Genomic DNA, 44,907 nt, shown 5'->3' with positions numbered 1-44,907 from the left:
GTTGACCTGCTTGTTTCTTTGTTGCTGCTAAGTATACTAAGTATTTAGCAGCTTGGATTTTAACATCCATTTCCGCAATATACCATTGTAATCCTTGGAATGCAGATAATGGTTTACCAAATTGCTTTCTTTCTTTCATGTAGTTAACAGCTTCTTCAAAAGCTCCTTCTGCAATACCTAAAGCTTGAGCAGCTATACCAATTCTTCCTCCATCAAGAGTCTTCATTGCTATTCCAAATCCCTTACCTTCTTGACTTAATAGGTTTTCTTTTGGAACTATACAGTTTTCCATAACTAATTCAGTAGTTGAAGATGCTCTGATACCCATCTTATTTTCTAATTTTCCTATTGAGAATCCAGGGAATGATTTTTCTACTATAAATGCAGAAATTCCTTTAGTTCCCTTTGATTTATCTGTCATAGCAAAGATTATGAAAGTTTCAGCAACTCCACCATTTGTTATGAATATTTTTGAACCATTTAATACATAATGGTCACCTTCTAATACAGCAGTTGTTTGTTGTCCTGCAGCATCTGTACCAGCACCTGGTTCAGTTAATCCGAAAGCACCAATTTTCTTACCACTACAAAGATCAGGTAAATATTTTTCTCTCTGTTCTTTAGTACCATTTTCGTTAATTACTGATGCACATAGTGATGTATGAGCTGAAAGTATAACTCCAGTAGTACCGCAAACTTTTGATAATTCTTCTACAGCGATTATATATGAAAGTACATCTCCGCCTGCTCCACCAAATTCTTTAGAAAATGGGATACCCATCATTCCTAACTTAGCCATTATTTCAACATTTTCCATAGGGAATCTTTCTGTCTCATCGATTTCAGCAGCTATTGGTTTAACTTCATTTACTGCGAATTCTCTAACCATTTGTTGCACTAATTCTTGTTCTCTAGTTAATTGGAAATTCATTAAATTACCCTCCTTGTTATTTAAACCTACTTTATAACAAACTATATATAAATCTCAAATAGATTTTTAGCAAAATTCTATAATATTATTTACAATTAATAATATTATTTATTTTGGAAATTCTTTTCTGCTCTTCTTTCTAAAAATGCAGTCATTCCTTCAGTTTGATCCTCTGTTGCAAAACACTTTCCAAAGTCTTCTGCTTCTATTAATATAGCTGCATCTATATCTACTTGCATTCCTCTGTCAATTGCATCTTTACAATAAGCAACTGCCTTTGGAGCATTAGCTGCAATTTTATTAGCCATAGCTTTAGCTTCATCCATTAAACTTTCTAATGGAACTATTTTGTTTACTAAACCTATTCTATATGCTTCTTCAGCATTTATTAAGTCACAAGTATATATTAATTCTTTAGCCTTTCCAGGCCCTACAATTCTAGCTAATCTTTGAGTTCCACCAAATCCTGGAGTTATTCCAAGACCAGCTTCTGGTTGACCAAATTTAGCTTTCACTGAAGCTATTCTAATATCACATGACATAGCAAGTTCGCATCCGCCACCAAGAGCAAATCCTGATACTGCTGCAATAACTGGCTTATCCAATTTTTCTAATCTTCTGAAAACTTTGTTTCCTAAAATTCCAAATTCTTTACCTTGTTCTTCGTTAAGATCTTTCATTTCTGAAATATCTGCTCCAGCAACAAAAGATTTTTCTCCTGCACCAGTTACTATAACGGCATATACATTAGTATCATTTTCTAAATCATCTAAAACTGCATCAATATCCTTTAATGTTTCAGAGTTCAATGCATTTAGTGCTTTTGGTCTATTAATTGTAACAATAGCTAAATGTCCTTCTTTTTCAAGAATCACATTCTTTAATTCCATGTTAAAATCCTCCTTCAAACTTGCATATTAATTTTATTTGAATAACTTTTTATTATAATTCAAACATATTTGTTAATATTATAACAAGTATGTTTAAAAAATATCAAACCATATTTAAAATTATAATACGTACACAAGTTATTTGCAATAAAATCTTATATTTTAATATAAGATTTAGTTAAATATGCCTAACTTAAAAGCCTTTTACAATAATATTCCAGCACATATATTACCTTTAGAATGTTAGGCCTCATTAAATATAAATATAAAAAAAGAAAATAATAGACTATTATCAAGTCTATTATTTTCTTTCATCTATTTTTTAATTATCACTTTCATTTAATAAATAAATTAAAGTCAGTAAACTTTCACTTAAATGAACATTCTCCACCTTTACATGATCTGGAACAACTAAATCTACAGGTGCAAAATTCCAAATAGCTCTTACTCCGCCTTTTATCAATTCATCTGCAACTACTTGAGCATTTTTTCTTGGAACACAAATTATTCCTATATCAATTTTTCTTTCTTGCAAAACAGTTGACATATCATCTATGTCCTTTATTTCTACATCTCTAATTCTCATTCCTATTAACTTTGGATTTGCATCAAATATAGATGTTATTTTAAATCCTAAATTTTCAAATCTAGAATAATTAGATACCGCTTGTCCGATGTTTCCTGCTCCAACCAAAGCTGCTTGGTATCCCCTATCTAACCCTAAAATAGAGCTAATTTGATTATATAATTCCTTAACATTATATCCATACCCTTGTTGTCCGAAATCTCCAAAGCAATTTAAATCTTGACGAATTTGTGATGCAGTAAATCCTATTTTTTCGCCTAATTCCTTTGAAGAAATTCTATCAACATCATTTTTCATCAATTCTTCAAGATATCTATAATATTTTGGTAATCTTTTAATAACCGCCATAGATATATTTCTACTCTTGTCCATGCTTATCTCCTATCTTAACAATTAATTATTTTTATAACTCGCTTTAAATCCCTATTGTCCATCTAAATATTAATGACAATTAGTATTTTTTTAACAAAGCAGTTCATTTTTGGTGTTTAATTCTATTTACCATCATAATTTATTATTCTACCATACTTATATAATTTTATGTCAAGGTTAATACAATTATTTTTCATATTTTTTCTTCAAATGAAAATATCCTAAAATAGTTTTATTCTATTTTAAGATATTTTATAGGCTAAATTGCTTTACTAACTTTTTTATCATTTAAAAATACATTATTTAAAATCATATTTAATACACTATCACAAACATAATACGAAAAGGTTAGATCATTCTTAAATTCTACTGCGCCATTATATTGCTTTTGCAATTCTAATATAAATTCCTCTATATTACTTGACTTTACATTTGTATTAATTATGCCTAAAGGCTTAAATTCTTTAGCTATCTTTGCTAATCTATTTTCATAGGCCATATGCTTTTTAACTGCCTTAGTATTCTTAAATTCCCATCTATAATAATGAGGCGCACAGAAAAAGTCACATAAAAAGTGACATATTACTCCAAGTTCTTCACTAAATTTACCAATAGTTAAATCAAAATACACATCTTCTAACGTTAGTGAAGATAAATATATAATCTTATCAATTATCATTTCTATACTTTCATCAAAATAATGCTTCTTGAATTTATATTTAGGCGCACAATCTGGCTTGATGTTCCCCCAAATAAACCTTTTATCATTGAGTAAATAAATACTCTTCGTATTTGCACGCTTTATAATATTCTCAGCCATGATTTTGTGAGTATTAATCATCAAAGCTTGATCACATCCTCTACATATCTGTTAAATTCCCTTTACATATTAACCGTTTACCATTTTAGATAATTTAAAATTTAATTTAAATTTATCATGTACATTTATAATAATACTCTGAGTATAAATTTTCAATAGCTTATATAATAATTTGTCCAAGTATTATATGTATCATCACCCAATAATAGCTAAGCACCAAAACTAATAAAGCCGTTCCGAACTCATCCTGATATTTTCGAAACAGCTTATTAATTATAGAAATTTACTATATTCTTGATTTTCATTAAGTTTATTAATTAAATGCTTTATTTCCTGATCTTTGTTCTTATCCATGACAAGTATTACATCTCCAGCATCAACAACAACTAAATCCTTTATTCCAAATCCAATTATTAAATTCTTATTCCCAAATATCGAGCAATTTTCACAGTCATCTATATAAACATTTTTCGATATATTGTTATTTCTATAAGTGTTTAACAATCTACTTAGAGCTCCAAAACTGCCCATATCATCCCAACTAAAGTCACATTTAATAACATATGCCTTTCTTGTTCTTTGCATTACTCCAAAATCTATTGAGATTCCATCGATCATTTCATATTGTTCTTTTACCACTGACTCTTCATTTTCTTCCCCAAGGCTTTTATATATTTCCATTAACGATCTATGCAACTTAGGCAGATATTTTTCTATTTCTCGCAAAATCACATCCGCTCTAAATATAAACATTCCAGAATTCCATAAATACGTTCCTTTTAATATAAAATCTTTAGCTACTTCTAAATTTGGCTTTTCAGTAAATCTAGCAATTTTATACGTTGGTATATTCCCAGTAGTTCGTTCTCCCATTTCTATATACCCATACCCCGTTTCAGGTCTACTTGGTTCAATTCCAAGGGTAACAATACATCTTCTTTTATTAGCCGTATCAATTCCTTGAGATATGGTATCTATATAATTCTTCTCACCTTGAATGTAGTGATCTGATGGTAATACAACCATAACTGCATTAGCATCTTGTTTTAATAATTTCACCGCTGATAACCCTATGCATGTAGCAGTTGCCACACTGACGTTATTGGTCTTTTTATTCTAAAATCCATTCAATTTCTTTTTTGCCAATTACAGCAATTAATAATTTTTTCATATTGTTCAAATCATATGAAGAGGATAGTTTTCTACTGCTGCTATACCCCTCTAATTGTTTCAAGCCTTGTTTTTTAACCTCTTCAAAAGCATTTTTATCTTTTTCCTTAAGATACTTTAACTCTATCATCCATTCATATTTAATACTTTCTTCATATGCTTTATTTTTAGTGAGCAACACATCTATATATCCTTCTTCAACTTCATATTCACTATTTGCAACATATACATTACTCATAAAAATAGATAGCAATATAACTTTTATATTCTTTTCATCAAATTTAATTAGATCTCTGTTAGAAAGATTATAAAGAAATTCTTTTAAGTATTCGATCAGCAAATTACATTTTCCACTTACCGCCATCTCTTTTATTGCTCTATTAACTTTTACACTATCTATGTTTAAATTATTAGTTTCAGATAACTTTCTCCTAAAGTATTCCCAATATATTTCCTTCATTGCAATATTAGGAATCCTAAGCGTGAGACTACCTAGAAATGCTTCTTTAATTGTAAGCATCCCCATATAGAATAATAATGATATGAAGTTTTCCTTATTCTCATACATATACTCTAAATTAAATCTTTCAACTAGATTAACTTCAACTTCTTCATTAGTTAAAATGCTCTCTATTGTTTCTTCATCCTTAAAATTAAACGCAAGACTTTCTAATTTCTTATAGTCTGTCTTTATATTTAAATCCAGCATATTTTTAGGATATTTCTTATTTCTTATTAGATTATCTAAGAAATATAAAACCATATTAGGATTAAATACACGAATATCGCTTTCTTCACAGAACAAATATCCATTATAATATTGCTTCATATCAAAAATTAGCATTTCTTTATTAAAATTGTTAATTTGAATTTCATCTATTAATGATCTCAATTCTTCGTCTGTAAAACCGAGCATTTCATTATAACGTCTATCTAGAGTTAAATTTTTTGTTATATTAAATCCACTAGTTAAATCATCTAATAAAATAGGACTAACTCCTGTCATAAATATTCTATCAATAATTGTGCTAGTCAATGATTTCAAATTTTTATAAAAAGTTCTTATATAACCCTGACTTGAAATCACATCATAATATAACCTTTCATTAGACGTTATTAAATCATTTGCAAAATTATCGTATTCATCAATTAAAACCAATATTTTATTATCAGAGCCTGCTAATTTTAAAGACAAATGACTGATTGCACTTATTGCATCATTAAAATTATTTTCCGTTTTTTCATTGCTTAACAATTCCTTATATCTAATCAAAAAATCATTTACCGCTTCTACCACTTTTATATCAAAACTCTTTATCAAATTTTCTTTATCTTGATTAGTAGAAATATTAGCAAAATCTAATCTTAAAACAAAATAAGAAGTTTTTTTAGGTGTTGGATTTTTTCCTATATATAATTCTCCAAATATTTCTTCAAATTCATCTTTATTATTAACATCATAATAATTGCTAAGCATTGATAAAAAAAGACTTTTACCGAATCTTCTAGGTCTTATAAAAAATTGATATGATGCATCATCTTCCAACGTTTCTATATACTTGCTCTTATCAACAAAAAGGAAATTTTCTTTTATTATTTTTTTAAAATCTGATTCTCCATATGGTACTTTTCTTAACACCTTTTCACCTCTTTTCAAAATACTTCTTAGATTTTCTAATAAAACCTTATCTTAATTTTAAAACTTGAGTTTCGAAATTATTCTATATTATTATTATACCCATTTGAAAATAAATGGGTATAATAATTTCTGTTCTGATATTAAACAATATTGGAAATTTTAATTTCTATTGAATTTATAATAGATATCAATACTCTTTTCTTTTGTCTCAGAATCTTCATTGACTACTATCTTATCTATAATTGTTTCCACAAAACTTCTTTCTATTTCTTCTAAATTGAAAAGTTTATTAAGTTCTTCCCTATATATGCTTGTAATATCAGTATTATCGTGTGACTTGTCCATAATATTTCCTAATTCTTCTTTTTTCTTAATTAATTTTTCTTGTTTTTCTTGTATGACCTTAATGAAATTAGTAAAATTTCTCTCTGAAATCAGATCATTTAACTTATCTTCATACATCTTCGCAAATTTCACATCTAATTTCTCTAATTCATTTTCTATTTCTTTTATTTCTTTTGCATTATCTTGCTCAATTTTTATATTTTCTACTTTATTGTAATACTTTTCTTTATTAATGCTTTTATCTATCATTGTTCTTATATCGCTTTGTATTTGTGAGATCAAATCTTTTTCCTTTATGCTATGGCAAGTACATCTTTTTGCACCACTTTGAGATAATGTACACTTATATCCTTCAAATTTTTTTCTATAGGATAAACTTCCTCCACAGGTTCCGCATCTTAATACTGAACTGAACGGATGTATAATCTCTCCCTTATACCTGTATCCATTTGATCTTTTTTTAAGCATTTCCTGAACTCGATTAAAAGTTTCTTTATCTATTATTCCTTCAAATTCCCCAGACCAAACCCAATCTTCTTGTGAGGTTTTCTTAACTTCTTTCATTTTATAACTAACTTTTCTATATTTTTGCTGTACTAAAAAACCACCATATTTATGATTTTGTAATATCGAAAATATGGTATTGTTTGTCCAAATTCCAAACTTAGAGCGAGCATAATTTTCTATTTTTGAAGAAGGAGTTGCTATACCTTTTTGATTTAAATATGTTGCTATTTTTCCTGCTCCCCAGCCTTTTAAATATAGAGAAAAAATTTCTTTAATTGTTTCTGTAGTTTCTCCACCTTCTGGAACTAGGAGATTTGTCTTTTGCTCTCCATTGTATATTTTTTCATACTTATAACCATATGGTGGTTTAGATGCAATAGATGATCCCCTTTGCATTCTTTCTCTTAATGCACTTTTTATTTTTCTGCTAGAATCCTTAATGTACATTTCATTAATTAAATTTTTAAATGGAATTATATCATCATCTTCTACTAGTGAATTATCCACATTATCTAAGACCGCCACAAATCTAACATTATTAAGTTTAAAATATTTTTCAATGTATTCTCCAGCCTCTAAGTAGTTCCTTGAAAATCTAGATAGGTCTCTTGTCAAAACCATATTAATTTTTTTATTCTCTATATCTTCTGCCATTCTTTTAAAAGCATCTCTATCAATAGTAGAACCAGATATTCCATTATCTTCATATGTTTTAATTAAATTATAAACACTATCTTTATCTTTTTTGGCAGCCTGAATAATCCATTCTTTTAAATTTCCAACTTGTGAAGCAACTGATTCACTTTGTTCGACCTTTTCTGTGCTTACCCTAGCATAAATTCCTATATTCCATATTTTATTCATTTTCATCCATCTCTTTTTGTGCGGATGAATAGTAGTTATCACTTATATTATAACGTGCATTCTTAATATTTTCTGTTACATTTTTTATTTTATCTTCTATTAAGTTCTCAAATAACCTTGTGAAATCTTCTGTGCCGTAAAACAAATTAAACTTCATATCTTTTTTCATAAAAGATTTCCTCCAAATTAATCCTTATTATTATTCTAATAAGAACTTTTTATTTTATTACCAAAGTTGGAAATCTTACACCGATATAAAATTCAAATTTGATTACATCTATGATTTACCTTGATTTTCATACTCTTCTGAAAAAATAAAGAAATATCTTATTTTATAATTTAGGTACACGTATAAAAGCCATAGAGTACAAACTCTATGACTTTAAATACATAATCTAATTTATTATTAAAACTTATTTATTCCTTACTTTGAGTAACCTTAATTTCTTTTCCCTTAAATACAATAGCAAGCTTTATTATATGATTAACACCTTTTTGTAGTAGCTCTGCTTCATATTTCTTATCTTCTATCTGTTTTAATGCAGCTATAGTTGCTTCTTCTATAGTATCATCTAGGAAATAATCAATTTTCTTAAATTCAATAATAACTCCTATTTTAGAAGTATCACTCGGAATTATCATAACATCATATCTTCCATATCCACTTTCTTTATTTGATTTAACTTCATAATCATTTGAAAGTGATATCAGCATACCAAGTACAAACGCATGATACACTCTTTCCGGTTCTTTTCCAGATATATCAAAATAACTCAAATTATTAATTACAAACTCTTTAAATATCCCTTCAAATATTTTAATATTTCCACTTATTAAAGTCTCTAGCATCAATTCATATTTTTGATTCGTTATAGTTTCTGAAAACCATTTTTTAATTAAATTATTGTAGAAAATCAATACTTCCTGATTAGGAATTTTAAGTTCACAATTTAATACTCCTTCTATATTTTCAGTTTTAATCGCCTTTAAATATCCACTCATAAGTAAAAAACTCCAAATGTTTTCATTAGAATCTTCTACCTCTGCCATCACTATATTGTCATCAATTACTTTGCTTATGGATTTTCCTTCCATAAGTTCTTCAAGTTCCAGCTTCATATTATTGTCACCTTTAAGCAATAGCTTTTTTATTAAATCATTACTGCTGCTATTAATCCAATAAGGCATAAATCCTTCTCTCTTTTTTATCAAATAGTTTAAAACAGACCACGGATTATATATTGTTTCTCCACCAAAAACATATCCATTATACCATTTCTTTATATTTTCAATATCATCCATTGAATTATAATAATTCAATAATTCTTCAATTTCCTCTTCAGTAAAACCAAATTTTTCATTAAAATCATATCCCAATATAGTATTTACTTGTAAATTATTTAATCCTGAGAAAATACTCTCTTTCGCAACTCTAAGTATTCCTGTTACCATTGCTTTTTCTAAGTAAATATTATCTTTCAATACATCACTTAACATATTTCTTATTAATGAAATCATATTATCATAATAATCTCTCATGTAACTTTCTTGAATTGGTACATCATATTCATCTATAAGCAAAATGACTTTCTTATTATAATACTTATATAAATAATAAGTAAGATTTTTTATTGAAGCTGTTAATAACACTAAATCAGCCTCTCTATTAATAATTTTATCAAAATCTCTTTTTTCATCCTCTTTGAAAATGTTACTTTCCATCAAATATCTATATTCTTTATAAACATCTGACATGAGCATTCCCATTGCCATTATTGCATGTTCAAAATTATTGTATTTAATTCCTTTAAAGCTAATAAACACAACTGGATATTGCCATTGACGCTTCATTATTTCTTTTTCATTTTCTATTTTTAATCCGTTAAACAAATCCTTTGTTTCTTCTTTACTTCTTATATCAAAGAAGTATTTAATCATACTTAAATTTAACGTTTTACCAAATCTTCTTGGCCTCGGAGTAAGAATAATCTTTGCTCCATTCTCTAAAAATTCTTTTATTAGTAAACTTTTATCTACAAAATAATTATTTCCTTCTATTAACTCTTTAAAATCAGAGGTTCCTATTTGTATTATTTTTTTCAATCAATTCACCCTCCCCAAAATATACACTTCTTGACAGAGTAGCTATGCTGCAATTCGGATCATTCAATCTTGGATCTGTTATTTCTTTTCATGTGCCTAATTCAATCAATGACCTGATTCCTTTAACAAGTATGCTTTTAACTTTTTATTTATTTTGTTTTATACTTATTTTTATTATATCCTAATTGCTGACTTCTTCAAACTTTCCTAATAATCTTTTAAATATTTTTCTAATCTATAGAAAAATAAATAGATATAGACTTCTTGAGCCTATACCCATTCTATTATGCAAAATATAATTTTTTAGTTATTTGATATCCAATCTGCTCCAACTTATCTACTATTTTATCATTTTTATTTTATCTATACTTTAGTTTTACTGCCTATTTACGAACCTTATAAACTTTAATTACATTAATACTTATAAATCATATATATTTTATAACTAATACATTACATCTACTTCAACATCTTCCCAAATCATACTTAGTAAGTTATTATTTATTATCTAACCATGGAGTAATCGGATCATCATGGCCTAGGAACATCTCCACTCCCACCTTTAATCAGATTGCTACTACTATTATCCCCATGTACCCCTCCCTCAGGTATTTAAAATGATTGAAATGGTCTTTCCTTATTTAAACTTGAATAACCACTTTGATCATAATACCTAATATGATTATTCTTACAATAAGCATAAAGATTTAGTCCATCACCTCTATAAATATCTTCCTGCGTAAATCTACCTATAACTGGATTATAAAATCTAGCCCTTAAATAATACTGTCCTGTAACATCATGAAATTGCTTTCTAGTATATCCTCATTTTTGCTTCCACTTTCTCTAAATATTGTAGTGAATATTTAGTAAGAAATATTAATCATATTTACACCCTTTTTAATATAATTACACCCTTCTGTTGCCTCAGAAGCAAGAACTTCTTCTATTGGATTTCCAAACACAATCCATTTGTCTGCAATGCTTTTAAGAAATTCTTCCATGCTTTCTTCTTTAAAATATTTATCAAGTTCGATTCTTACCTCTATTAGGTAAATACCTTCAATCTTCCAATATGGTTCAATTTTTTTATATTCCTTAAATACTATACTGCTATTAATACTACTAGTAATGCTATCAAAAATATTTTTAGCTTGAACCTCATTATTCGAATACGCAAACAATCTAATTAACATTTAGTTCACCTCCTTATTTATGAATTATTTTTCCATCAAGTGATACATTCAAATGTGAACCATCCCTACTCGCCCATCCAAGCTGATTCTTACCTGTTTTAGATAGTTGTACATCCAATTCAAATGCCTATCCTTCTGTCCTTGACGGACCTTTTGTCCAAACATTTCCAAACTTATCAATATACCCTCCATCTGCTCTAGGCAGTGGCTGCGATGGTGTCCACTTTTCTGGAGGAACATATCTAATTTTTCCTTCGATTGGCAGTGATGTATCTTTCAAAGCACCTTTTGCCGTTTTAACAGCTTCACTCGCTCCCTTAATCATACTACCAACGTTGTCTCCACGAACTCCACCTTCAGGTATTTCAAACGATTGGGATGGTCTTTCCTTATTTTCACCTAAATAATCACTCGTATCATAATACCTAACAGGATTATTCTTATGATAACCATAAAGATTTAGTCCATCACCTCTATAAATATCTTCCTGAGTAAATCTACCTATAACTGGATTATAAAATCTAGCTCTTAAATAATACAGCCTTGTTATTCCATCAAATTGCTGACCAGTATAAGTTATCCTATTATGAACCTGTTCCTTACCATCAAGTAAGTTACCAAAAGCATCATAATAATATTCATTTTCTATTTTCTGATCTTTATCCGTAATAAATGTTATACTACCTTGCTCATCAACAGTATAGTAATCTCTATTTAAATTAAATTTCGACTCTTCTCCTAATTATGATACCTCCAAAAAACTAGTATAGTCACTTTAAGATTTACAGTTTTTTAAACCTTGAATTGATTATCTCAAAAATACAAATCAAATAGGAGATACTTATGATCTACCCGTTTACTACTTATCAATGATCTACACTTCCATGTGACTCTCCCCATACACCACGTCGCAAAAGAATGAAAAAATCCAATAGACATTCAGCATCTATTGGATTCATACTTTATTTTTCTATCTTTTATATTGTTATAGCCATTCTTTAGAACCCCGACAGCAATTTACACCCCATGATGATTAAATCATAATAAATAAACTACATTTCATATTTTTCTCTTAACTTTGTGTCTACTTTATTATACAATGTCCAAAAGTTTTATTATTTTAACTGCCTATTGTAAATGAAAACAGTCATTTTACCTAATATTACAATTTGATCATTATTTTAAGTTTTGTTCATCTGTTCACTGCAGAATTGAAATTATGTTTTGAGTTACTTCTAGGCTATATTTAATGAAACTTATACATAAAATTCAATTGCTAAAGTTTGATATTTAGTTTTAAAAAACTGTATTCTGTAATAACTAAATTTTGCAGCTAATTTTTTTTGCACCTTTTTCTATTGGATTAAACTCTTCTGGCCATTTTGTATTATTATCAAAAATTGCACCTGTAAAATCTGCATCTTCAATTTTATTACACAACATAATTGCTCCTAATAAGTTAGCTCCTTGAAATTTTGCGTTTTGAACATCTGCTGCATTTTCAAAGTCTGCATTTTCAACATGTGCACCATAAAGCCATGCATTTTTAAGATTTGAATTTTTAAAGTTTACATTTTCTGCCCAAATCCCTATCATGTTAACACCATTAAAATTTGTATAGCTTAAATTGGCTCCATCTAACTCTGCTGCACGCAATTCTGAACCTATAAAACTTGCCCCTTGTAAGTTTTTACCTTGTAATAAGACTCTATGCAAATTAAGATTTTCTAACTTAGCACCTTCTAATGTATCTAAGTCAACTTCTATTGGTTCATTTGCATTACTTTTAATTACAATCATATTATACCTCCACTATTCTATTTACTTATTGCCCCAATCTACAGGGCTTATTCGAATTTCACTCCAATCAATTGTATTATTAGGTCTTCCATCAACCCATGGAACCTGTTCTGGTTCTTTCCCAAATACCCTACCAGATACATCCCTATGGTTACCATCAACAATTATACATTTATCTACCTTAATAGGTGGTGAGATTTCTCTATTTTCAAGTCTAGTGACATATCTCTGTATTGCTAGCATACTAATCCCTCCATCTTGTTGAGTCTTTAATGGTGCATCAAGAATGTCTTCTGTAACATTGGTTCTTTTTAAGTAACTTTAGCCTCCCCCTTAAACATAATACTTCTGCTATCTCCAGTAACTCCTCCTTCAGGTATTTCAAATGATTTAAATGATCTTTCCTTATTTAAACTTGAATAACCACTTGGGTCATAATACCTAACAGGATTATTCCTACAATAAGCATAACGATTTAATCCTTCTCCGCTATGAATACTTCTTGATTTAATAAATTATCTTCCACACAATTATTTTTAGTCCCCTCAAAAAGTGATTTTATATGTCACTTTTGAGTACATTTCTTCACGAAATTCTTAAATATGCATTAACCTCTTTACGCTCTACTGCTTTATTTGCAGATTATACCAATTGCGTATTTTCATTAGTTTACCATACTAAAATCACAACGGATACAACATGTGCTGCATTATATATTAGAATTACTTTTTCCATCCGTTGATTTTTTCAAATATAAAACCTCATTTAGGTTATTAGTTTAACAAAAATGAGGTTTCATTTATAGTGAAAATTTTTCGAATTTTACACACTTTTTATATTTCTAAAAATATTACTGATATGAAGGGTATGTCTATTATTTAGACGCTACATTGCTATATTATATATTTTAATAGTCTTTATCATAATGAAACACACTCGGAAAGCTTTTACAAACTATTTCTAATTCTGCACTTGTCTTAGTTAAGAAAAATCCCATTTGACAATCTTGTTCTATATCATTCATTGGTTTAATTGTATATTGTTCTCCTTCTTTAAAATTATGTGCTAACCTTAACAATTCAGTTCCAAATCCTAAATATGCATTTTTACTCAATGAAAATAAAACATCCCTGTAACTTGGGAGTTCCACTCCATTCTCAAAACATTTTATGTTAGCTATATTTAAAAGTCCCAAATTATGACTTTCATAACATTCATCATCCCACTCTAATTCTATAAGATAATTTGCTTTATGTTGTCCATTCTTTCTCTGAATCTGCTTATTTTTATTGATTTTATCTATTCCATTCTCATTCAAGTCCCCATAATCATTTCCCATAAAAACTATTCCTTCACTCCCTGGAGCTAAAAAGAATCCCATTTGTTGATTTGGAGAAGGCCTTCCTAATGGATCTACATGTAAATCTAATCCAACACCATCTATACTCTCAAAACAGTCCATATATCTTATACAATGTATCCCTAATCCAATCATAGCTTCTTTACTAAGTTCAAAAATAATTTTATATTCTTTGGTTTTATCTTGACCTGAAATTCTTATTTCTCCTATATTATCATTGTTTACTTCATATTGCTCTATCTCTTTAACATTCAATGAAATTATTCTATCTTTTTTATCAATTTCTTCAATCATAATATTATTCTCCTTTATTATAAATTGATCTTTTGAACAAAAATCTTTGTACCTTATCTTACTCTATATTCCGATGAAACGTATGTTAAACTCAAAGATGTAGTTTATTATCTTTTGCTAATGCTAGATTTTGAAACAATATTTATCATTATTTAATCACCTTTAACATATATAATTTCTTCATTTGGTTTTGCTTTCTTATTGGCTTTTGAAATATCACTAATCTTATTAATTTCAGAATCTTCATTTACAAATAAGTGTCTATCAAATCTCATATTCCCGCTTTCTGTTTGCACTTCTATATTCCAATGATCTGCAAGTCCATGTGACTCTTGCCCTATATCACGTCTCAAAAGCAAAGTATAATCCTCTCCTTGAATTTTTTTCATATATGGCATATTTGATGAAGCATCTTTAGGGCTAAATGGTGCATTTTTCAACTGTTCTAACACATCATTTTTTAGAAGGTTTTTATTATTTAAATTAATTCCTGTATTATCTCCATGAACTCCACCTTCAGGTATTTCAAACGTTTGGAATGGCCTTTCCTTATTTAAACTTGAATAACCACTTGGATCATAATACATAACAGGATTATTCTTACAATAAGAATAAAGATTTAATCCATCGCCTCTATAAATATCTTCCTGAGTAAATCTACCTATAACTGGATTATAAAATCTAGATCTTAAATAATACTGTCCTGTAACACCATCAAATTGCTGACCAGTATAAGTTATCCTATTATGAACCTGTTCCTTACCATCAAGTACATTGCCAAAAGCATCATACCAGTATTCATTTTTAACTTGCTGATTATTATCAGTAATTAATACTGTGCTACCTTGTTCATCAACAGTATAGTAGTGTTTATTTAAATTAACCTGTGATTCTTCTCCTAATTCTGCAATATCAGCTGCAATAACCTCATGTCCTCTTGTAAATCTGGAAATTACATTAAAGTCTTTATCAGTCTCAACTAAAACATTCTCTTTATAGAATATGAATTTAGTTAACGTCTCATTTTCTTCAATTTCAGCTCTTAAGCCTTCTGTATCATATCTACTAATTAAAGTGTTTCCATCTTTAGTTATAGCTTTAACTTGCTGATTTAAAGTATTGTACTCAAAGCAATCATTTCCATTTGATGTTTCTTCTTTTATTGTATTTCCTTGCTTATCATATGTAAAGTAACTTATACCAGATTCTTTTTGTAGTTCTTTCAATTGATTCTTTACATTATAAACATACTTCTCGGTTATGTCATTTGTGATTTTTGTTAATCTGTTCCCAACTTTATCATAAGTAAAACTTTCGCGTCTATTATCATAACTTGCTTCTTTTAACCTATTCATGGAGTCATAACTATAGAAATTCTTATGTTTTGAACTTATTTTTTGAAGTCTGTTTCCATTTAAGTCATATGCATAATTATAATCAATTAATACTTCACCAGTAGCAGAAATTGTTACTAGACTTTGAATATTTCCATCACCGTCATAAGTGTAATCTGTCTTTAAGCCATTTCCAACAGTAACTGATTTTATACTATCATTTTTATAATAATCATAAATAGCAAGATTATTTTTGCTATCATCTTGAATCACTTTGACTCTATTAGCTTCATCATAACTATAAATACTTCTCTTACCTGTGATATCCTTAATAGTTTTAATATTATTATTCTTATCATAAGTATAGCTTAAAAGAGTTTTTCCTGAAGCGCTCTTAGTTTCAAGCATTCCTTCAACATTATAAGCATATTCATATTGCATATTTCCTGTATATGCACTTTTTAATGTTCCATCTGGATTATATTTAAATCTTTGATCTATTACATTTAGCTTGTTTTTATTTGGATCTTCTGTCTTTTCTATTTTTTGATTTTTCTCTAGTGACTCTTGTTTTTCTTCTTTTTCTTTTCTATCTTTTAATCTTTCCGTAAAGCTTCTTCTTCGAGACCTTTGAGCTAATGGGTTGGACACAAAGCTTTCTTCAGACTTTTTATTGGTCTCCTCAATTGCTTTTAATCTAGCTTCTTCAGCTTCCTTTGCTTCTAATGCAATTGCTTCTTCATCAATTTGATAAGCTTTTACTGAAACTATATTTCTATCTAAGTTATAAGCCTTCTCTACATGATTCTGATTTCTATCTATATGCTTTGTAAGATTTCCTTCAGCATCATAATAGAAATATTCACTATTTCCTTCTTGGTCTCTTATTTCACACACTTGTCCTAAGCTATTGTAGATATATTCTATAGTTCCCCCGTTTGCATCTGTGGTACTTGTTATATTTCCTGCATAGTCGTAGGTATATTTCTCAACTCCACCTTCTGGTGTTGTTATTTGAATTATTCTTCCCCAGTCATCTAAACGATAGCTTGTTTTATTTCCATTACCATCAGTTATTCCAGTAATGTTACCTCTTGCATCGTACCTATAACTTTGAGTTGCTTTATTTGCTTTTCTTGAATTTGGAGTCACAATATCTTTAATTTGACCTAATAAAGTATATGCATATTCAACCTTATTATTTTCTCCGTCAATTGAAGTTTTTAAATTTCCCTTAGGGTCATAAGTATTCTTAGTTACTGTTTCACCCAAAGCATTTTTAACTTCAATAACTTGTCCTTTTAAATTATAAGTATAAGTTGTTCCAACTCCATCATCTTTAGCTTCATCATATTGTTCTGGTAATACTTGTTTTACTATTCTATCATTCTTATCATAAAATAACCTTGTAGTATTCCCAGAAAAATTTATAAAATGAGTAAGTCTATTTTTAGCATCATACACATAAGCTTTTTGTTTTTTATCTTCTTGAAAGTTTAATCTTTCAAATAATATGTCATTTTCTTTTTTGTTTTCAGCCCTATCAGACCAATTTACTGAATAATCATTTTCACTGACATATTTATTACTTATTAATTTTGCTTCTTCTCCAGAGTATTCACTTATACTTGTTATATTATTAGCTTTATCATATTTGTAAACATAACTTCTAAAGATTCCATTAGCTTCATCTTTTTCATGCTGCTCAATAAGTCTATCAACTTTATCATAAACTTTCCCTATTTCAAAACCTTTTGGAGTTATAATTTTGGTTATGTTTCCATTTTTATCGTATTCATAACTTGTTATTGCCCAAATAGTATTCCCAGCAGCAACTGTATTTCCATTTATGCCTTCTTTCTTTTGAATCAAATTTCCTACTTTATCATAAATATAATTGACTACTTTATCAGTTTTATCATTAATTCTAAAATTCTCATAAGTCTTATTATTTAAACAATCATATTTATATTTTGTTTTTGCACCATACTTATCTTTGACTTCAATGAGTCTATTTTCTTCATCATATTTAAAATAAATTTCATTATAGTTATTGCAGCTTTCACTTTCTAATACTAATTCAGTTCCATGTCTTTCTAATATTTTATTACCATTCTTATCATATTCATAACAAGTTAAGTTATATTTAATCTCATAACCTTTTAAACTTCTCTCATTATCTTCTGACAAGTTATACTTTTCAACTGGAACTCTCTTCTCAATTAAATTTCCAAGGAGATTATACTTAAATAGTGTAGTATTTCCTTCTATGTCTATTTCTTTTATAATATTTCCATGTAAATCATATTCAAAAGTTTTTTCTACTAAACCTTCTTCATTTATTATAGAACTTAACCTATTCATTGAATCATAAGTATATGTGTAACCTAAGCCATCATCACTTTCTTCATTGTAATACTCAGGACTGATATGTTTTATAACATTTCCATTAGAATCATAGATAAATCTTTCTATTCCGCCATCTGGATATATTGTTTTTATTTTTCTATTTTCTTTGTCATACTCATATTCTACACCAATGCCATCATTACTTTCAGAATCATAATAATTAGGATTTATTTCTTTTATTATATTTCCTTCACTATCTCTTATACTTTTTTGAACAATTCCAATTGGATTTTTTATACTTATTAGCCTATCCAAAAAGTCATAAGTATATCTATAACCTTCATCTGAAAAGTTTGCATTAATACACGCATTTGGCGCATAAAGGCTTGTGAGATTTCCCATATCATCATAATTCTTTATTGTCACATTTCCATTCGCATCTTTTATTGATGCCACATAATTTAAATTGTTGTATGCAAATTCTATTGTTCCATAGTCTGTTTTTATTTCAGTATTTCTACCAACCTTATCATAAGTATATTCATAAACATATCCACTATTTGTAATAACTCTTACTGGATCTTTTCCTGGTTTACCATCTAAGTAACCATTATCTTTATATTCATATTTTGAAGTATTTCCGTTACCATCTGTTTTACTTATAATCCTTCCACAAGAATCATAACTATAGCTTTCTGTTTTCCACTCTTCAACTGAAACCTTTGTTTTCTTTTCTAATAAATTGCCTTTTCTATCATAAGCATATATTATTTCCTTTTCCTTATTATCAGTTCCATGTACAAGGTTTCCTTTTTCATCATAGACATATTCATTTATTAGTCCACTTGGTAGTATTTCTTTTAATAAGTTACCAAATTCATCATAAGTCCTGTGAGTTTCAAAACCATTTCTATCTTTGATATATATCTTATTTTGATAATCATCATATTTATATTCCTGTGTTGTATCATCTTCATAAATATTTTGTGTTATCAAATTATCTCTATTATATCTTGTTTTCTCTATTCTTTGACTTCCATTATAGTAAAATGTATTTTCTCTTTCAAAATCATTATAAACTGCTGTTGCAAAATCTCCATTAGGATATTCTTGTCTTAGTACCCTTCCATTTTTATCAAAAAAGTTTGTAATATATGTATTTCCATTAGCATCTATTACATTACTTATGTAACCTGCTTCATCATATGTATATTTTGTTGAACCTTTATTCACTTGGATAACATCAGTTAAATAATCACTATTATACTTATATTGAACTTTCCTACCTAATTCATCTTCTATTTCACTTATCTTTCCATCATTATATGTAAAGAATAATTTATAATTTGAGAAAGTAGTTAATGTCTCAATATTTTTCCCAATATAAGTTATTGAAAGTTTATTATTATTGGTATCAATTATCTCTATTAACTTTCCAATTTCATTATACTTATAAATTCTCCTATCCTTAGATGATTTAAATACCCAATAATCTTTCTCCCTATTTAAAGAATATTTTTGAGTTCCACCTTTATCATTTATCCAGCTTTCTTCAATTTTATAGAAGTTTTCAACGTGCCCATCTTCACAAAGTACATTTATCTTATCATTTAATATATTAAGATAAGTTTCAATATTACTTGTCCATCCTCTTCCAAAAAGTCCAACACTAGTATTTATTGATTTATATTTTCTTTCTACTTTAAATTCTTCATGAATATCTGGTAATACAATATCAACAGCAGAAATATATAGGCTTCCTGTTACAGCATTTACTGGGTCAAATTTAAACTCTTCATTAAAAGGATCTGTACCAAATGTTTTTCCTAATATTGTTCCTCTACTTGTAGTATTTGTTGTTGATTTAACTTGAATAGCCCCTCCATCTAATGCATCATCTATTCTACTTGCACTCGCTCTTGCTTCTGCGACCGATGCAAGTGCGCTTGAATATTGCACAAAAGCATTTTGATTTTCTGTTGCCATTGAATATAACTGCATATATCTATATTGCTCACCTTGAGTTATTTCATGTGGCTTTTGACCAGTGAACCAGTACTCAAGTTGTTGAGTACTTGATTCAATCCAAGTTTTTGTGGCTGGTTGACTTTGCCAATCCATATCAGGCTTACTACTATCTCCAGTATTTACCCATTCCATAAAATCACTAATACTTTTACCAATACCTTTTGATTCTGTTTCTTCTGTTTGATCTTCAGCAGATATAGTATAAGTTACTGCTGCACCATCAGTTACTTTACCTGGTGGAATCAAATCATTAATATACTCACTAGAATCTTCACTACCACTTTCACTCCCAAGCTTTATAGAACCAACGCCTTCTAAATATGAACCAACTCCTACTAAATATGCTCCAACCATCAATTTATGTATGTCATCTAAAAGTCTATCCTGTTCATCTTCATCAATCTGACCATCTTCTAAAATATTTGCTATATCCGCTTGTGCTGCTATAACATCAGCTACTTCTGTAGCTATTTTTATTCCCGCTTCAGCTACTTCAGCTACTGCTCCCATAACAGCACTTGCCAAATTCTCTAAACCAAATCCCATCTTATTCCCCTCCATCCGCAAAAGGAGAATAACCTTCATTAATGTTTCCGTTTAGTATTACATTGCTGCCTTTAACATGAAATTCTCCTTCTATTGAAACTCCGTTTTCTGTACTTCCTTTAGTCATTAATACTTGACTTTGAGCACTTATATTCACATTACTAGGTGTACTTATCACTATTTCTCCGCCTGCATTTAAGCTTAATCCATTTGGACTTGTTAATGTTGCACCTGTCTCATCTTCAAAGGTTACACTCAGTGGTGCTTCACTTCCCCCTATTATATTTAAAGCTCCTGGAAGCATCGCTATTTCACTTCCATGTTCTGTATGGAAATATCTACTTGCTGGATCTGCTGTTCCTTCACAAGTATCTCCATTCTTTCTGACGCAGCCTATAATAAATGGTGCTTCACTGCTTTCATTTGGAAAGTAAAGCCTTACACTTTCTCCTGCCAAAGGCATTGAATACATTATATTTACTGATGGTGGTAAATAAGGAAACCAATAGGCATCAGCTTCACTTTGATTTTCGTCTATATTTAAACGAACCTTTAGCTCTTCTCCTTGTACTGCAAGAACTGTTCCTTCAAGGACAGCACCTTTTAAAAGCCTATTATAAATTATACTCTGCCATACGCCATTTTTTCTGCATAGCTTATAATTGTAGAAAATATCTTCTTTTTCTTTATAAGCTTCATATTCTCTAACGTACAAAGCCTTGTCCTTATATTTAATTTCTGAACCCATTTCAAATACAGCTTTCTTTTCTATTTCATAATAAAAATAATCTGTATCATCATATCCAGAATCATAGCCTCCAGCTTCCTTAAAACTTTTAATATCTTTAAAAACACTATATTCTGTATCAGACTTTAACTCATAGCTATGTAAAGTTGGTACTCCAAAATTAAATAAATAATTCGAGCTTATTATGTCACTATATAATTCTGATTTTAATTCGCTGGCGATTCTCTTTAAAAAGCTCCAATCTGTCTCCTTATATTGAAATAATGGTTTTCCTATTTTTTGTCCTTTTCCTGAATATTGAGTAAATCCATAGCCTGTATATTCAAATAACACGCTATTTATCAAGTTATCATAAGTCATATCGACATTTTGAAAGGATCTACTCTTTTTCTTTACATCTAATTTAATACTTAAAGTCAAAGCTTGAATTTCTAGATAATACAGTCCACTATCATTTGAAGTTCTAACATTTTGAACTATACCACTGAATAATCTTCTGCTATTTCCCTCATCAACCTCATTTACATTAGTAGTATTCCCAGCTTTTAAAGCTTCATAAACAATTATCTTATCCTCTGAAGAGGCTTTTATTGAAATATCAAAGTTTATCTTTTCATCTACTAAACATTTTAAATATAAATATCCGTGCTCATTAGGTCTATTTTCAATTTTTATATCTACTATTTTCATTAACTCATAAGGTGATTTTACCCTTAACTTATGAATTTCCCCCATTATTTTCCCTCCCTTTCCATATCATTTATGCTTGTCCATCTGTAACAAACTTTATTGTTCCTCCATAAGCACATATTAAAGTCGAATCAGTTGTTAATGCAGGAGCTCCACCAATTAAAGTGTCTCCCTGGGCATTCATCCATTCCTTTAATATCATCACTTGGCACTTCTTTCCTGTTACTGTTCTTCCATTCTTTTTCACTAAAGTAATGTTTCCAGTTGAAGGGCATCCTCCCTTACAGATTCCAAAATCACTTATATTTTCCCCTACCACATTATCACTTTCATTCATTATAGGATTTCCATTTGAATATGCTCCATGACTTGCAGGAAGATTTATTTTCTTTTTATGTGTTCCCTTGTCACATTTCATCTTAGCTCCCCTTACTACATATGCAGTTGCCACCTTAACCATCTCCTATTTATTCTTCTTCAATTTCCAATCTTTCTAAATGCATTCCTTGAAATTCTCTTCTAAGAAGACTTTCAGCTACATCTAATCTCACTACTATCAAATTTTTTGAGCTTTCTTTTATTTTAAATATCTTCTTGCCATTAATTTTTTCTTTATCTAAAATGATTTTTCTTACTACTGTTTTATTTAAATTTAACTCTGCATTTTTACTTAAGCATTCTATCTCTTCAAAGATTGGCATATAGTAATTTTCCTGTCGCTTATTTATTAAATCTACCAATGGAATCGTCTTAAATATAATTTCCGAGTCATATTTTTCAATTATTTTTTTCATTTCTTCTGAAACAAGAAATAAATTTTCATCTAAAATATCTAAGAACTCTGTATTTTCATTGCATTTAACATTAAAGATTACAATATCATCAATTTTATGAGCATTTAATAAATTAATATTTCTAACATCAATTGTATTAAATATATCCATTAGCTTTGGTGTATTTGTATATTCTTCTTCCCTCTTTAACCAAAAATAATCCATATTTTTACCTACCTACTTATTTTGAGGATATATCTTAATTGCAGCATCCATATACTCTCCTGCCATAATCACTATATCTTCTTTCTTTTTCATTTCCTGGTATGCACTACCTTCTAAGAAGTCTTCTAATATATCTACAATCACATTTACAACTATGCCATGATATTTATTTGCTTCCCTAAGTTTTATGTTCTTTAGATCTCTTTCTTTAATTGTTCTTCCGTACTCTTCTTTCTTCCCTGAAAGTTCTTTTATATGCTTAAATAAAGGTTCATAAATGAAATCAAAATCTATATCTATTGAGCATTCTTCTTTATCTAAAAACCATTTTTCATCATATAAATCAATTCTCCATTGGCCTTTGTTTTCCAGAAGTTTTGTTCTAAGCATTGAAAAATAAATATACCTTATTTCCCCTTTACAACCTTTTTCCTGGAGTGAAATTGCTTTTTTGCAGACAGACCTAAAATATAAAACCAATTTGCTCCTGATACTCTCTCTACTTATTTTATATTCCTCAATTATTTTTTCGAATTCAGAAACATATCTATCTTGTACATATTTTTCTTCAAATTCCTGTAACACTTTTTCTTTATCAGCTTGAATTATCATTTTTAACACCTACAAAATCCTTTTAGCTTTGAATATTTACTTTTCCACCACTCATGGTAACATCATCTTGTATTACCAAACTTGCTCCAGCTTGACTTATGTTAATTCCTGCGCCACCTTGAATTGTTACTTTTCCGCCTCCACTAATGGATACATCTCCTCCAGCATTCATTACTATACTCTTGTCACTGTTTACTTCAATTCCACCTTCATCACTAAGTCTCATAAGTAAACTTCCATTTCCAATTATCTCAACAGAACCTGGACTCATTACTATTTCTTTTCCATATTTTGTTCCAATACTCTTTACAGATGGATCACTACGCTTATTTGGATCACTTAATGGATAATGCATTGAACTTATTACATATGAATGCTTTTCTTCATTATCTGGAAAATATAATCTAACTACATCTCCTATTTCAGGCATGCAATACCAGCCTGTCCCATTTGGTTGCGAAAAAATAGTAGAAAATTCAAACCACTTTGCAGTTCCAGTATCAGTTGGGCTACCATCTATTTCTAAGGAAACTTTAACCTTATCTCTTTGAACATCTAAAACTCTGCCTTGAAGTGAAACTCCAATTACTTTGTCATTATAGCGTCTTCTAACTTTCATTCCATTTTCATCTCTTAGGATATATTTATTAGAAAGTACTCCTCCTACCATTTCAATTTCACATTTATATACTAAAAGCTTTCTTCCCTTAAAATTAACCTGACTGTATAAGCCAATTATTCTATGAGTGTTTATTTCATAGCTTATAAGATTTATATCATCTAATTCATAATCTTCATTAGCAGCCTTCAAATTATATTCTTGCAAGCCTTTATTTATTGAATAATTAAATTCATGTAAATTGTAAACTTTAGCTTCCCCAGCTCCTCCTATAGAATACTTTATTCCCGATAATTTACACTCTGGCACTAAGGCTACATTGAAATATGAAGCTAATCTTTTTAAAAATTCCCAATCTGTCTCTTTATATTGAACTAAAAATTCATCAATCTTTGTTCCATTTGTAATATTGTCTACCATTTGAGCATTCTCATATAAACTATTTTTTAAATTAAAGATATCACTATAGGCAAGATTTTCATTTTGATATGAACAGCTAATTTTCTTAGTATCCATTAAAAATGTTTTACTTAAAGCTTCTATTTCTAGAGTTCTTACATCATTACTGGCCTTTATTCCAATCTTAGTAACAATTCCTTCAAATATAGTTGTAATATTATCCTCTTCTTTAACTGCTACTTTAATGGTTTCTGTGGCTCCTGTTTCTTCAACGTATTTATCAATATGTTTATCACTTATAATCCCACTTATAAAAAGTCTTGCATGCTCATTTAATTCTCTTACTATTTTAAGCTTTCTTATTTTCTGAAATTTATAAGGTCCAACCAAAATATCCCCTTGAGTATATGTATAATCCCTACTCACTATTTCTCATCTCCCTTTTCTTCCTTTATAATTCGTATTGTTTTTATAATTTGAAAAGCAATCTCTCTCCATTCCTTTGATTCACTATGTAGACAACTGAAAGTTCCCATTAATGTTTTCTTTTCAAACTCTAGAAAGAACATTAAGTTATATAAAGAATCGTCTACGGCATACCCTTTAAATTCAAAAAAACCTATGTTTTTAGAATCAACTTCTAAAACTCCATCTTCGTAAAATACATTAGCAGGATTTGTTCTTTTTATAACTACCTTCATATTGTCCTTAAGCTTAGCAACTTTTTCTTCATCTAAAGGACTATTTATAATCTTTAAAGTTATACATGTATTTCCTTTTTCATTGCATTTAATAATATCTGGTCTGTTTTCTGATGGATATTTCAGTTTCCTTGCTGCTTCAGACATTTCCTCAAAATCCTTTGGAATGAACAGCTTTAATTTCTCATCAAAGAAATCTTTTTCTTCAAATTCATAATATCTGTCTACAATTTTTATCGGTCCATTCTTAATATCTCTTCTAGCTTCAGCTTTTTCTACCTCATTTATAAAATCCAGTATTTTTTCATCTACCCTTTCTGCCATACTTTTTCCCTCCCAATAAATTAAAATTTTATAGAAATACTACTTTTTCACCTTAACTAATCATTTCATTCAATTCCCCAAAAAAATCTACATATTTATAAGTTATACTATTTTTCATAATTTTGTATATTATACTAAAGTATATAATTTATATTTTTCAACCGATTTTTTATTATTGGTAGTAAATATTCATATAAATTATAAAAACCTATATGCGATTCACTCTCACAATAATTATTTAAAACAATCAAATTATTCAATAAGCTGTAATGAATATTAAAAGTGAATATAAAAAATAGACATCTTTGAAATTATAAAACCATTAGCCAATGGTGAAACAATTGAACTCAAAGATATCTATATTGCTTGTCTATATTCTCTTGATTTAGCCAAAATAAGTTATTTAAAGTATAAATGGAAATTACAATACCTATTTAATGAATTTAATCTACTCTTTATATATTTCCATATTTGAAGATATTTCATTATTAAATCAACCTTCCTTGTAATAACCTGCACACTTTACAATAAAGTATTTTCAATTAAATTTATAATTTCATTCATGTTATTAACTTTAGATTTATTATGTTAATACGCATACTGCCATAAAATAATTTTCATCTACTTTTTCAACAGATAATTCACATGCTTCATTTTTATCACTATATAATACAGGTTTATCATCTAATATTTTTATAGTAAATGAATCTAATGGCATATATAATCCCATTCCCTTGGCTTTTATAAAAGCTTCCTTAAGAGTCCATAACATAAAAAAAGCATCATTTCGCTTACTTTGTGGTAAAGATAAGATATATTCATTCTCATCTTTAGAAAAATAACTTTTCGCTATTGATAAATCAATTTTGTCAATCTTTTGTATGTCAACACCAATTGGCTTTGTTGCAACCCCAACGACTACCCACTCTCCAGAATGTGAAATATTAAAATGTATTTCGCTATTATCTATAAGCTCAGGTTTTTTCCATTTATTATATTTAAACTCTATTCTATTTAAACCTAACATATTATTAAGAATTAATTTGCCATATAGTGATCTTAAAGAATCCTCATACCTTTTATATCTTAGTATCTTATCTTTTTCTTCCTCACTTATATAATTTAGGCAATAATTAAATTTTTCTTTGCTCAAATTAAAATCTACCTTATGCTTTACTATTCTCATATATACAATTAGTGACTAATTAAACCATTAGTCATTCTCCTCCAAACATTTATTACTTAATACTTTAATTATTTGTATCAGAATGCAATTCTGCATGTAATATAATACAATTATACCATTTTTTAATCAAACATAAAATTAATATTTTATCTGTTATAGTTTATATATCAATTTCATTTTTTATGTTAATAATTAACTTAAACCAAAATTTCATATTATTGCTATACTTACATTACTTCATTATTTGCTTATACGTGAACATATACTTCATTGTGTTAGTATGAAAGCGTAGACACTTAAATAACAAAAAGTATAAAATGTTTAATATTAAAGTAGGAATTATAATAAAATCTAACGATAAAGGATGTGCTTCTGAATCAACAAACTTTGGAAAGAACCTGTCTATCGTTTACCATCAAACAATACAAAAAAAAGAATGTAGTAGATTTGTTTTACACAAATTTAGCTACATTCACTAAAATTTTGACGCTTACACTTAAAAGGAAAAATCTTCTCTTTTATCTCTAGTATCAATATAATTACTATCTATTTCTTCACTTAATAGTATATTATCTAAAGTTACTTCATCATTATTAAGAATATATTTTATCATAAATTTATATGTATGAATAAATTTATTGATAGTAGATTGATTAAATAAATCTGTATTATACTCAAGCATACCAGAAATGGTATTTTTATTCTCATATAACATCATAGTCATTTCAAACATTGAAGATAAGGTATTTAACTCAATATACTTCATTTTCAAATCACAAAATTCAAAATCAATTCCATTAAAATTTTGCAATACAAACATATACTGTATAAGTGGCGAATACGATATATTACGTTCAAATTTAATATTAGTAATAATTTCTTCATAAGGCAGTTCAATATTTGAGTATATTGTTGAAATATTTTCTTTGTTTCTTAGTAGTGTTTCTTTGAAAGACTCATCTGGATTTATTTTATTCCTAATAACAATAGTATTAGCAATAAAGCCAATTATATCCCTTAGACTTTCATTACGTCTATTTGACATAGGGCTGCCAATACATACATCATTATCATTACTATATCTATATAATTCAATTGCATAGATTGTTTCTAAAAGCATGTATAGTGATACATTATTATCTTTGCAATATTCTTTGCACATAGCTGATAATTCTTCATCTAATCTAAAATCTATTTTACTTCCATTAAATGTCTGTATTGACGGACGTTCTTTATCAAGTGGGAAGTTTAATATTCCCTTGACATTGTGTAATTCTGTTTTCCAGAATTCAAGCTGCTTTTTTGATTTCTCACTATTAATAAAATTATGTTCCCATTCGGAAAAATCAGCATATTGAATATCCAACTCTGGAAGCTCATAATCTGTATTTCCTTTAGTATATTGATCATAACATAATGCTAAATCTTTATTAAATACAGCTAATGATGATCCATCAGCAACAATATGATGCATATTTATAAACCACAAATATTCATTGTCTGATGCTTGAATCACTTTACTATATACAGGAATTTCACTAAATAAGTCAAATTTATGATTAATGCAATTTCTTAAATCCTCTAATATATCTTCAGTCAAAATTCCTCTTCTATCTTCGAATTCAGGTTCAAAAGTATATTCATTTAATATTTTTTGATAATACTCTCCATCCTTCTTTTCATATATAGTATGAAAAATTTCATGTCTTCGGACAACTTGTTTTAAACTATTAATAAATGACTGTTTATCTAAATTCCCTTCTATCTTAAAAACAAATGGCATATTATACAACGAAGAGTTTTCTACTGTTTCAAGTGTATAAAGCATTCTTCTTTGATTATAAGAAACCTTCATAAGATCTTTTCGCTCAATTCTAATAATTTCATTACTAATACTATTTTCAGCTTGATTAGTACTATTGTTAAACTTACACTTACTCTTCAAATATTTTTCAAGATCATTTATTGTTGCATATGTGTAAAAATCATCGAAATCTAATTTAACACCAGTTCTTTTATATATAATACTGTCAATATTCATTGTCATTAATGAATTTGCTCCAAGATCAAAGAAATCATCATCATCATTAATTTCTTCAATATCAAGCTCTTTACACCAAAGATTTCTCAAAAACTCTTTTAATTCTAGAGTCGTATCAACTTCAATTTCATTCTTTTTCTGTTGTATACTAGATATAATAGATTTTGGCCATGCTAATGTTTTCCTAAATGGATATGTAGCAATGTGCACTTTAACATTTCCTTTAGCACTGTAATACTTATTCCAATCAATGTTTATACCAATATCATACAATGATGATAATGTATCTAACATAGATGTATCAATACTATTATACATATTAAAAATCTTTAATGATTTATGATTGTTTTTTTCCTTTAAACAGTCAGTCATTTTTCCGCTTTTGCCAAGTTCAACTAATACAAGATTATTTTTTTCAGATTTATTAAGTGATTCAATATAATTTTCAAATGCAATTTGATTAAACTCACTATATTCGGCTTTGTTTATTTCTATTTCTAAATCACTTAAAGCGATGTTATTCGTTACATAATCAACAACGATATTTCCAAGGCCTGTTCCAATTATTTTATCAGGAGTTATTCCCCATTCAATTAGCTGCTGATACATGGCAACATAACATAATACTTTTAATATTTTTTCATTTTTAATAGACATTTCATTATATAACTCTTCGTATACTTTTTTAAATACTGGATATTTTTCTTTTAGTATTTTTACTTCTTGTTCGCTAAATACATTATCTCCAGATATTAAAAACAATAATTTATTTTCTTCTATTTGTGAAACTGCTGTCTTAGTACTAAGAAAATCTAAAAATTCTTTTTTATTTTTTACTTTCGCAGATGTACGGAATTCATAATCATTTCTTCCAGCATTTAATGTGTAACATATATCCCCTAGTGAATAGTTTTCAGTACTTTCTTTTAAGATTTCCTTATAATCATCTATTATATCTGAAGTCTTTCCACTAATTGTAACAAAATATTCACTTTCATCATCAGCTTTATCAAACTTTAGTTTATTATCTTCTAATACAAGATGTACATTAGTGCCGCTTACACCAAGTCCGCTCATGACCATTATTTTAGGTTTATTTTCATCCCATCTTTCAACTTCTGTAATAGGATATACAGGCGAGTTATTAAAATCTATCAAGCTATTTATTTTTTCCAAATTACATAGTGGATATTTCTTATTGTTTTTTAATGATAAAACTCCCTTTAAGACACTTGAAATTCCTGCTGCTGAACCTAAATGAGATATATTGGTTTTAAGACTACCAATTGGACAAAATTGTTTCTTATCTGTATACTTTCTAAATGCTTCTGTAATACCTAATACTTCAATTGGATCTCCAATCTTTGTTCCTGTTCCGTGTGCTTCAAAATATCCTATATCTTCAGGATTTAAATCTGCTTTTTCCCATGCATCTATCATAACTTCACATTGTGCTGCTGAACTTGGAGCTGCTAAACTGTTTGATCTTGCTCCATCCTGATTTGAAGATACTGATCTTATAACAGCATAAATTGAATCTTTATCACGAATAGCATCTTCATATCTTTTAAGCAAAACAAGTCCTGCACCTTCTCCAAGGTTTATTCCATCTGCCTCTTCATCAAATGTTTTACATCTTGCACGTGGTGATATTATACCAAGAACATCTTGTTCTGCAAAATCATCATATTTAGCCCTAAATTCAAGTGTAATTCCTCCTGCTAGTGCCATATCTGCCTCTCCCGCATTTAATCTAAGGCATGCTTCATATACAGCATATAATGAAGATGAACATGCAGTCTCAACTATAGATGCCTGTCCATGTAAGTCTAAACAATAAGCAATCCTTCCTGCTAATGTATCTAAAAAGTTTCCAATCGCAGCAAAACCAGATGACTCTTCTAGATAATCATCAAAAAAATGACTATTATGTGCACCTAAAATTATTGATGTTTTACTTCCTCTCGCTGATTTAAGGCTATAACCTGCATCTTCAATTGCTTCACAGGCTAATTCCAAAAGCATTTTTTGTTGTGGATCCATACATGCCGCTTCTTGTCTCGATATATTAAAAAAATCATAATCGAAATACTCAACTCCATCAAGATATGCTACATCAAAATACTTCTTTGTTTTATCAAGCTTTAATAACTCTTTTCTCCTCTCACTGAAAGGCTTTATACAATCTATTTTATTAGAATAAATTCTATCTAAATCATCAATGCTTTCTGCTCCAGGAAATTTTCCACTTATACCTACTATCGCTACCTTTTCAAACTTTCTCATATAACGCAAACCTCCTTTTTATATTTAAAATTTTAAGATTTCTACTTCATTTTTCTTTTCATCTAATAATAAATACTTTTTATCCAAACGTTCTGAAATTTCACTTATTGTATTGCAATCAAAAAGTTCTGCAATGTTAACCTTCATGTTAAACTCTTTATTAATCATATTAAGCATTTTAATAATCTTTATTGAACTTCCACCTACCTCAAAAAATTTATCATAAAGTCCAAATTCACTATCGTCTCCAAGGATTTTTCTCCAAATATCAGTAATCTTTTTTTCTGTATTACTTATTTTTTCTTTATAATATACAATTAAATCTTCGAAGCTATTTTCATTATTAAGTGTGTTATCTCCATTATTAGGCATATCTTTACAGTATTTAAATATTATGCTTTCACTTTTATTGTTCTTATAAATAGCTTGGATCATATCTTCACTAAGTTTTTCACCATTTTTGGTACTAAAAATAATGTCAAATATTTCTCCATTCACCTGTTGTATAACTGCTATATCTTTAACGTTAGAATTTAATGAAAGTTCCTTTACTGCTGATGTAATATTCTTCACATTATTTAATATCTTATTTGAATTACTCTCTTTTGTCTTATATATTATTGTAGGTATAATTCCAATACACTCTATAACACTGTTCTTAGTGATTTCTGAATTTCCATCATAATATAATATTAAATTTTTATTTTTATCGTAATTAAGTTCACAAAATGCGAAGTCAAACTTTTCTTTTAAGTTTTTCTCTGACTCTCTTAAATCAATAATTTTATTATTAAATTCTATTACTCTTGATTTATATTCTATAATACTAAAATCACCATTTTCATCTACGCATGCTCTTTCACCAGTTGCATACCACTCACCATTTTGTTTGAAATATATATCACCTTCAAAACCAATAGGAACTGAATGTTTTGATATGTCAAGTAATGCCATTTCAGAATTAATAACAGCGATATTCTCTTCTAAAATATTAACTTTATCTAATAACTTTTTAGGAGTATATTTGATCTGAAGTTCTTTAAATCTTTCCTTTAATTTCTCTACCTCCACTAATTTACAATCAAATACTTTTTGGTTTACATTTGATACAGCTTCATGAATTACATGTATAAAAGCCTTAGCTATATTGGTAACTCTTTCTGCTGAAAATAACTTAGTTGAATATTCAACCTGCAATTCTAAATCTTCGCCGTTATCCCATATTATCATACACATATCAAGCTTATAATCATTTGCATTATTACGTTTTAAAGTATGCATTATAGCACTACTTCCGTTAACAGGTATCATTTCACCTTCTGCACATCCTTTAAGCAATTTTTTGCTATGAACTGCAAAAATAACTTGATATAAAGGATGTACATTATCAAGACGTTGAAAAGGAACATTTTCTATAATATCACTTAAAATAACATTAGAATGGTCCATGCTTTGAAACATTAAATCTCTTACTGTTTCCATTCCATCAATTATAGAGCTATTTTCATTACATTTAACTGGCATAATAACAACCGATGCAAAATCTCCTACTAAATTAACAGTTCTTAAATCATCTCTATTTGCAAGAGTTGTACCTACATTCATTGAAGATTTATTAGCATATCTAGTTATAACTATAGAAAAAAGACTTAAAAGAACCGCGTGAAGATTACTTTGAGTTTCTTTTACAATATTTTTAAGTTTTTGAGTTGTTTCTTTATCTAATGGAAAAGTAACCATATCAGATCTTTTTTCTCTATCACTAGATCTACTATATACTGTAGGTAAATCTAAAAAATGTTCTGAATCACTTAATTTTTCTTTCCAAAATGAAATATTATTTTTTAATTTATTTTGCATTCTTTCAGTTTTTTCACTAACAATATGATTTGCATACTGGTATGAAGTTTTTTCTTGCTTTATACCAGCATATCCATCCATAATTGTCTTACATATGACACCATCAGACCATCCATCACTAATTATATGATGCACTGATAAGAACAGTACTTCATAATCCTTATTAATTTTTACAATCTGAAATTTTATAGGATTTTCTTCAAAAAGGTTAAAATTCCTCAGCGTAAACTCTAATTCTTTTTCCTGAAGTATTTTTTCAATTTCATCTTTTGATGTATCCGAAATGTCAACTTCTTCAATCACCGGCTTACTATCCTTATCAAAATACTGATATGGTACACCATCTAGTTCTATATATTTAAAAGAAAAAACATCTTGAGTATCCCATAACTGCTGTATTGCCGATTTTATTCTTTCATGTCCTACATTATCTTTAAATTCAATTTTAAATGCAGCATTATAAAATGGATTTTCTCTTCCAATATCTGTTTTATATACACACCACATACCAGTTTGATTATTTGCTAAGGGATATATTCCAAACTCTGATCCTCTCTCTTTTATTGTATCTATGAATTTTTTCTTTTTTTCTTCTGATAAACCGTTAATCTTCTCTAGCAAGTTCATATTATATTATCCTCCCTAACGCCTGCGATTTTTTAACATTTCTTTTCTTTTTCTTATATTCCCACTATCTTTTTTCTTAACTTCTAAGTTGCCATTGTTTTTATTTTTAGAATATAAATAAGTTGATAGTTGATAAATATTAGGATATATCATAATATCAATTGGTTTTATATTCATATTGAATTCATAACTAATAATTTCTACAATCTTAAAAATAGTCAATGAATTTCCACCTAAATCAAATATATTATCATTAATATGGATCTCTTCAACTTTGAGATTATCCTTCCATATCATCATTAATTTATTTTGTAATTCACTAATATTAGCATCTGAGTTAAATCTAGATTTATCAATTTTACATACAAGTCTTGATGTAAGATTTCTATAATTTTCTTTAATAATGCTCTTTACCTTCTGAACTTTATTTTTATCATCGAGATTAATTACCAGACTCATATCATAAAAATCGTGAACTTGGTATCTCATCTTTAAACAATCTCTATTTATACCAACATATGATGACTTTATATTGTTTTCAATTATAAAATTTAGATAACCAATTCCCTGATCTATATCTAATTCATTAAAACCACCAAAAACAGCTGAACTTGAATTGCTATATTTATTTAAACCAGTCTTACTCCACATACTCCAATTTATACAAAATACTCTTTCCCCCAAATTTATAAGGCTTTGACAATAATTTTCCTGCAGTGTATTAGCTAATGAATATGCCCCCATTGATATTCCTCCAAAATTACCTGTAAGAGAACAAAATACAATCATTGAAGCATCTTCTTTTGATTTTCTAATTTTTTCAAGGTTATATGTTCCCAGAAGCTTAACTGATGACGAATCTAACATATTCTTAAATTCTTCATTTTCTAAAGTGTGGTCAGATAAATTATCAAAAAACACTTCACTGTTATCTGATGACATTTTTCCAGAAAGATTAACTATTGTAGAAAGTTTAATTTCAAATTGATGTTCAGCCTTATTTACAGAGTCCAAAATTTCTTGATAATTTGTAACATCTGCTTTACAGTAAATCACATCTTCAGAAATATTAATCAATTCATTGTATCTATCAATATTTTTTTCTAAATCAGAGCTACCAATAATCAAAAGCTTTGAATTATACTTGTTTATTAAATACTTAGATACATGAATACCTATTCCTCCAAGGCCACCAACTACTAGAACTAAACTATCATATTGTATTATTGCTTCATTACAATTGCCCTTGTTTGCTGTTTTTAAACATGGAATATATCTTTTTGAATCACGGTATACTGCAACTTCATCTTTTATGGAAAGATTCAATTCATTTACTAAAAGAGAAATATTCAATTTATCAAAATCAACAATTCTACATCGTAAAAAAGGATTTTCTAAGCATACTGTTTTCAATAATCCATTAATAAAACCATTATTAATTCTAAAGGTCATATCTGATTCAAAATTAATAGATTGTTTTGTTGGAAATATTATTGTTAATTTTTTTGATATTTTCATAATATCTTTTATATGTGTACTAGCTTTATCTAAAATATAACTAAGATTTTGCGACGAGATTTCCAGATCATTTTCATCATAGAAAAAGAAATCTAAAAGTATATCATTTTCCTGAGCATCTGCTATATTATCTATAGACTTGAATGAAACGTTATTTTTTTCAAATAATTCATCTATATTTTTATCATTATTAATTACACATATATTACTTAATTGTTTATATTGAATTTCTTTTCTGACCCATTCTTTGGTTAAAATATAATTTAAATTTTCATCCTCAATCTTATTTATGATTTCATTAAACTTACCATCTAAAAAAGCAGATTTATAGTTATTTCTTTGCTTTTTACCAATTTCCGTTGTCTGCAATTCTTCGCTTAAAAGAGGTATTACATATTTAGGATTTAATAAGCATTTTTCTCTAATTTGATTCTTAACTTTTAAAACAAGCTCTTTTAATTCTTCAATATTTGCTTCATCTTTCAATAATTCTTCATCCTTAGGTGAAAAGAATACTAAAATCATTTCATTATCATCATCTTTTAATTTCACCGAAGTTGCTACCGAAAATGATGCATTTACTTCATCCATATCATCTACTGCTGCTTCAAGATCCTGTACAAAATAATTCAAACCATTGATGATAATTATATCTTTTTCTCTAGCTGTTAATACTAGATTATTATCTTTTATATATCCTATATCACCTGTGATTAAATAACCATCATCTGTGAATGATTCATTATTAGCTTTTTCATTTTTATAGTATTGAGAAGTAAATGACTCTCCTTTTCCTTGAACATGTCCAATTTCACCTTCTTTAGCCACATTTCCATCTTCATCAACAATACGTATTTCAGCTCCTGGCATAGGTGCTCCAACTGGTAAAAACTTATCATCATCGCTGTTATTATAATATGAAAAATCATTATAATATGTAATGCAGGAAGATGTTTCAGTCATTCCAAAAGTTAATTTTAATGCATCTTTAGGTAACGAATATTTTTCTAACTTTTTCAAGAAACTTCTTAAATTTTTACTAACATTTGCTTCTCCACCAGAAAATACATAATTTAATCGTGATAAATCCCAATCATAATCTTTATCATCTTGAATATAATTATTTACTAGAGTATAAGCAAAATTTGGTGCCCATGTGATGGAAACTTTGTATTTACTCATTAAATCAATCCACATCAAAGGCTTGTTTAATATAACTTCCGAATTCACTTGAATTTGTAGAATATTAAGATATACATCTCTTATGTGCGACCATATAAGACCTGCCGCATGAGTTAATGTCATCCAATTAAAATCTACTTCATTTTCATTAAGATTATACATTTGAATTTCCCCAAGAGTCCTTCCAAAAATATTCTTTTGGCTTAATGTAACTCCTTTTGGCATTCCTGTACTTCCTGAAGTAAAGAGAATTAAGCTTGTTTCATTAATATCCCAATCATAATAATTCTCAAATTCTTCTGAAGCTTCAGTATCATCTATTGCTATAACATTTATATTATCTGAGAAAATTTCTCCAAGTTTAAGTACATCATCTTTTAACTTATCAGTAGTTATAATAAAAGGCTTATCAATATGTTTCCATATATTGTATATTTTTTTAGTATTGACATTTTCCACACTATAATCATCTAAGACACCTGTCGGTGCAGGAATAACTCCCAAAAGCATACATGCCCAAAAACATTTAATAAAATTTTTATTATCCGGAAGTTGAAATATTAACTTATCACCTTGTTTTAATCCTTTTTCTCTTAAGCTTGTTGCAAGATAAGATGCTTCTTTATAAAGCTCTTCATAAGTTTGCTCTTCCTGTCCATCTTTTTCAATATAAATAGTTTTCTGTTTACTTTGTGATCTTACTTTAAATAATTCAGTAAGATTTTTATATTTTCTATTATTAATTAATGGTTCTGAGGTCGATATAGCCAATTCATTACTATTACTTATTTCAATTTCATTGCTTTTAGTTCTTGCAGATTCATTATATTCTAGAGTTATACCCTTATCGGTATTCTTATAATTAATTTTAATATCATTTTTAATGTCCGATTTAAGTAAATTCTTTTCAAGTTCAAAGTATGTCTTAGATGAAATAAATCCAAATTTTTCAATACTTGTTTTATCTAATATACCTTTTTTATCTCTTGGAATATATGGAACCTGAATAAAGTCATAATCTTCTCCATATTTAGCTATATTTTTATATAATACTTCCTTATCAGCAGAAAATATCACTGTTTTTCCTATTATTTCATACTCTTTTATAAAATCAAATTTATTTAATTCCTCATATATATCCATATCATAATACTCCTTATGTGCATAAACTTTCCTTTTTTCATACTACTTATCATCTAATTTTTTACACATTAATTCTTATTCAATTTCATCAAAGATATCATTAATATTTTTTATTGTATCTTTTTCTTCTTTTACTTCCTCATTTTCAAAAGTATTGCATTCAGCTTCCTTATTATCAATTATTTCTATTAACTCAGAAATAGTTGTAATAGAATAGATTTCTTTCATTGATATTTTCTTACCTAATGCTGTTTCTATTTTTGAAGTAACAAGAGCTACTGAAAGAGAATCAAAACCAAATTCATATATATCATCATAAATACTAATTTCATCAACTCCGAAAATATCTTTAAAAATATCTTTTAATACTTTTTCAGTTATGTTATCGCATTTTAAACTTTTCTCTACGCTTTCCTTTTCTTCATTAATAATAGATACTTCTTCTGTATCACTGCTTAAAATTTCATTTTTCTCTCCAACAAAATATGGTTTATATCTCCAGAAAACTTTTCTATCAAATTGATATGTTGGTAAAGAAATTCTATAAGGTTTTTTATTATATAACTTATCCCAATCTATTTCTATATTTTTAGAATATAGCTTTCCAACAGCATTTAAGAAGCCTTCTCTTGAGTCTTCGGCTTTTAATTCCTTTAATGAAGATATTGCAGATATAGATTTATTAGATAATATTATTTTTCTTATAAGCTCTGTAAGTTGATTTGATGAACCAATTTCAATAAATATAATGTCATTTTGCAAAGCAGTTTCTTCAATAGCGTCGTAAAACTTAACAGGTGAACACATCTGATCTATCCAATAATCAATTGTTGACATCTCATTATTCTTTAAGATATTACCTGTAAGCGTAGATACTATAGAAATTGTGCTTTTTTCAAATTTAACTTCTTTTAGAACTTGTCTAAAGTCATCTGAAATTTTATTTACTACTGAGCAATGTCCAGCTCTAACTACAGGTAATTTCGAATAACTCAATTTATTTTCCTTCAACACATTTTCAAAATTTTCTATATCGCTAATAAGTCCTGTAACAAGAAATCTTTTTGAACCATTTTCTGCTCCAATAGTAACTCCTTCAGTTAATAATTCTTCAATTTTTTCTTTTGGTGCTGCAATAGCAAGCATTCTTCCTTCAGGTAATGTACCAAAAAGTTCTGTTCTTTTAATAATTATTTTAATTGCAGTCTCAAGTGTAAATATTCCTGCAATACAAGCACCTATATATTCACCTAAACTATGACCTATTATAATATCTGGCTTAACACCTATCTCATTCCATAATTTTGCAAGCGAATATCCTACAATAAAAGTAATTAACATACCAGTTACGTGCTCATCTGAAAGATCATCTTTCTCAAAATCATAATTTTTGTAATATTCCTTTAAATCTTGACCCGAAATATTTTTGATTATATCAAAACATTTATCCATTTCTCTTTTAAAGATATTATTACTTTCATATAATTCTTTTCCTATTGAATACTTATGACTACCAGATCCTGAAAAAGCAAATGCTATTTTTTTCTTGGCTTTTTCACCATTTGAAGTAGGTCCCTTTTTATCTATCATCTTAAGTTTTTCAATAAGATCATTTTTATTATCAGAAACGGCATAATATTTCTTTTCTAAATTGCCTCTCCCTACCTGCAATGTGTATGCCATGTCTTCTAAATTAACATCCTTTTTTTCTAGATATTCAGCAAGTTTTAGACAATTATTTTTTAATGCATCTTCCGTTTTTCCACTAACTACAAATAATTCTTTTTTTAATATATTTTCATGTGGCTCTTGTTCATATTCACTTAATATAGCAATTGCATTTGCTCCTCCCATTCCGAATGAACTTGTTCCTGCTATTCTTGTCTTATTACTTTCCCACTTTCTCAACCTGTCATTGACTACTACTGGGCATCTTTCTTCTAAAAGCTCACTATTAGGTTTCTTAAAATTAATACTTGGTGGCATCATCTTTTCTTTAAGCATTAAACTGGCTTTGATAACATTAATCACACCTGAAGCTGTACTTGTATGCCCTATATTGCTCTTTACTGATCCTATATATACTTTTTCGTCTTCATTATTTTCTTGGAAAACATTTTTTAATGCTCTTAGCTCAACAGAATCTCCTAATACTGTCCCTGTACCATGTGTTTCAAAATATCCCACTTCTGAAGGTTCAATATCAGCAATTGCTAATGCATCACTAATCACTTCCTCCTGTCCTTGAACACTTGGTGCTGAAAAACCAACTTTTCTATTACCATCATTATTTACATTAGTGCCTTTTAAGATTGCAATGATGTTATCATGATCCTTTACAGCGTCTTCAAGTCTTTTTAAAATTATAACTCCCATACCAGATGCTTTAACTAAACCATCTGCCTCTTCATCAAAAGCTTTGGTATAACCACTTCTAGATATAGTTGTATCAAGACTTACGCAGCCATCTTGCTGAGGTTCAATGCAAACCCCGCCAGCTACCGCCATATCACATTCATAATTTAGAAGTCCTTGATACGCCTGGTGTATTGCTGCAAGTGACGATGCGCAGGCATATTTTGACATTATACAAGGGCCTTGAAAATTAAACTTATAGGCTATACGTGTACTAAATGTACCACCAAGATTTATTTCTGCTAAGTGATAATTTAAATACCAATCACCTTTTTGTCTCATTAAATAATTCCATATATACAATTGTTCATCATATGTTGAATACAGTCCAACCTTACCATCATATTTGTCGCTATTATATCCAGCATCCTCCAAAGCTTCATATATTCCTTCAAACATGAATCTTTGCTGAGGATCTAAATTCATTGCTTCTCTTTTATTAAAATCAAAGAAATCCGCATCAAAACATTCAATATTATCTAATTTCCCATATGCTCCAACATAATTTAACTTATCCTTACTTTTATCTCTTGTTATACAATCTTTTCCTTGTAAAATATTTTGCCAAAATTCTTCTACATTGCTGGCCTTAGGCAGCCTAGCTGACATTCCTATTATTGCGACATCTAAATTATTTTCTGCATCTGCACACATTTATACCCCTTCTCTCCTTCTCCTATTTCTTAAGTTTTTCCTAGCTGTTATATTATCATCATCAGACTTTTGCTTTGTTCCTTCTTCAAGAAATAAACATAGTTTTTCAAGAGTTGGATAAGTCATAATATCTATTGGATTTACTTTTAATCCATACCTCTCTTTAGCTTGTTCTGAAATTTTATATATTGTTAATGATGAACCGCCCATATCAAAGATATTACTAGTCTCTGATATATCATCCATTCCAAGTATTTCTTTAAAAAGCGTCAAAAGTTTTTCTTTAATTTCCATAAAAATCAATCCTCTCTAAAAAAATTTATTTCTTTTAAGTATTCATATGTCTTCTTGAAATTATCATAATTAATACCCATTCTATTTAAATTCATGGAATTCAAAATATTTTGTGTAAAACTAGAATCGACATCAACTGGATGTACCTCTTCAATTACTTCCGCATTAGGAAAAATCGGAAGAATTGATAATAATAAGTCATCATTATGCTCTTCTGCATAAACAATAAGATCTTTCCGCCACTCTTCATAAGCAGCTATTTCCATGCTTGGCTCTATATTTTTAAGCCATTCAAAAACTTTACTTAAATATAGCATTTCAAATTCTAGATTATATATATTTTCATTGAAATCATATGGTCTTTTTGAAAGTTTAATAACAATATCAGCTAATATATCCACTGGAACAAGATGAAATACAATATTACTCATTATGGGCATTTTTTTTAATTTTAAGCTAGCATTTATTAATGTCCAGAAGAAATCTCTAACCTGGCATCTTCCTTTTTCTAAATCTCCTGTTATTGTTCCTATACGGTAAATTTTACATGGAAGCCCTTCTTCATTTGCAAGGCGAACAATGCTGTCTGCTACACATTTTGATAATGTATATGCATTCAATTCATGCTTATAATCAAATGTAAGTTCAGTTCTCTCATTTGCAGTAAAATTCCTCCTATTTTCTAAACAATCATAAACTGAATATGAAGAAATATAATGTAACAATTTAACCTTTTCCGCACAAGCAAACTTAATAATTCTTCTTGTTCCATCAATATTAGTAACTTTAACCTTATCAAACGGAGAAACAAAATTTACTTCCGCTGCTGAATGAAGAATTACATCTATATTTTTACAAAGATCACTATATTCGTCGTTGCTCATACCTAAATTTTCCTTTGAAATATCACCTTTAATGATGGTAACTCTATCAGAAACAAAGTAATTTTGTAATTCATACCTTTTCAAATGTTCCATAACTTTTAATTTTGCCTCGTTTCTATCTTGTGCTCTTACAAGTAAATAGATATGATAGTCTGTATTTAAAAGTAAGTATTTCAATAAATATCCTCCAAAAAAACCTGTTGAGCCACTAACTAATATATTTCTATCCTCATTAGTGACAGAGGTTTTTTCAAGATAACTTTTTACTGAAAAATCTAACTTCACCTCATTCCTTAATATTTCTTTAAATTCATCAGTATTTCTAGCTATTTCAGTAACAGACTTATCTTTAATGTTTTCTATTAAATTTGTAAGCTTTTCTATAGTTGTTGCATTTAATATGTCCTGAAATGAAACATTTACATTAAATGTATTAGCTATTTTAAATAGTAATTTTGACACTAAAATTGAATTTCCACCAATATCATAAAAATCATCATTAATACCCACTGATTGTACTTTTAATGTTTCTTTCCATATTTTAATCATTTTCTTATGATTATCTGATAGATTTTCCTCATCATATCTTTTGACTGAATTTATAGAAAGTCGTGCTAAAAGATTAAAGTCTATATCCTGTCTATTGTCAGAATTCCTAGGTATACTTTCAATATTTTGATATTGTATAGCATCTATGTCGTTTACTCTATCTCTAACTATCCTCTTAATTTCATTTAATTTATCCCCAGTATAAAAAACAGTTATATCTCTTCTGTATTTATCTTTTATAAAATGTCTATATTTCCTGAAGTTCCTATCAACTCCAATAACTCCATTTTTTATATTATGATCTAATATATATCTAAAGCATTCTATATTTTCTTCAACTGTATTTGCATAAAAACCACTTTTAGACGATGCCTTTTGAATACCTTCTGGTATTGATTCACTTATACCAACGTCTACCCAGGTACTCCAATTTATACAAAAAGTAGCTTTTTCATTATTATTTAAGTACCTGCAGTAACTATCCTGAAAACTATTTGCGGCTGAGTATGCAGATAAAGAAACTCCGCCAAAATATCCATTGATAGAACTAAACATAATCAATATTGAATTTTTTCTCTCTTCTCTTAACTTTTCAATTGCTAATGTGCTATTAACTTTTGACTTAATAACTTCCTCCATGCTAAACATAGTTTCATTTTCAATAATGTGATTACTAATGTCCTCCCAATGAGACTTTTTATTTTTATCAGCAGAAATTCTTCCTGCAAGATTAATAAACACAGTTGTTTTTTCACCAAATTCTTTTTCACACCTAGAAAGAACAGTGCTCATTTGAGTATTATCATTTATATCAACATCTTGATATATAATATTTTTAGAAATACTTCTTAAATTGTCAAAAACTTCTTTCTTTTCTCCTACAAGCTTACTTGAACCAAATATAATTAGTTTTGCATCATATTTTTCTAATAAATATTTACATACATTTCTTCCTATTCCACCTAATCCTCCAAGTAAAAGTATTACACTTTTATCCTTTATAATGTCCTCATTATCTTTAAGTTCAGGTATGCTTTCAAGAAATGATTTATAACGTTTTTTATTTCTATAGACTACTTCTGTATCTTTATTAGATGATAAAAGCTCATTAATACATAGGTCAAAATCAAAAATATCAAAATCAACTATCTTACATGACTTCTCACTATTTTCTAAGTTAAAGCTTTTTATAAAACCTCTTAATATTCCATTTTGAATGTTAAATATTTTATCATTTTCTAATACAAAAGCATTTGTTGTTGGTAAAATAATCTTCATTTTTTGTTTTAATTTTGATATTTCAGCAAAATGTTGTAATATTTTTTTAGAAAATTCTATTATATTAGTAGATTTATTTTCAATAATAGTCAAATCAATGCAGTAATTGCTTTTTATTTTTGAAATTTCATTTTCATTTAATGTTTCATATTTTAAATTACTATCAACAAATAATTTATCAACATATTCTTTATCTTCCGAAATTACAGTAATTTTATCCTTTATCCTTGTTTTAATACTTGCAGCAATATTAACTCTTTGCCAAAATTCTTCCATCACATATTTTTGCTTTAAATTTGTTCCACCCATTTTTTGAATGATATCATCGTACTCACCATTTTCGAAAGCTTTTTTATATTTACTTCTTTGTTTTTTTCCAAGCTCCGTTCTTATTGATTTACTACGCATATCAGGTATAACATATGTTGGATAAATCATACACTTTTCTCTTATTTCACGTTTTATTTTATTAACTAATTTTTTTAATGATGGTATATCGTCCAAGCTTTCTTCATTTCTAGGAGTAAAAATCACCAATACTTCTTCTTCATTCTGTTTATTTTTTATTGATGTGGCTACAGTAAATGATGGATTTACTTCTTCTAAATCCTCTACTACCGACTCAATATCTTGAACATAATAATTTAAACCATTTATTATTATTACTTCTTTTGCACGTCCTGTAAGAATTATATTGTTATCTTTTATATAACCTAAATCTCCCGTTTTAAAATATCCATCTAAAGTAAAGGATTCTCTATTTGC

Annotated in this window: 26 protein-coding genes and 3 pseudogenes (1 of these 29 running past the window's edge); all 29 read right to left on the bottom strand. The window is 28.2% G+C overall.

The window, feature by feature from the left end; all coding sequences use genetic code 11:
* Positions 1-931 (bottom strand): acyl-CoA dehydrogenase family protein (locus tag L3B98_RS17805; protein WP_238917737.1); only part of this gene is annotated, 931 nt, incomplete at its 3' end.
* Positions 932-1,035: 104 nt separating this feature from the next.
* Complete coding sequence (locus L3B98_RS17800; protein ID WP_015390577.1) at positions 1,036-1,821, bottom strand: short-chain-enoyl-CoA hydratase; 786 nt, start codon at positions 1,819-1,821, stop codon at positions 1,036-1,038.
* Positions 1,822-2,143: 322 nt separating this feature from the next.
* The gene (locus tag L3B98_RS17795; protein WP_015390576.1) at positions 2,144-2,779 is read right to left on the bottom strand and encodes a redox-sensing transcriptional repressor Rex; all 636 of its coding nucleotides are present in this window, start codon (positions 2,777-2,779) and stop codon (positions 2,144-2,146) included.
* 259 nt (positions 2,780-3,038) lie between these two features.
* Positions 3,039-3,620: a zinc dependent phospholipase C family protein gene (locus L3B98_RS17790; RefSeq protein WP_238917739.1), complete on the bottom strand. Its 582-nt coding sequence runs from the start codon at positions 3,618-3,620 to the stop codon at positions 3,039-3,041.
* Positions 3,621-3,872: 252 nt separating this feature from the next.
* Positions 3,873-4,685: pseudogene (locus L3B98_RS17785) on the bottom strand (sugar phosphate nucleotidyltransferase); the annotation flags it as partial.
* Positions 4,686-4,710: 25 nt separating this feature from the next.
* On the bottom strand, positions 4,711-6,408 hold the full coding sequence (locus L3B98_RS17780) for an AAA family ATPase (protein WP_238917736.1): 1,698 nt from the start codon (positions 6,406-6,408) through the stop codon (positions 4,711-4,713).
* Between the two features lie 159 nt (positions 6,409-6,567).
* Positions 6,568-8,124, bottom strand: coding sequence for a recombinase family protein (locus tag L3B98_RS17775; protein ID WP_238917735.1), 1,557 nt, complete (start codon positions 8,122-8,124; stop codon positions 6,568-6,570).
* A complete protein-coding gene (locus L3B98_RS17770; protein WP_238917734.1) occupies positions 8,117-8,293 on the bottom strand; it encodes a hypothetical protein in 177 nt (58 codons plus the stop codon). Before L3B98_RS17770 ends, L3B98_RS17775 begins: the two co-directional genes overlap by 8 nt.
* Before the next feature lie 248 nt (positions 8,294-8,541).
* Entirely contained in the window at positions 8,542-10,227 is a 1,686-nt protein-coding gene (locus L3B98_RS17765) for an AAA family ATPase (protein ID WP_238917733.1), read from the bottom strand.
* A 612-nt stretch (positions 10,228-10,839) separates the two neighbouring features.
* Positions 10,840-11,040, bottom strand: a pseudogene (locus tag L3B98_RS17760) (RHS repeat-associated core domain-containing protein); the annotation flags it as partial.
* A 53-nt stretch (positions 11,041-11,093) separates the two neighbouring features.
* Entirely contained in the window at positions 11,094-11,423 is a 330-nt protein-coding gene (locus tag L3B98_RS17755; protein ID WP_238917732.1) for a hypothetical protein, read from the bottom strand.
* 13 nt (positions 11,424-11,436) lie between these two features.
* Positions 11,437-12,072: pseudogene (locus tag L3B98_RS17750) on the bottom strand (polymorphic toxin type 17 domain-containing protein).
* Between the two features lie 671 nt (positions 12,073-12,743).
* Entirely contained in the window at positions 12,744-13,223 is a 480-nt protein-coding gene (locus L3B98_RS17745; RefSeq protein ID WP_238917731.1) for a pentapeptide repeat-containing protein, read from the bottom strand.
* Between the two features lie 21 nt (positions 13,224-13,244).
* On the bottom strand, positions 13,245-13,466 hold the full coding sequence (locus L3B98_RS17740) for a hypothetical protein (protein ID WP_238917730.1): 222 nt from the start codon (positions 13,464-13,466) through the stop codon (positions 13,245-13,247).
* A gap of 664 nt (positions 13,467-14,130) precedes the next feature.
* Positions 14,131-14,877: a hypothetical protein gene (locus L3B98_RS17735; RefSeq protein ID WP_238917729.1), complete on the bottom strand. Its 747-nt coding sequence runs from the start codon at positions 14,875-14,877 to the stop codon at positions 14,131-14,133.
* 152 nt (positions 14,878-15,029) lie between these two features.
* Complete coding sequence (locus tag L3B98_RS17730) at positions 15,030-21,134, bottom strand: RHS repeat-associated core domain-containing protein (RefSeq protein WP_238917728.1); 6,105 nt, start codon at positions 21,132-21,134, stop codon at positions 15,030-15,032.
* Position 21,135: 1 nt separating this feature from the next.
* A complete protein-coding gene (locus L3B98_RS17725) occupies positions 21,136-22,617 on the bottom strand; it encodes a late control protein D (RefSeq protein ID WP_238917727.1) in 1,482 nt (493 codons plus the stop codon).
* A gap of 25 nt (positions 22,618-22,642) precedes the next feature.
* On the bottom strand, positions 22,643-23,023 hold the full coding sequence (locus L3B98_RS17720; RefSeq protein WP_015390548.1) for a DUF4280 domain-containing protein: 381 nt from the start codon (positions 23,021-23,023) through the stop codon (positions 22,643-22,645).
* Between the two features lie 16 nt (positions 23,024-23,039).
* A complete protein-coding gene (locus tag L3B98_RS17715; protein WP_238917726.1) occupies positions 23,040-23,570 on the bottom strand; it encodes a DUF1629 domain-containing protein in 531 nt (176 codons plus the stop codon).
* Between the two features lie 12 nt (positions 23,571-23,582).
* Complete coding sequence (locus tag L3B98_RS17710; RefSeq protein WP_238917725.1) at positions 23,583-24,182, bottom strand: hypothetical protein; 600 nt, start codon at positions 24,180-24,182, stop codon at positions 23,583-23,585.
* A gap of 22 nt (positions 24,183-24,204) precedes the next feature.
* The gene (locus L3B98_RS17705; protein ID WP_238917724.1) at positions 24,205-25,626 is read right to left on the bottom strand and encodes a phage baseplate assembly protein V; all 1,422 of its coding nucleotides are present in this window, start codon (positions 25,624-25,626) and stop codon (positions 24,205-24,207) included.
* Positions 25,626-26,225, bottom strand: coding sequence for a hypothetical protein (locus tag L3B98_RS17700; protein WP_238917723.1), 600 nt, complete (start codon positions 26,223-26,225; stop codon positions 25,626-25,628). The genes L3B98_RS17705 and L3B98_RS17700 overlap by 1 nt, the downstream gene beginning before the upstream one ends.
* A 583-nt stretch (positions 26,226-26,808) precedes the next feature.
* Positions 26,809-27,411: a 4'-phosphopantetheinyl transferase superfamily protein gene (locus L3B98_RS17695; RefSeq protein ID WP_238917722.1), complete on the bottom strand. Its 603-nt coding sequence runs from the start codon at positions 27,409-27,411 to the stop codon at positions 26,809-26,811.
* 496 nt (positions 27,412-27,907) lie between these two features.
* Entirely contained in the window at positions 27,908-31,738 is a 3,831-nt protein-coding gene (locus L3B98_RS17690) for a condensation domain-containing protein (RefSeq protein ID WP_238917721.1), read from the bottom strand.
* 24 nt (positions 31,739-31,762) lie between these two features.
* A complete protein-coding gene (locus tag L3B98_RS17685) occupies positions 31,763-34,225 on the bottom strand; it encodes a condensation domain-containing protein (protein WP_238917720.1) in 2,463 nt (820 codons plus the stop codon).
* Positions 34,226-34,240: 15 nt separating this feature from the next.
* The gene (locus tag L3B98_RS17680; protein WP_238917719.1) at positions 34,241-38,068 is read right to left on the bottom strand and encodes an SDR family NAD(P)-dependent oxidoreductase; all 3,828 of its coding nucleotides are present in this window, start codon (positions 38,066-38,068) and stop codon (positions 34,241-34,243) included.
* Between the two features lie 75 nt (positions 38,069-38,143).
* Positions 38,144-41,137 carry a type I polyketide synthase gene (locus L3B98_RS17675; RefSeq protein ID WP_238917718.1) on the bottom strand — a complete coding sequence of 998 codons (2,994 nt, stop codon included), beginning with the start codon at positions 41,135-41,137 and terminating at the stop codon, positions 38,144-38,146.
* Positions 41,138-41,431 (bottom strand): acyl carrier protein, encoded by a 294-nt coding sequence (locus L3B98_RS17670; RefSeq protein ID WP_015390530.1) that lies wholly within the window; start codon positions 41,429-41,431, stop codon positions 41,138-41,140.
* 5 nt (positions 41,432-41,436) lie between these two features.
* Positions 41,437-44,907, bottom strand: the 3' portion of a protein-coding gene (locus L3B98_RS17665) for a thioester reductase domain-containing protein (RefSeq protein WP_238917717.1). 2,607 nt of this gene lie beyond the right edge of the window; 3,471 of the gene's 6,078 nt are visible here — the last part of the coding sequence; its start codon lies off the right edge, out of view; its stop codon occupies positions 41,437-41,439.

This window comes from Clostridium sp. YIM B02555, assembly GCF_022320955.1.
Taxonomy (GTDB): domain Bacteria; phylum Bacillota; class Clostridia; order Clostridiales; family Clostridiaceae; genus Clostridium; species Clostridium saccharoperbutylacetonicum.
This window is presented reverse-complemented; position numbering and strand designations above follow the sequence as displayed.

Bases quoted from the DNA above. Each gene is read 5' to 3' on its own strand.
- L3B98_RS17800 (WP_015390577.1), bottom strand. From the start codon at position 1,821: ATGGAATTAAAGAATGTGATTCTTGAAAAAGAAGGACATTTAGCTATT.
- L3B98_RS17795 (WP_015390576.1), bottom strand. From the start codon at position 2,779: ATGGACAAGAGTAGAAATATATCTATGGCGGTTATTAAAAGATTACCA.
- L3B98_RS17790 (WP_238917739.1), bottom strand. From the start codon at position 3,620: ATGATTAATACTCACAAAATCATGGCTGAGAATATTATAAAGCGTGCA.
- L3B98_RS17775 (WP_238917735.1), bottom strand. From the start codon at position 8,124: ATGAATAAAATATGGAATATAGGAATTTATGCTAGGGTAAGCACAGAA.
- L3B98_RS17770 (WP_238917734.1), bottom strand. From the start codon at position 8,293: ATGAAAAAAGATATGAAGTTTAATTTGTTTTACGGCACAGAAGATTTC.
- L3B98_RS17755 (WP_238917732.1), bottom strand. From the start codon at position 11,423: ATGTTAATTAGATTGTTTGCGTATTCGAATAATGAGGTTCAAGCTAAA.
- L3B98_RS17745 (WP_238917731.1), bottom strand. From the start codon at position 13,223: ATGATTGTAATTAAAAGTAATGCAAATGAACCAATAGAAGTTGACTTA.
- L3B98_RS17740 (WP_238917730.1), bottom strand. From the start codon at position 13,466: ATGCTAGCAATACAGAGATATGTCACTAGACTTGAAAATAGAGAAATC.
- L3B98_RS17735 (WP_238917729.1), bottom strand. From the start codon at position 14,877: ATGATTGAAGAAATTGATAAAAAAGATAGAATAATTTCATTGAATGTT.
- L3B98_RS17730 (WP_238917728.1), bottom strand. From the start codon at position 21,134: ATGGGATTTGGTTTAGAGAATTTGGCAAGTGCTGTTATGGGAGCAGTA.
- L3B98_RS17725 (WP_238917727.1), bottom strand. From the start codon at position 22,617: ATGGGGGAAATTCATAAGTTAAGGGTAAAATCACCTTATGAGTTAATG.
- L3B98_RS17715 (WP_238917726.1), bottom strand. From the start codon at position 23,570: ATGGATTATTTTTGGTTAAAGAGGGAAGAAGAATATACAAATACACCA.
- L3B98_RS17710 (WP_238917725.1), bottom strand. From the start codon at position 24,182: ATGATAATTCAAGCTGATAAAGAAAAAGTGTTACAGGAATTTGAAGAA.
- L3B98_RS17700 (WP_238917723.1), bottom strand. From the start codon at position 26,225: ATGGCAGAAAGGGTAGATGAAAAAATACTGGATTTTATAAATGAGGTA.
- L3B98_RS17695 (WP_238917722.1), bottom strand. From the start codon at position 27,411: ATGAGAATAGTAAAGCATAAGGTAGATTTTAATTTGAGCAAAGAAAAA.
- L3B98_RS17690 (WP_238917721.1), bottom strand. From the start codon at position 31,738: ATGAGAAAGTTTGAAAAGGTAGCGATAGTAGGTATAAGTGGAAAATTT.
- L3B98_RS17685 (WP_238917720.1), bottom strand. From the start codon at position 34,225: ATGAACTTGCTAGAGAAGATTAACGGTTTATCAGAAGAAAAAAAGAAA.
- L3B98_RS17680 (WP_238917719.1), bottom strand. From the start codon at position 38,068: ATGGATATATATGAGGAATTAAATAAATTTGATTTTATAAAAGAGTAT.
- L3B98_RS17675 (WP_238917718.1), bottom strand. From the start codon at position 41,137: ATGTGTGCAGATGCAGAAAATAATTTAGATGTCGCAATAATAGGAATG.
- L3B98_RS17670 (WP_015390530.1), bottom strand. From the start codon at position 41,431: ATGGAAATTAAAGAAAAACTTTTGACGCTTTTTAAAGAAATACTTGGA.